55 protein-coding genes and 1 other RNA gene (2 of these 56 running past the window's edge) are annotated in these 57,671 nt (G+C 35.6%); 46 read left to right on the top strand and 10 right to left on the bottom strand.

What is annotated here, in order from left to right:
* From rnz to ID741_RS11020, 5 genes are all read left to right on the top strand, one after another.
* On the top strand, positions 1-754 hold the 3' portion of the coding sequence (gene rnz, locus ID741_RS11000; RefSeq protein ID WP_218325216.1) for a ribonuclease Z. The gene continues 173 nt to the left of window position 1, outside the view; 754 of the gene's 927 nt are visible here — the last part of the coding sequence; its start codon lies beyond the left edge, outside the window; it ends in the stop codon at positions 752-754.
* Positions 755-761: 7 nt separating this feature from the next.
* A complete protein-coding gene (locus tag ID741_RS11005) occupies positions 762-1,550 on the top strand; it encodes an SDR family NAD(P)-dependent oxidoreductase (protein ID WP_438719996.1) in 789 nt (262 codons plus the stop codon).
* Between the two features lie 12 nt (positions 1,551-1,562).
* Positions 1,563-1,988 (top strand): LapA family protein, encoded by a 426-nt coding sequence (locus ID741_RS11010; RefSeq protein ID WP_218325218.1) that lies wholly within the window; start codon positions 1,563-1,565, stop codon positions 1,986-1,988.
* A gap of 93 nt (positions 1,989-2,081) precedes the next feature.
* Positions 2,082-4,370 (top strand): single-stranded-DNA-specific exonuclease RecJ, encoded by a 2,289-nt coding sequence (gene recJ, locus ID741_RS11015; protein WP_438719997.1) that lies wholly within the window; start codon positions 2,082-2,084, stop codon positions 4,368-4,370.
* Positions 4,371-4,412: 42 nt separating this feature from the next.
* Positions 4,413-4,925 carry an adenine phosphoribosyltransferase gene (locus tag ID741_RS11020; protein WP_218325220.1) on the top strand — a complete coding sequence of 171 codons (513 nt, stop codon included), beginning with the start codon at positions 4,413-4,415 and terminating at the stop codon, positions 4,923-4,925.
* A 41-nt stretch (positions 4,926-4,966) separates the two neighbouring features.
* Here the strand turns inward: ID741_RS11020 and ID741_RS11025 are convergent, their stop codons facing one another.
* Positions 4,967-5,239: a hypothetical protein gene (locus ID741_RS11025; protein ID WP_218325221.1), complete on the bottom strand. Its 273-nt coding sequence runs from the start codon at positions 5,237-5,239 to the stop codon at positions 4,967-4,969.
* 116 nt (positions 5,240-5,355) lie between these two features.
* Entirely contained in the window at positions 5,356-5,979 is a 624-nt protein-coding gene (gene lexA, locus ID741_RS11030; protein WP_218325222.1) for a transcriptional repressor LexA, read from the bottom strand.
* 132 nt (positions 5,980-6,111) lie between these two features.
* Here lexA and ID741_RS11035 point away from each other — a divergent pair, with 132 nt between their 5' ends.
* From ID741_RS11035 to nth, 9 genes are all read left to right on the top strand, one after another.
* Positions 6,112-6,354: a DUF896 family protein gene (locus ID741_RS11035; RefSeq protein WP_218325223.1), complete on the top strand. Its 243-nt coding sequence runs from the start codon at positions 6,112-6,114 to the stop codon at positions 6,352-6,354.
* A 93-nt stretch (positions 6,355-6,447) separates the two neighbouring features.
* Positions 6,448-8,442 (top strand): transketolase, encoded by a 1,995-nt coding sequence (tkt, locus tag ID741_RS11040; protein WP_438719998.1) that lies wholly within the window; start codon positions 6,448-6,450, stop codon positions 8,440-8,442.
* A 201-nt stretch (positions 8,443-8,643) separates the two neighbouring features.
* Positions 8,644-9,477 (top strand): glucosaminidase domain-containing protein, encoded by an 834-nt coding sequence (locus ID741_RS11045; protein WP_438719999.1) that lies wholly within the window; start codon positions 8,644-8,646, stop codon positions 9,475-9,477.
* A gap of 142 nt (positions 9,478-9,619) precedes the next feature.
* On the top strand, positions 9,620-10,054 hold the full coding sequence (locus ID741_RS11050) for a Fur family transcriptional regulator (protein ID WP_218325226.1): 435 nt from the start codon (positions 9,620-9,622) through the stop codon (positions 10,052-10,054).
* A 353-nt stretch (positions 10,055-10,407) separates the two neighbouring features.
* The gene (gene ald / locus ID741_RS11055; RefSeq protein WP_438720000.1) at positions 10,408-11,517 is read left to right on the top strand and encodes an alanine dehydrogenase; all 1,110 of its coding nucleotides are present in this window, start codon (positions 10,408-10,410) and stop codon (positions 11,515-11,517) included.
* Positions 11,517-12,524 (top strand): bifunctional threonine ammonia-lyase/L-serine ammonia-lyase TdcB, encoded by a 1,008-nt coding sequence (tdcB, locus tag ID741_RS11060; RefSeq protein WP_218325228.1) that lies wholly within the window; start codon positions 11,517-11,519, stop codon positions 12,522-12,524. Before ald ends, tdcB begins: the two co-directional genes overlap by 1 nt.
* A gap of 295 nt (positions 12,525-12,819) precedes the next feature.
* Positions 12,820-14,163, top strand: a complete 1,344-nt coding sequence (locus tag ID741_RS11065; RefSeq protein WP_438720001.1) for an FAD-dependent oxidoreductase — start codon at positions 12,820-12,822, stop codon at positions 14,161-14,163.
* 83 nt (positions 14,164-14,246) lie between these two features.
* Entirely contained in the window at positions 14,247-14,948 is a 702-nt protein-coding gene (locus ID741_RS11070; protein ID WP_218325230.1) for a DnaD domain protein, read from the top strand.
* 1 nt (position 14,949) lies between these two features.
* Positions 14,950-15,606, top strand: a complete 657-nt coding sequence (gene nth, locus ID741_RS11075) for an endonuclease III (protein WP_438720002.1) — start codon at positions 14,950-14,952, stop codon at positions 15,604-15,606.
* 16 nt (positions 15,607-15,622) lie between these two features.
* On the opposite strand, the gene ID741_RS11080 is transcribed toward nth, so the two are convergent.
* Complete coding sequence (locus ID741_RS11080) at positions 15,623-17,926, bottom strand: PBP1A family penicillin-binding protein (protein ID WP_438720003.1); 2,304 nt, start codon at positions 17,924-17,926, stop codon at positions 15,623-15,625.
* Positions 17,927-17,929: 3 nt separating this feature from the next.
* On the bottom strand, positions 17,930-18,541 hold the full coding sequence (gene recU / locus ID741_RS11085; RefSeq protein ID WP_438720004.1) for a Holliday junction resolvase RecU: 612 nt from the start codon (positions 18,539-18,541) through the stop codon (positions 17,930-17,932).
* Between the two features lie 68 nt (positions 18,542-18,609).
* On the opposite strand from recU, the gene ID741_RS11090 reads away from it, so the two are divergent.
* The 5 genes from ID741_RS11090 (at position 18,610) to ID741_RS11110 (ending at position 21,952) form a co-directional block, all read left to right on the top strand.
* On the top strand, positions 18,610-19,167 hold the full coding sequence (locus ID741_RS11090; protein WP_438720005.1) for a DUF1273 domain-containing protein: 558 nt from the start codon (positions 18,610-18,612) through the stop codon (positions 19,165-19,167).
* A gap of 70 nt (positions 19,168-19,237) precedes the next feature.
* Positions 19,238-19,678: a cell division regulator GpsB gene (gene gpsB / locus ID741_RS11095; protein WP_218325235.1), complete on the top strand. Its 441-nt coding sequence runs from the start codon at positions 19,238-19,240 to the stop codon at positions 19,676-19,678.
* An 18-nt stretch (positions 19,679-19,696) separates the two neighbouring features.
* An RNA gene (gene rnpB, locus ID741_RS11100) (RNase P RNA component class B) lies at positions 19,697-20,066 on the top strand.
* An 85-nt stretch (positions 20,067-20,151) separates the two neighbouring features.
* Positions 20,152-21,312: a THUMP domain-containing class I SAM-dependent RNA methyltransferase gene (locus ID741_RS11105; RefSeq protein WP_438720006.1), complete on the top strand. Its 1,161-nt coding sequence runs from the start codon at positions 20,152-20,154 to the stop codon at positions 21,310-21,312.
* Positions 21,305-21,952 carry an HD domain-containing protein gene (locus ID741_RS11110; protein ID WP_438720007.1) on the top strand — a complete coding sequence of 216 codons (648 nt, stop codon included), beginning with the start codon at positions 21,305-21,307 and terminating at the stop codon, positions 21,950-21,952. The genes ID741_RS11105 and ID741_RS11110 overlap by 8 nt, the downstream gene beginning before the upstream one ends.
* A 12-nt stretch (positions 21,953-21,964) precedes the next feature.
* On the opposite strand, the gene ID741_RS11115 is transcribed toward ID741_RS11110, so the two are convergent.
* Complete coding sequence (locus ID741_RS11115) at positions 21,965-22,279, bottom strand: hypothetical protein (protein WP_438720008.1); 315 nt, start codon at positions 22,277-22,279, stop codon at positions 21,965-21,967.
* Between the two features lie 74 nt (positions 22,280-22,353).
* On the opposite strand from ID741_RS11115, the gene ID741_RS11120 reads away from it, so the two are divergent.
* Positions 22,354-23,529 carry a VanZ family protein gene (locus tag ID741_RS11120; protein WP_438720009.1) on the top strand — a complete coding sequence of 392 codons (1,176 nt, stop codon included), beginning with the start codon at positions 22,354-22,356 and terminating at the stop codon, positions 23,527-23,529.
* Entirely contained in the window at positions 23,516-24,865 is a 1,350-nt protein-coding gene (locus tag ID741_RS11125; RefSeq protein WP_218325240.1) for a DEAD/DEAH box helicase, read from the top strand. The genes ID741_RS11120 and ID741_RS11125 overlap by 14 nt, the downstream gene beginning before the upstream one ends.
* Positions 24,866-24,883: 18 nt before the next feature.
* Here ID741_RS11125 and ID741_RS11130 read toward each other — a convergent pair whose 3' ends face one another.
* Positions 24,884-25,312 carry a GNAT family N-acetyltransferase gene (locus ID741_RS11130; protein WP_438720010.1) on the bottom strand — a complete coding sequence of 143 codons (429 nt, stop codon included), beginning with the start codon at positions 25,310-25,312 and terminating at the stop codon, positions 24,884-24,886.
* Positions 25,313-25,387: 75 nt separating this feature from the next.
* Here ID741_RS11130 and ID741_RS11135 point away from each other — a divergent pair, with 75 nt between their 5' ends.
* The 3 genes from ID741_RS11135 to cls all read left to right on the top strand — a co-directional run bounded on the left by ID741_RS11135 (position 25,388) and on the right by cls (position 30,903).
* Positions 25,388-26,440, top strand: coding sequence for a DUF7278 family profilin-like fold-containing protein (locus tag ID741_RS11135; protein ID WP_438720011.1), 1,053 nt, complete (start codon positions 25,388-25,390; stop codon positions 26,438-26,440).
* A gap of 270 nt (positions 26,441-26,710) precedes the next feature.
* The gene (gene alaS / locus ID741_RS11140; protein WP_438720012.1) at positions 26,711-29,344 is read left to right on the top strand and encodes an alanine--tRNA ligase; all 2,634 of its coding nucleotides are present in this window, start codon (positions 26,711-26,713) and stop codon (positions 29,342-29,344) included.
* Between the two features lie 71 nt (positions 29,345-29,415).
* Entirely contained in the window at positions 29,416-30,903 is a 1,488-nt protein-coding gene (cls, locus tag ID741_RS11145; protein WP_438720013.1) for a cardiolipin synthase, read from the top strand.
* Here the strand turns inward: cls and ID741_RS11150 are convergent.
* Positions 30,889-31,293: a reverse transcriptase-like protein gene (locus ID741_RS11150; RefSeq protein WP_438720014.1), complete on the bottom strand. Its 405-nt coding sequence runs from the start codon at positions 31,291-31,293 to the stop codon at positions 30,889-30,891. The two genes, cls and ID741_RS11150, sit on opposite strands and share 15 nt — an antisense overlap.
* Positions 31,294-31,323: 30 nt before the next feature.
* Here ID741_RS11150 and ID741_RS11155 point away from each other — a divergent pair, with 30 nt between their 5' ends.
* Complete coding sequence (locus tag ID741_RS11155) at positions 31,324-31,758, top strand: EbsA family protein (RefSeq protein ID WP_438720015.1); 435 nt, start codon at positions 31,324-31,326, stop codon at positions 31,756-31,758.
* Here ID741_RS11155 and ID741_RS11160 read toward each other — a convergent pair.
* Complete coding sequence (locus ID741_RS11160; RefSeq protein WP_438720016.1) at positions 31,749-31,955, bottom strand: cold-shock protein; 207 nt, start codon at positions 31,953-31,955, stop codon at positions 31,749-31,751. The genes ID741_RS11155 and ID741_RS11160 overlap by 10 nt on opposite strands.
* Positions 31,956-32,108: 153 nt before the next feature.
* Here ID741_RS11160 and ID741_RS11165 point away from each other — a divergent pair, with 153 nt between their 5' ends.
* The 20 genes from ID741_RS11165 (at position 32,109) to ID741_RS11260 (ending at position 53,893) form a co-directional block, all read left to right on the top strand.
* Positions 32,109-33,782 carry a formate--tetrahydrofolate ligase gene (locus tag ID741_RS11165; protein ID WP_438720017.1) on the top strand — a complete coding sequence of 558 codons (1,674 nt, stop codon included), beginning with the start codon at positions 32,109-32,111 and terminating at the stop codon, positions 33,780-33,782.
* Between the two features lie 97 nt (positions 33,783-33,879).
* The gene (gene aroD, locus ID741_RS11170) at positions 33,880-34,626 is read left to right on the top strand and encodes a type I 3-dehydroquinate dehydratase (protein WP_438720018.1); all 747 of its coding nucleotides are present in this window, start codon (positions 33,880-33,882) and stop codon (positions 34,624-34,626) included.
* Between the two features lie 175 nt (positions 34,627-34,801).
* The gene (gene argC / locus ID741_RS11175; RefSeq protein WP_438720019.1) at positions 34,802-35,833 is read left to right on the top strand and encodes an N-acetyl-gamma-glutamyl-phosphate reductase; all 1,032 of its coding nucleotides are present in this window, start codon (positions 34,802-34,804) and stop codon (positions 35,831-35,833) included.
* Between the two features lie 11 nt (positions 35,834-35,844).
* Entirely contained in the window at positions 35,845-37,038 is a 1,194-nt protein-coding gene (gene argJ, locus ID741_RS11180; RefSeq protein WP_438720020.1) for a bifunctional glutamate N-acetyltransferase/amino-acid acetyltransferase ArgJ, read from the top strand.
* A 35-nt stretch (positions 37,039-37,073) separates the two neighbouring features.
* Positions 37,074-37,823: an acetylglutamate kinase gene (gene argB, locus ID741_RS11185; protein WP_218325251.1), complete on the top strand. Its 750-nt coding sequence runs from the start codon at positions 37,074-37,076 to the stop codon at positions 37,821-37,823.
* The gene (locus ID741_RS11190) at positions 37,820-38,971 is read left to right on the top strand and encodes an acetylornithine transaminase (RefSeq protein ID WP_438720021.1); all 1,152 of its coding nucleotides are present in this window, start codon (positions 37,820-37,822) and stop codon (positions 38,969-38,971) included. The genes argB and ID741_RS11190 overlap by 4 nt, the downstream gene beginning before the upstream one ends.
* Before the next feature lie 98 nt (positions 38,972-39,069).
* On the top strand, positions 39,070-39,756 hold the full coding sequence (locus tag ID741_RS11195) for a CBS domain-containing protein (protein ID WP_438720022.1): 687 nt from the start codon (positions 39,070-39,072) through the stop codon (positions 39,754-39,756).
* Positions 39,757-39,770: 14 nt separating this feature from the next.
* Positions 39,771-40,235 (top strand): signal peptidase II, encoded by a 465-nt coding sequence (gene lspA, locus ID741_RS11200; protein WP_218325254.1) that lies wholly within the window; start codon positions 39,771-39,773, stop codon positions 40,233-40,235.
* Positions 40,225-41,133 carry an RluA family pseudouridine synthase gene (locus ID741_RS11205; protein WP_438720023.1) on the top strand — a complete coding sequence of 303 codons (909 nt, stop codon included), beginning with the start codon at positions 40,225-40,227 and terminating at the stop codon, positions 41,131-41,133. The genes lspA and ID741_RS11205 overlap by 11 nt, the downstream gene beginning before the upstream one ends.
* 208 nt (positions 41,134-41,341) lie before the next feature.
* Positions 41,342-41,881: a bifunctional pyr operon transcriptional regulator/uracil phosphoribosyltransferase PyrR gene (gene pyrR, locus ID741_RS11210; protein ID WP_438720024.1), complete on the top strand. Its 540-nt coding sequence runs from the start codon at positions 41,342-41,344 to the stop codon at positions 41,879-41,881.
* Positions 41,882-41,887: 6 nt separating this feature from the next.
* Positions 41,888-43,159 (top strand): solute carrier family 23 protein, encoded by a 1,272-nt coding sequence (locus tag ID741_RS11215; RefSeq protein WP_218325257.1) that lies wholly within the window; start codon positions 41,888-41,890, stop codon positions 43,157-43,159.
* Between the two features lie 15 nt (positions 43,160-43,174).
* The gene (locus ID741_RS11220; protein WP_438720025.1) at positions 43,175-44,101 is read left to right on the top strand and encodes an aspartate carbamoyltransferase catalytic subunit; all 927 of its coding nucleotides are present in this window, start codon (positions 43,175-43,177) and stop codon (positions 44,099-44,101) included.
* A 12-nt stretch (positions 44,102-44,113) separates the two neighbouring features.
* Positions 44,114-45,394, top strand: a complete 1,281-nt coding sequence (locus ID741_RS11225) for a dihydroorotase (RefSeq protein ID WP_218325259.1) — start codon at positions 44,114-44,116, stop codon at positions 45,392-45,394.
* 2 nt (positions 45,395-45,396) lie between these two features.
* Positions 45,397-46,476 carry a carbamoyl phosphate synthase small subunit gene (locus tag ID741_RS11230; protein ID WP_218325260.1) on the top strand — a complete coding sequence of 360 codons (1,080 nt, stop codon included), beginning with the start codon at positions 45,397-45,399 and terminating at the stop codon, positions 46,474-46,476.
* The gene (gene carB, locus ID741_RS11235; RefSeq protein ID WP_438720026.1) at positions 46,476-49,658 is read left to right on the top strand and encodes a carbamoyl-phosphate synthase large subunit; all 3,183 of its coding nucleotides are present in this window, start codon (positions 46,476-46,478) and stop codon (positions 49,656-49,658) included. The genes ID741_RS11230 and carB overlap by 1 nt, the downstream gene beginning before the upstream one ends.
* 73 nt (positions 49,659-49,731) lie before the next feature.
* Positions 49,732-50,502, top strand: a complete 771-nt coding sequence (locus ID741_RS11240) for a dihydroorotate dehydrogenase electron transfer subunit (RefSeq protein ID WP_438720027.1) — start codon at positions 49,732-49,734, stop codon at positions 50,500-50,502.
* Complete coding sequence (locus ID741_RS11245) at positions 50,502-51,425, top strand: dihydroorotate dehydrogenase (protein ID WP_438720028.1); 924 nt, start codon at positions 50,502-50,504, stop codon at positions 51,423-51,425. The genes ID741_RS11240 and ID741_RS11245 overlap by 1 nt, the downstream gene beginning before the upstream one ends.
* Positions 51,426-52,142, top strand: a complete 717-nt coding sequence (gene pyrF, locus ID741_RS11250; protein ID WP_438720029.1) for an orotidine-5'-phosphate decarboxylase — start codon at positions 51,426-51,428, stop codon at positions 52,140-52,142. It abuts the gene before it with no gap.
* Positions 52,143-52,775 carry an orotate phosphoribosyltransferase gene (pyrE, locus tag ID741_RS11255; RefSeq protein ID WP_438720030.1) on the top strand — a complete coding sequence of 211 codons (633 nt, stop codon included), beginning with the start codon at positions 52,143-52,145 and terminating at the stop codon, positions 52,773-52,775.
* A gap of 92 nt (positions 52,776-52,867) precedes the next feature.
* Positions 52,868-53,893, top strand: a complete 1,026-nt coding sequence (locus tag ID741_RS11260; RefSeq protein ID WP_438720031.1) for an AI-2E family transporter — start codon at positions 52,868-52,870, stop codon at positions 53,891-53,893.
* Positions 53,894-53,910: 17 nt separating this feature from the next.
* On the opposite strand, the gene efbA is transcribed toward ID741_RS11260, so the two are convergent.
* Positions 53,911-55,608: a fibronectin-binding protein EfbA gene (gene efbA / locus ID741_RS11265; protein WP_438720032.1), complete on the bottom strand. Its 1,698-nt coding sequence runs from the start codon at positions 55,606-55,608 to the stop codon at positions 53,911-53,913.
* 58 nt (positions 55,609-55,666) lie between these two features.
* Entirely contained in the window at positions 55,667-57,298 is a 1,632-nt protein-coding gene (locus ID741_RS11270) for a phosphoenolpyruvate carboxykinase (ATP) (RefSeq protein ID WP_438720033.1), read from the bottom strand.
* A gap of 136 nt (positions 57,299-57,434) precedes the next feature.
* On the opposite strand from ID741_RS11270, the gene ID741_RS11275 reads away from it, so the two are divergent.
* Positions 57,435-57,671: the beginning of a hypothetical protein gene (locus tag ID741_RS11275; RefSeq protein ID WP_438720034.1), read on the top strand. Its footprint extends 321 nt past the window's final position; 237 of the gene's 558 nt are visible here — the first part of the coding sequence; the start codon lies at positions 57,435-57,437; the stop codon falls past the right edge of the window.

The following is a 57,671-nucleotide window of genomic DNA, read 5'->3' on the forward strand; positions in this document are numbered from 1 at the left end:
AATATTTATTACTCATCTGCATGGTGACCATATTTTTGGTTTACCTGGTTTATTAAGTAGTCGTTCTTTTCAAGGCGGTGATGAACCGCTTGAGATCTATGGTCCTAAGGGATTAGAAACTTTTGTCCGGACGAGCTTACAAATTTCAAAGACAAAGCTTTCTTATCAGCTGAAATTTTTTGAGATTGCAGAAGGAATTGTTTTCCAAGATAAGCAATTTACCGTTTCTTGCGCGAAATTAGACCACGGGATTGAAAGCTTTGGCTACCGAATTGTCGAATCAGATCATGAAGGTACACTTCAAGTAGAAAAATTAGCTGCTTTAAATATTCCAGCCGGACCTTTGTACGGGAAACTAAAAGCAGGTAAAGAAGTCACTTTACCTGATGGTCGAGTTTTGAACGGCCAAGAGTTTGTTGGTGAAAAGAAAAAAGGTCGTGTTATAACTATTTTTGGTGATACCCGTGTGACAAAACAGTCAGTTGAACTAGCAAAAGATAGTGATGTTATGGTTCATGAATCCACTTTTAAAAAAGATGAGAGTCAGATGGCCAGGGCGTATTTCCACTCTACAACGAAACAAGCCGCTGAAATTGCTCAAGCAGCGAATGTGAAATTATTGATTCTTACTCATATTTCAGCACGCTATTTGGCAAAAGATGCTCAAGAACTAGTGGCAGAAGCACGAGAATATTTTCCAAATACAAAAATAGCGAAAGATTTTGATTTGTATAATTTACCGTTGAAGGAGTGAAATTGGAATGGATTTAACAGATAAAGTAGTGGTTGTGACCGGTTCTTCTGCTGGTCTTGGTGAGCAAATTTGCTATGAAGCTGCTAGACAAGGTGCGATTGTTGTGACTTGTGCGCGACGAATCAATTTAATTGGTCAAGTAAAAGAAAAATGTATGGCTTTAAGCGGTAAAGCAGCTTATGCCTTTCAATTAGATATTGCCGATCCTCATAGTGTTGAAAATGTATTAGCCAAAATTGCTGACGAAGTAGGTAACGTGGATGTATTAGTAAATAATGCCGGTTTCGGTTATTTCGAGGACTTTGTAAATTTTGATTTAAATATGGCTAAAAATATGTTTGAAGTCAATGTTTTAGGCATGCTTTATTTCACACAAAAAATAGCGATCCAAATGGTCGCAGAAAAAAGCGGTCATATTTTCAATGTTGCTTCAATGGCTGCAAAAATGGCGACTCCAAAATCGACCATTTATTCGGCAACTAAATTTGCTGTGTTAGGTTTTTCTAATGCTTTACGGTTAGAGTTGAAACCGGCCAATGTTCAGGTGACCACTATTAATCCCGGACCAATTGAGACAGATTTTTTTGGTAAGGCGGATCCTAGTGGGAATTACTTAGAAAATATCGGTGCGATTGTCCTAACGCCAGAGAAAATAGCCAAGATAATTATCAGTAAGGTAGGTACGAATACTCGTGAAATTAATCGTCCCCATGTGATGGAAGTGGCTAGCCGCTTTTATACATTATTCCCAAGAATTGGTGATTTTTTGGCTGGCGGTTTATTTAATACAAAATAGGATGTGACGCGGATGAAAAAGCAATGGAAAGTGATCGTAGGTTTTCTGCTAGTTTTATTAATCGTATTATTTGCCGTGTTGAACAGTCAAGATGTACCAGTTAGTTTCGGATTTTCTAGTTTCAAAAGTCCGTTAATCATCGTGATTATTGGCTCTGCACTAATTGGTGCCTTAGTGGTTTTCTTAACTTCAAGTGCGAATTTATTTCAACAAAGAAAACAGATTAAACAACTTGAACAGCAAGTAAAGGATTTTGAAACTGATCATGATAAAAAAGTTGATCAGGCTATCGCTGATTATAAAACCGATCATGAACAAGAAGTAGCCACTTTGACTGCGAATTATGAAAGTATGTTAAAAGATAAAGAAGCTGAAATTAATCAATTAAGAAATCAAGAAACAGAAAACAAAAGTGAACCTTTAAATTATTACGATTAAAAGCAAATCTGAGAACAAATAAGCAAAAATTTGTTCTCTTTTTTGTTGTCAAAAATATTCCATGCTATACTATTAAAGTTGGGATGTGAAAGCGTGAAACAAAATAATTATCAATGGAAGATACCGCCAGTCGAAACGGTTGATGAAAATTTTAAAAATGAAATGGAAAAAGCCGGATATACAGAAAATTTCATTACATTATTATGGCAAAGAAATATACATACGATGGCTGCTTTTGAAGAATTGAAAAATACCGATATCAGCGATTTACATGATCCATTTTTACTTCATGATATGGATAAAGCAGTTGAGCGTATTCAAACTGCGATAATGGAAGGCGAGCCGATTTTGATTTACGGCGACTATGATGCAGACGGAATAACTAGTACATCGATTTTAAAGGAAGCATTAGAAACATTAGGTGCTGAAGTCGGTTTTGTCTTACCCAATCGTTTTATTCATGGTTATGGGCCAAATAAAGAATTATTCGCTGAAAAAATTGAAGAAGGATTTAGTTTGATTATTACGGTGGATAACGGAGTTACTGGGAATGAAGCGATTGCTTATGCCAACCAACAAAATATTGATGTGATTGTGACCGACCATCATGAATTGCCACCAGAACTTCCTGAAGCTTATTGTATTATCCATCCAAGATTTCCAGGTGGTAATTATCCATTCGGTGAATTATCGGGGGCAGGTGTGGCCTTTAAACTAGCAACAGCTTTACTTGAAGAGGTTCCAGTAGAGTTGCTCGATCTAGCTTGTGTAGGGACGATTGCGGATTTAGTTTCCTTAACTGGAGAAAATCGTACAATTGTTAAACTAGGTTTACAAGTAATTAAGCAAAATCAACGATTAGGACTGACTCAATTATTAAAAGTCAGCGGTGTAGATTACCAAAAGATTGATGAAATGAGTATTGGTTTTAGTATCGGGCCTCGTTTAAATGCGATCGGACGTTTGGGAGATCCTAATCCAGCAGTAGATTTAATGACCACTTTTGATCCAGATTTAGCCAACGAGCTTGCTGAAAAACTTAATTTAATAAATGATGAGCGAAAAAAAATTGTTCAGGATATTACTGCAGAAGCTTTAACGATGCTTGATGAGACAGCGCAAGTTCATTTACTAGCAAAAGAAAACTGGAATCCTGGAGTATTGGGTATTGTTGCCGGAAATATTTTAAAACAAACGGGAAAGCCAGCGATTGTATTAGCTATTGATGATGAAGGAAATGCTAAAGGCTCTGGTAGAAGTGTCGATAGTTTAGATTTATTCGCGATGTTAAATACGATGAGAGAATACTTTACTCATTTTGGCGGTCACGCAGCAGCTATCGGTTTAACCATGCCCGTAGAAAAAATACCTGCTTTACAAGCGGCAATGAATCAATATATTTCAAATAACCAGATCGATTTATCAAAAAGCAATAGCTTGTTAATCGATGAAAAAATATCTATATCGAATATCTCTCTAAAATTAACCGATGAATTAAAAGTTTTAGCCCCATTTGGTACTGATAACCCTGCTCCACAGTTTATGCTTGAGACGGGCAAAGTGAGTGGCTTTCGTTTAATTGGTGGCGACCATCAGCATGTAAAATTTAGCTTAGTGGACAAAGAGTCAGAAGTAGACGTTATTGGTTTTAATTTTGGTGAAAGTCAAGAGGAATTACAACAAGATGATCTTTCCTTTGTTGGGGTATTAGAAATCAATGAATGGAATGGACAGAAGAAAGTTCAGTTTCGACTTATTGATTTTAAGTCAGAAGGTCTGCAAATAATTGACCGTCGTGCCAAACATACTTGGCAACAAAAAATTGAAGGAGATAAACTGTTATACCTAGCTTTTCAACCAAAGACTAAAAAAGTTTTTCAACCAATTTTTGGTGATCAGATAATCACATTCGACCAAGCGTTACCAGCTGAAATTGATAGTTATCAGCAATTGGTGATATTAGATTGTCCAGATGAATTAGCTATTTTGAAACAAATCGTTCACTTAGGTAACTTTCAAAAAGTCTATCTCTATCTTTATAGTCGTGATCAAGCTTATATTAATGGTATGCCTGATCGGCAACAATTCAAAGATTTATATAAATTTATCATAAAGCAACAAAAATTAGATGTGCGGTACAAGTTAAAAAACATTTCAAATTACTTAAGAATTCCTGAGAATCTGCTAGTCTTTATGATTCACGTGTTTTCCGAGTTGAAATTTGTTACAATAGACGACGGTGTTTTGGAAGCTGTCTCGCAGCCGGAAAATCGTTCATTTGAAGAAAGCCAAGCTTATCAGAAACGATTAGGTCAAATAAATAGTGAAAAATTTTTATTATTAGAAGATATCCAAAGCATCAGAAATTGGCTGCAAAATTAAAGTAAATAAATAGCTTATAGTATGAAGCAGGAGGAAACACAGATGAATTTGAAAGATTATGTGGCAAGTATTGAAGACTATCCTAAAGAGGGAATTGTTTTCCGTGATATTTCACCATTAATGGCAGACGGAGATGCTTACCGAGAAGCAACTAAGCAAATTGTTGATTATGCCAAAGAAAAGCAAATTGACATGGTTGTTGGGCCAGAAGCACGTGGTTTTATTGTTGGTTGCCCAGTGGCTTATGAATTAGGTGTTGGTTTTGCACCTGTTCGTAAACCTGGTAAACTTCCGAGAGAAACAATCGAAGTGGAATACGATAAAGAATATGGAACAGACACATTAACTCTTCACAGTGATGCGATCAAACCTGGACAACGGGTTTTAGTGACAGATGATTTATTAGCGACAGGTGGAACAGTTAAGGCGACGATCGAATTAATTGAACAACTTGGTGGGATTGTAGTCGGTTGTGCATTTTTAATCGAGTTAGAAGATTTACATGGCCGTGATAAAATTGCTAATTATGAAATTTTGACATTGATGGATTATTAAAAAATCAGCCAAAGCTATATGCAGCTTTGGCTGATTTTTTATTATGCTGATTTATGAAAATGATCGGTGTAATCATAAGGATTTACATAGTAGTAGTCTTCTCGTGGTTCATCTTCTGGATAATAATGTGGATTCATTTGTGCCATCTTGCGGCGTTTTTGCCGTTGTGCGTATCTCTTGTCATCCCAAAGCATGAACCAAGTCAAAAACAATCCCGAAAAGAACAGTACGTTAGCCAAAAGACTCAATTTTCCAATCAATAAACCTAACAATAAAACTGCAATAATTAGTCCAAAACGACGAATAGCTTTCATTTTTGATTCACTCCTTAAAAATATGTATAGAACAAGCGTTCGTATTTCTATTATACGAATGTTTGTTCGATTTGTAAAGAAAAAAATTAATCGGAGTTCCACCGATTAATTGATTCTTAAAAAATATGGTTTCGATATAAGCCAACGACTTTTCCTAAAATAGAGACATTTTCTAAAATAATAGGTGCCATGGTATCATTTTCTGGTTGTAAGCGAAAATGATCAGTCTCCCGATAAAATCTTTTACAAGTTGCTTCGTTTTCATCCGTCATCGCAATGACAATCTCTCCGTTAACAGCTGAAGCTTGTTTACGTACAATCACATGGTCACCGTCATAAATGCCAGCATTAATCATACTTTCTCCTCGAATCGTTAGCATAAACAAACTGCCATCTTCACTTGATAAATCTGGCGGCACAGGGAAAAAGTCAGATGCTTCTTCTACCGCGAGAATCGGTTCGCCTGCTGTAACGACGCCTAACATTGGTATGACTTTTGGTGCAGCACCAATCTTTTCTAATCCCGTGATCGTTAATTCTATTGCTCTAGGCTTTGTTGGATCTCGTTGAATCCAGCCTTTTTTTTCAAGTCTTGCTAAATGACCGTGAACAGTTGAAGTCGATGATAAGTTCACCGCTTCTCCAATCTCACGAACGGTTGGCGGGTAACCTTTGAATTCAACCCGTTCATGGATAAAACGAAGAACTTCTAATTGTTTCGTCTCGGTTCTCTTTGCCATGATCACACCTCTTTCTATAAACAAAGTTTAGCATAGAATAAAAAATCAAACAAGCGTTCGTATTTATTTTTCTATTCTAATTATTATTTTTTGAATTTTTATGTATAATATAGTCAAAGTGAGGTGTATAGAATGCTTTCTGAAGAAAAAATTGCTCGTATCAATGAGTTAGCAAAAAAGAAAAAAACAAGTGGATTGTCTGATGAAGAAACAAAAGAACAAAAGGAATTACGTGAAGAGTATTTGCAATCTGTTCGTGGTGGGATGAGACATCATATTGAAGGGATGAAGGTAGTCGATCCTGATGGAAAAGATGTTACACCTGATAAATTGAAGAAAATTCAAAAAGAAAAAGGACTGCATAATAGAAAATAATCATGCATTTCTATATTGAATAACCGTATTAAATCGGTTACAATGAAATTTGTAATAATAAAAGTATTTAGCACCAAAAAGGAGGAAAAGTTTTTGTTCGACAAAACAGATCAACTAGGTGTCAACACCATCCGTACATTAAGTATTGAAGCAATTCAAAAAGCCAATTCAGGTCATCCAGGTTTACCAATGGGTGCTGCACCTATGGCTTATGCATTATGGACAAAACATTTGAACATCAATCCAGCAACTTCATTAAACTGGCCAAATCGTGACCGTTTTATTTTATCTGCAGGACACGGTTCAGCAATGCTTTATAGCTTGCTTCATTTAGCAGGATTTAATGTTACTATTGATGATTTGAAAAATTTCCGTCAATGGGAAAGTAAAACACCAGGGCATCCGGAATACCATTTTACTGATGGCGTCGAAGCAACAACTGGTCCTTTAGGCCAAGGAATTGCCATGGCTGTCGGGATGGCAATGGCTGAAGCACATCTAGCTGCTACTTATAACCGAGACAGTTTTAAAGTGATGGATCATTATACTTACACGCTTGTTGGTGATGGTGATTTAATGGAAGGTGTCTCACAAGAAGCTAGTTCTATGGCTGGTCATATGAAACTTGGCAAATTAATTGCTTTATATGATTCAAACGATATTTCATTAGATGGTCCAACCAATAAAGCTTTTACCGAAAATGTTGGTGCTCGCTATGAAGCTTATGGTTGGCAACATATTTTAGTAAAAGATGGTAATGATTTAGAAGCCATTTCAAAAGCGATTGAAGAAGCAAAAGCTGAAACTGAAAAACCAACTTTGATTGAAGTTAAAACAGTTATTGGATTTGGCGCTCCAGATGAAGGAACTAGTAAAGTTCATGGGGCACCATTAGGAGCAGAAGGTATTGACGTGGCGAAAGCAGTCTATGGTTGGGAATATCCTGATTTTACAGTGCCTGAAGAAGTAGCTGCACGTTTTAAAGCAGATATTCAAGATAAAGGTGCAAAAGCCGAAGCTGATTGGGATGAAATGTTTGCTAATTATGCTAATGTTCATTCTGAATTAGCAAAGCAATTTAAAGATGCTTTCAACAATGTTTTACCTGAAAATTGGGATGAAGCTATTCCTGTTTATGAAGAAGGTTCAAGTCAAGCGAGCCGCGTATCTAGTAAAGATGTGATTCAAGGAATTGCTAAGAATTTACCAACTTTCTGGGGCGGATCTGCTGATTTATCTGGTTCAAATAATACAACAATTGCAGATGAAAAAGAATTCCAACCAGGTTCTTACGAAGGACGTAATATTTGGTTTGGTGTTCGTGAATTTGCAATGGCGGCAGCTATGAACGGTATTCATCTACATGGTGGGACAAGAGTTTATGGCGGAACATTCTTTGTTTTCGTTGATTATCTTCGTCCAGCGGTTCGTTTATCTGCGATTCAAGGTTTACCAGTCACTTATGTCTTAACACATGACTCAGTAGCGGTTGGTGAAGATGGACCGACTCATGAACCAATCGAACAATTAGCCAGTATGCGTGCAATGCCAAATGTTCAAGTAATTCGTCCAGCTGATGGTAACGAAACAGCAGCAGCTTGGAGAGTGGCTATCGAAACAAATGATAAACCAACAATTTTAGTTTTAAGCCGTCAAAACTTACCAGTCTTACCAAATAGCAAAGAAATTACTGATGCTGGCGTGAAACACGGTGGATATGTCGTGTCTAAACAAGCTGGTGAAACACCAGAAGGGATTTTAATTGCAACTGGTTCTGAAGTAAGCTTAGCAATCGAAGCGCAAAAAGTTCTGAAAGAACAAGGCAAAGATGTTTCTGTCGTATCATTACCAAGTTTTGATTTATTTGAAGCACAAGATGCAGCTTATAAAGAATCTGTTCTACCTAAATCAGTTAAAAAACGTGTAGCAATTGAAGCTGGTTCAAGTTTTGGTTGGGAACGGTATGCAACGACTGAAGGAACAACGATTACGATTGATCATTTTGGTGCCTCAGCACCTGGACCATTTGTATTAGAACAATTTGGTTTCACAACTGAAAATGTGGTAAATACATTTAACCAATTATAAAAAAATATCTGAAGGAAGTAACCTATTAAAGGTTGCTTCTTTTTTATTACGAAATTAAAATTTAGTTGCTTAATGATTACAGATGTTACACTCTTTTAACAAATCCATCAAAATATTTTGAAACGTTTGTGAATTATTTCTTGATGACCTATAATTATTATGAAAATAAAAGGATAATTAGGGAATAATTTGGAGGTACCAATGAATCAATATAAAACACGTAGTGAAAAACATCTAATTAAAAAGATGAGAAGAAAAACTATTGCAAAAAAGTCATTTGTATTGGCAGGAACGACTTTAGCGATTTCACCAATTGCAGTTAGTTTAAGTAATCATAGTTTGGTTGCTCAAGCAGAAGAAGTTTCAAGTCAGTCTGCTTTTATTAATCAAATTGGTCAATCGGCAGTAACTATTTCAGCAAATCACGATTTGTACGCGTCAATTATGATTGCTCAAGCTCTAGTGGAAAGTGGTTACGGTTCGTCTTCATTGTCACAAGCACCATACTATAATTTATTTGGGGTAAAAGAATACAATGGTGGCGCATCTGTCAGTATGAGTACCCAAGAATACTTAAATGGTCAATGGGTAACGATGTCGGAACCGTTTGCCGTATATAATTCATATAATGAATCTTTTGAAGCGCATGCCGATCTTTTACAAGGAACTTATTATGCTGGGGCTTGGAAGAGTCACACGAGTAATTATCAAGAAGCAGCTTATTATCTACAAGGGCGTTATGCTACGGACCCAAGTTATGCCAGCAAACTAATTTCAATCATCCAAACTTATAATTTAACCCAATATGATACAGGTACTGCCGTTAACAATACAACTAATACAGCTCCCGCAACAGAAAGTACAGTAACTACTGAAACGAATGTAACAGCCACAACAAGTACTTACACTGTTGCAGCAGGAGATTCTTTATGGGGGATTGCATCTAGTCACGGAATTTCAGTTGATCAGTTATTAGCTAATAATGGTTTAAGTGCAGATTCCACATTATTACCAGGCCAACAACTTACAATTTAAAAATGATTAAAAAGTACTGAAATTTCAGTGCTTTTTATTTTGAAAAACTTGATTATATCAAGGAATTATCTATAATAAGCTGGCTTTTATTTAAAAAGAATAGTATTATTTAAGAAAGATTATAAAAAGGAGGTTTCCTTTCATGACAGAACAAACTGTAAACCACGCGATAGACGATTTAAAGGCTGGTGGTATTCGCATCACACCGCAACGTCATGCTATTTTAGAATACTTAATTACATATAAAAACCATCCAACTGCTGATGAGATATTTCAAGATTTAGAAAGTCGTTTTCCTAATATGAGTGTAGCAACGGTTTATAATAATTTAAGAAAATTTGTTAGTATCGGTATTGTTACAGAAATGAGTTATGGGGATACTGCTAGTCGATTTGACTATACTCAAAAAAAACATTACCATGCAATATGTAATGAATGTGGGAAAATTGAAGATTTTTCATATCCAGGATTAGAAGATGTAGAAATGGCTTCAAGTAAACTAACCGGCTTTCAAATAAATGAACATCGGCTAGAAGTTTATGGTATTTGTCCAGATTGTCAACAGAAAAATCAATAGGCTAAACAACTTTGCTCGAGATAAAAATCTCGAGCTTTTTCTTTGTCTTTTTATTGGAAATACGTGTAATATACACTTTAACAAATATAAAGCTTCTTCTGTTTTAATAACGATGGTAGCGGAATCATAATTTTTGTTTTTTTATAAAAAATAGAAAATGAAAAAAAGCTAATAAAAAAACGCACAAGCAGCAAGGGTTTTATGAATAATAAAAATTATTAATTAATTTAAAATGAAGACAGATGAGACAATGATAACATCTGAATCGTTTTCATTGCGTTGAGTTTTTATTGTGATATATTTTACATGTTAAAAGAAAACAATCAAAAAATAATTTATAGAGGTGAATGATTTTGAAAATTGGAGTTATTAAAGATCCAAAACAAGGTGAAGCTCGTGTAGGGATGACACCTGAAAATGTCAAAATTTTAGTTGAAGCAGGTAATGAAGTTTTAGTTGATAATAACGCTGGTGCTGGTTCAGGTTTTAATAACGATCAATATGAAGCGGCTGGCGGAAAAATTGTAGATACAGATACAGCATGGACTGCTGATTTAATTGTAAAAGTAAAAGAACCAATGGAAAGTGAATATCACTATTTTAAAAAAGGCCAAATTATTTGGGGATTTTTACATTTAGCAGCTAACAAAGCTTGTGTTGAAAAAATGATGGAAGTTGACGTAACAGCTTTATCTGGAGAAAACATTTCAATCGATGGCGTTTTAGAATTATTGAAACCAATGAGCGCAATTGCTGGACGTCGTGCTGTTAACTTAGGCCAATATTATTTAGAAAAACAACATGGTGGCGAAGGTATTTTATTACCAGGTATCGACGGTGTTGAAGCTGGAACAGTCGTTATTTTAGGCGGCGGTAATGCTGCTGAAAACTCTGCAGATATGGCTGTTGGTTTAGGTGCCCATGTAGTTATTTTAGAAGTAAATGAAAACCGGATCAAACAATTACAAGAACGTTACAAGAATGACAATGTTGAAGTCATTGTTTCTAATACCGAAAATTTAGAAAACCGGATTAAAGATGCAGATGTATTTATTTCAACTGTTTTAATTCCAGGTGCTCGCCCACCAAAATTAGTTAAAGAATATATGGTTGAATCAATGAAACCAGGTAGTGTGATTGTTGATATCGCAATTGACCAAGGTGGTACGGTTGAAACAATTGATAAACCAACCAACCATGCTGATCCAGTATTTACAAAACATGATGTAATTCATTACGCTGTTCCAAATATGCCAGGTGCTGTACCTCGTACAGCAACTATCGCATTGGCAAAAGGAAATATTTCATTCTTAAAAGAAGTTAGTGTTAAAGGATTAGACGAAGCATTGAAATCAGACAAAGAATTATTATCTGGTTTAAGCGTGTATAACGGAAAAGTAGTTTCAAAAGCTTTAGCAGATTCAATTGATGTAGAATACACAGAAGTGGGAGATGTTTTGTAATGACAAGAATTGCGACAGATTTACCAGTAACGATTGAAGATATTCATGAAGCAAAGAACGTGGTAAAGCAATATGGTCGTAAAACACCATTGATTCAATCAATGTTTCTAACTGCCAAAACTGGCGGCGAAGTTTATTTGAAATTAGAAAATATGCAATTAACTGGCTCATTTAAATTCCGTGGGGCTTACAATAAAATTGCACATTTGACCGAAGAAGAAAAAAATCGCGGTGTTATTGCAGTTTCAGCAGGTAACCATGCCCAAGGTGTAGCGTTAACTTCTAAATTATTAGGAATTAAAAGCACTATCGTTATGCCAGTGACTGCACCAAAAGCTAAAGTTGAAGCAACTGAAGGCTATGGTTCAGAAGTAATTTTACATGGGGAAAGCTTTGATGAAGCAAGAGCTTACTGTGAAAAAATTGTTGAAGAAACTGGTGTGACTTATATCGCACCTTACGATGATGAATACGTAATGGCTGGTCAAGGAACAATTGGTTTAGAAATTTTAGATGATTTATGGGATGTTGATACTGTATTAGTTCCTGTCGGCGGTGGTGGATTAATCGCTGGGATTGCAGTAGCTTTGAAAACATTTAACCCACATATTAATATTATCGGTGTCCAAGCTGAAAATATTCATGGTATGACTGCCTCTTATGAAGCTGGAAAAATTGTTTCTCATAAAGAAGCAGCAACTATTGCTGATGGTACTGCAGTAGCAGTTCCAGGAACACTAACGTTTGAAGTAGTAGAAGCTTTAGTTGACGATATGGTTGTAGTTTCTGAAGAAGAAATTGAAGCTGCTATGAAAGACTTAATTCAACGGACTAAAATTGTTGTTGAAGGCTCTGGTGCACTTGCAACAGCAGCAATCCTAGCAGGTAAAGTGGATAAATATGTAAACAACAAAAAAGCAGTTTGTGTAGTATCTGGTGGTAACGTTGATTTAAAACGGATCATCGATGTGATTGGTCACTTCTCAGTTGCAAACGAATTAAAATAAACTTTGAACTTAAAAGCATTCTCTCCTCCGTATTTAAAAGAGGAGAGAATGCTTTTTTTATTTACATACAAAAGGGTAATTTATTAGAATTATTTCTAAACGATATTATCTAATCAAGAATAATAGTTCGAAAATATAAATTTTTTGATTTTAAATGATGAATAAATACAGATGATTAATGTGTTTTAGTATTTGTACTTTAGTGAGCAAAAAAATAGGGCTTGCTGCGCTAGTTTGTTATACTTTTCTTGTGCAAAAAGGCGCAAATTTCTAAATAATAGAAAGAGGGAATGGAATGAAAGTAGTAGTAGTTGGCTGTACCCATGCAGGAACAGCTGCAGTAAAGAGTATTTTAGAAAATCACCCGGAGGCAGAAGTAACCGTTTTTGAACGGAATGATAATATCTCTTTCTTGTCTTGCGGGATTGCATTATATGTCGGTGGTGTTGTGAAAGATCCAGCAGGCTTGTTTTATTCAAACCCTGAAGAACTGGCTTCACTAGGTGCAACTGTACACATGGAACACGATGTGACAAAGGTTGATACCGATGCAAAAACTGTAACTGCTAAAAATTTAAAAGACAATGAAGTACAAACAGTCTCTTATGATAAATTAGTCATGACCACCGGTTCTTGGCCGATTATTCCACCAATTAAAGGCATTGATTCAGAAAATATTTTATTATGTAAAAACTATAATCAAGCCAATGAAATTATTGCTTCATCAACCGATGCAAAAAGAGTTGTTGTTGTCGGTGGTGGTTATATTGGAATCGAATTAGTTGAAGCTTTCGCTGAAACTGGTAAAGAAGTCACCTTGATTGATGGGTTACCAAGAATTTTAAATAAATATTTAGATAAACCATTTACAGATGTATTAGAAGAAGAATTACGTCAAAAAGGTGTGAAGCTAGCATTAGGTGAAAATGTTAGCGAATTTGTCGCTAACATTGAGGGTAAAGTTGAAACGGTTGTGACGCCAAGTGATAGCTTTGAAGCTGATTTAGTTATTTTGTGTGTTGGATTTAAACCGAGTACTGACTTACTTAAAGACCAAGTGGAAATGTTACCAACTGGTGCTATTAAAGTGAATCAGTATATGCAAACAAGTAATCCAGATATTTTTTCAGCTGGTGATTCTACAATGGTTCATTACAATCCAAGCCACACAGAAAATTATATTCCACTAGCAACCAATGCAGTTCGTCAAGGTATGCTAGTCGGCAAAAACTTAGTAGAACCAACTGTTAAATATCGTGGTACTCAAGGAACTTCTGGCCTTTATTTGTTTGGTTGGAATATTGGGTCAACTGGTTTGACAGCAGAAAGTGCTAAAATTAACGGCGTTGATGTAAATGTGACAGTTTTCGAAGATAATTATCGACCTGAATTTATGCCAACAACAGAAAATATTTTAATGGAAATTGTTTCTGAAAAAGGTACAAATCGAATTGTTGGCGCACAATTTTTATCAAAATATGATATTACCCAAAGTGCTAACACGATGTCAGTTGTTATTCAAAATGAAATGACTTTGGAAGACTTAGCATTACAAGATTTCTTCTTCCAGCCACATTTTGATCGTCCATGGAATTACTTGAATTTATTGGCACAAGCGGCTTTGAAAAATATTAAATAAATTTTCCAGCAGTGACTCTTTAGTTGCTGCTGTTTTTCTTAGCCTATTTGGTGTAAACTCAAATGAGAAATGGAGGAAGATAGATGATTTCCTTAGATGAATATTTAGCCGCTGGACAAACGACTGTCTCAAATTTACTTTTAAAAAATTATCGTAGGTTAGGCTTAAATACCAATGAGTTCATGCTTTGGTTGCAATTATATGTTGAAAACCAAACGGGAAATATTTTTCCTGATATGACAGAGATTGCCCGTAGAATTGGTTTACCAGCTGATCAAATTTATCAAATTTTAAATAGCATTATCGGCAAAGGATTTGTAGCATTGGAATCAAAAAAAGATGAAGCAGGTCGCCAAGCCGATTATTATAACGTTTCATTAGCCTTTGATAAGTTAACAATATTGGTTGAACAAGAAAAGTTTAAGAAAACTGAAGATGCCCAACAAATTTCCCAAAAGAACATGTTCACCACCTTTGAAAAAGAATTTGGTCGTTCTTTATCACCAATAGAATATCAGAAAATTGGCTATTGGTTGGAAGAAGATGGTTATACGCCAGAATTAATTACTTTGGCGCTGCAAGAAGCCGTGCTAAATCAAGCCTACAATTTTAAATACATTGAAGCAGTTTTACAAAATTGGGAGAAAAAAAATATCCAAACCAAGCAACAAGTCATGGATGAACAAAAACGTAGAAAGCAGTTAATTCTACAAAAAGAAGAAGCGAATTACCAAGAAAATTTACCTGAAGTGTCGCTAGATGATTGGTTAAATGGGGAGGATTAGCATGCTTAGTCAGACAAAAACAATGGAAGCCATGAATTTAATGTACCAAATGTTTCCAGAGGCCCATGGTGAGCTGGTAGCAGCGACTCCTTTTCAATTAATTATTTCAGTTATCTTAAGTGCACAAGCTACGGATGTCTCTGTTAACAAAGCAACTCCGGTTTTATTTGAAAGCTATCCAGATGCAGTACATTTAGCAGCAGCACCAATCGAAGATATTATTGCTAAGATTAAGACAATCGGTTTATATCGAAATAAAGCCAAGAATATTAAAGCCTGTAGCCAAATGATTTTAACAGTTTTTGGTGGAGAAGTTCCAAAAACAAGAGAAGAGCTGGTTAAGCTACCAGGTGTCGGTAGAAAGACAGCTAATGTTGTTTTAGGGGATGCTTTTGATATTCCGGCCATCGCCGTGGATACCCATGTAGAACGGGTTAGCAAAAGACTTAGAATTTGTAAGCAAAGAGCATCGGTTTTAGAGGTAGAGGAAACATTAATGAAGAAAATTCCAGAAAATCTTTGGATAAAATCTCATCATACAATGATCTTTTTTGGAAGATATCATTGTACAGCCAGATCTCCTAAATGTCATTCATGTACTTTGCTTGATTTATGTCAAGAAGGAAAAAATAGACTAAAAGCCAACGGAAAAAAATAATTTCCGTTGGCTTTTTTCATGGGGTAGTTCCGGCATCGCCACCAGTTGGGTCATCGCCACCACCATCTACCGGAGGTGTGCTACTGCCAGTTCCATCATTATTAGTATTACCATTGTTTACACTTGAAGATGGAACTGTTTCATTGCCAGTAACTGAAGAGCTAGAATAATTGTTATAATCCTGAGCAGCAGAGCTTGATGAACTGCTGTTATCATAATAGTTATTGTAGCTAGATGTTGAATTATTGTAATAATTATTGTAACTAGTGCCATCTACTGAGTTAGAGGCGGTTGAACCATTTATATATAATTCTCCACCGACTCGACTGACATTACTTGGTTTTGTCCAGTCTGCGGGTGCTTGATCCTGAGAAACGTATTGCATCATATTTCGATAAAATAATTGTGCGATATTTTCTGAGGCGGTCGTAATCGGCGTCATTCGGTTACTATATCCTGTCCAAACAGAAAGTGCATAATTCGTTGTATATCCAGTAAAAGACACATCTGGTGAAATAGTTGAGTAATGAGGGATTTTCGCTAATTCCTCGGTACTGTAATTTGAAGTTCCAGTTTTACCGGCTTGAGTAACGTTATAAATTGAAGCATACGTACCTGAACCTTTTGTAATAACATCTTTTAAGACATCAGTGACCATGTAAGCAGTAGATTCTTCCATTGCTTTTTGACCAGCACTTGAAAAACTTTGAGTTGTTCCGTCTAAGTATTCAATATGGTCAATGTAAGAAGGTTTATAATAGGTCCCTCCATTTGAAAAAGCAGCATAAGCGGCAGCCATTTTTTCAGTAGAAATACCATATTTCGTTCCTTCTTGCGTTTCAGTATTACTAGAGATGGCATTAGAGGCCAAGATATCTTTATATTGAATACCTAATCCATTCAAAAATTCAGCTGATTTATCAGCTCCAACTTTTTCAAAGAGTTTTACAGCCGGAACATTACGTGAATCATATAGTGCTTGTCTTAAGGTAATGGTTCCCATATAAGAGTTATCCCAGTTGTTTACAGCCGTTTTGGTACCAGGATAATTATATTTAGCGTCGGTAATAGTTGCACCTGTCGAATATTGTAAGTATTCAAACGCCGGACCATAATCAGTAATTGGTTTAACAGTTGAACCTAAATCGCGATCCGTACTAACAGCTTGATTAAAACCTAAATATACATCATCAGCAATGTTTCTTCCGCCAATTTGAGCTGTTACATTACCAGTATTTACATCAACCATCGTAGCGGCTACTTGAAAATCATCATCAGGATAGGCAATCGTACCATCGGTATTATTGGCTAAATTATAGATGTAAGTTTGCTGATCCATATTTAAGTTAGTATGGACTTCTAATCCGTCTGTATAGACATCTTTATCAGTTTCTTCTTCAATTTGATTAATTACTTCTGTTAAATAGTTATCAACAATTTTTCGCGTAGTATTATCGCCTGTATTTAAAGGTTGCAGGCCTGCTTGAATATCAGTTGCGACAGCTTCATCATATTCTGATTGGGTGATTTTATCATTTTCGAGCATGGTGTATAAAACAGTATCTCGACGTTTTTTAGCAGCTTCTGCATGTTCATAAGGTTCATATGAATTTGGTGCTTGTGGTAGTCCAGCTAATAGGGCTGTCTCAGCAATTGATAAATCACTTAAATTTTTACCATAATAAGTTTCTGAAGCAGTTTTCATTCCGTATAATCCGTTACCCATATATACTTTATTAATATAATAAGTAAGGATTTCTTGTTTGCTTTTTTCTTTCTCTAAACGAGTAGCTAGCCATGCTTCTTGGGCTTTTCGTTTTAAGGTTTGATCGGATGCCTTGGTAGAAAAGACTGATAGTTTAACTAACTGTTGAGTTAAAGTACTACCGCCTTGTAAACCACCTGAATCAGAATTGGTGATGTTGTGTATTAAAGATCCGGCAATTCGAATTGGGTCAATACCGTGATGCTTATAGAAGCGTTGATCTTCGACAGAAACAATTGCATCGTCTAAGCGTTGAGGAATTTCTTCGCTGGTTGCTTTTTCTCGATTTTCTGAGCCAATATCTTCAAATAAATTACCATTAATGTCATAAAATTTTGAAGAAGCGGTAGAATCTAAACTTTTTTCAGTGATTGGTTCTGCGTCCTTTGCATAGTAAGCAAATACGCCAATCCCGCCAAGAACACCAATAAGAACTAAACCCACAAGTGCTGTCAGAATTTTTAGAATAATCGACCCAGACTTTCTCGTTTTTTTACCTTTTTTTACCTTAGTGGATGTCCCATGACTCTGATTGGAACGGCTTCGGTTGGCCATAAATTATAACTCCTTTTGTTGAATATATTGATTGACTGCATCCAAATAAGGAATTCTAGGTGCAATCTTAGTTGGAACTTCAATCCCTTTTTTTTCGATGATTGATAGTGGAAGAGATTTTTTTCCATCTTTTTGTTGATGCCAATAATAAATTAAATCTTCGCTAGCAAAAAAGAAGCAGCGTTTTAGACTAGAAAACCACAAAAGGACAAAGCATATGCCATTTTGCTTAAGACATCTTTCCATATGAATAATCTGATGTTCATGAAAATTCTTAAAAGGAAAAGAAGTTTTGTTTTTGGTTTCCTTTGCTTCGAAATCCAAATAATGCCCGTTGTAAACACCATTATAATCGGTTGTTGAAGGTTGTCTGAAATAGGCCTCTTTAATGACGGCGGCACTTCTCTTAGGGTAATCAACCTTAACAATTTGTAAAGGGGTTGGCTTTTTATGGATAACAGCTATATCATAGTTTAAGTAATACTCATTACTCAAATTGATTGCTTCTTCAAAGCGCATTCCGCGGTTAGCAAAATTTGGTTTCTTTTTTTCATTTTTTTCAGAAGAAGTCTTATGATTACTGAAAAGTTGACCGTTGGGATAATGAAAAGGCATTCCCATCACACTCCTAGGCTACATTATAACAAATTTTTGTCTTTTGTACTGAAAGTAGAGGAAAATTTATGAATCAAATCATTAAAAAAATTTATATTACTGGATATCAAAGCTATGAATTAGGAATTTTTACTGAAAAAGACCCTAAAGTTGCAGTCATTAAGAATGTTTTAAAAAATCAAATTATTCAATTAATCGAGAATGGATTGGAGTGGATAATGATTTCTGGTGCTTTAGGGTGCGAACTATGGGCAGGACAGATTATAAATGATTTGAAACAACAATACCCAGAAATAAAACTGGCTGTCATTTTTCCCTTTAAAGATTTTGGTTCTAATTGGAACGAAGCCAATCAGTTGTTATTGCAAACAGTTGTTAGTCAGGCTGACTTTGTAGATTCAGTCAGTCATAAACCATATGAGAATCCTAGTCAATTTAAGAATCATATAAATTTTTTATTACAACATACTGATGCAAGTTTAATTGTTTACGATCAAGAATATCCGGGTAAAACACGCTATTTTCTAAGGGATGTAGAAAATTTTCAAAAGAATAAAACCTATCAAATTTTTCCAATCACAATGGACGATCTTGAAAATTCAGTATATTTGGGGGATAGTGTTTGATTTACGAACGTTTATCGGCTAGAATATATTGGAGAACAAATGAAGTTAATGATATTAATGAGGTGGAAAAATGGCGAAATTAACGTACACTCCAAATGATATTTTGGAACAAGATTTCAAAACAAAAATGCGTGGTTACGACCCAATTGAAGTGGATGAATTTTTAGACAATATTATCAAGGATTACGAAGAGTACAATAAAGAAATTTTAGCTTTAAAAGAAGAAAACGACCGTCTAAAAGCGCGAGTTGAGCAATTGTCAAAAACACAATCGACTGCTGGATCAGCTGCGACCGCTCCAACTACTCCGCAACCAAGAACAAAAGAAGCGGCTCCTAAGGGATCTGCTGTAACAAACTTTGACATTTTAAAACGCTTGTCAAATCTTGAAAGAGAAGTTTTCGGAAAAAAATTAGATCAACAAGCAAAGGTTACAGGTAATACGCGGACTGATTTAAGAAAAAACTACACTCAAGCAGATGATGACAATGAAAAAACGCGCCAATTTTAATCTAGTATAATAATTGCAATTTTTGGGTAATCGCGGTGTATTCTTAATATGCTGAGGAAAGTCCATGCTCGCACAGTCTGAGATGCCTGTAGTGTTCGTGCTTAGCGAAACCATAAGCTAAGGTACCAATTATTTTGGTAACGGCAGAAAAACAAGCTAAGGAGAAATCTATGCTTTAGTATTCTTGAAAGTGCCACAGTGACGAAGCATTTTGAGAAATCAAAATGGTGGAACGCGGTAAACCCCTCGAGCGAGCAACCCAAACAATGGTAGGGGCGCTTTTTCTAAGGAAATGAACGATGAAAGAGCCGAATAATTTCGGAGATAGATGATTACCACTGAACTTGTTTACCTGAAACAAGGAATGTACAAAACATGGCTTACAGAAAATTGCAAGATTCAGGAAACCTTCCAACTTTGCTTGTGAAGGTTTTTTTTACGAAAAGAATAAGATGGAATAAATAGGAGATATTATGACGAAACAATATAATTTAATTGCCACAGCAGCAGCGGGAATCGAAGCGCTAGTTGGTAAGGAATTGCGAAATTTAGGAATTGATTGCGAAGTAGAAAATGGTCGCGCTCGTTTCAGTGGAGATTTAGAGACCATTGCTACAACAAATCTATGGCTCAGAACGGCAGACCGGGTAAAAATTATCGCTGGAGAATTTGATGCTTTTACTTTTGACGAATTATTTGAGCAAGTAAAGGCTATTCCATGGGAAGACTATTTACCTTACGATGCAGAATTTCCGGTGGCTGGGCGTAGTATCAAATCCAAATTATATAGCGTTCCGGATTGCCAAGCGATTACAAAAAAAGCCATTGTGGAACGCTTAAAAGAGGTCTATCATCGTCCTGCGCGAGTACCATTGCCAGAAACTGGCGCATTTTTTCAATTGGAAGTTGCTTTACTAAAAGATCACGTAGTGTTGACGATAGACACAACTGGACCGTCGTTGTTTAAACGCGGCTACCGTTTGGAAAAAGGTGGTGCGCCGTTAAAAGAAAATATGGCAGCTGCTTTGATTGAATTAACTAATTGGCGTAAGGATCGTCCTTTCTATGATCCAGTTTGTGGTTCCGGAACGCTTTGTATTGAAGCGGCTTTAATTGGTCATAATATTGCTCCAGGCTTTAATCGTTCTTTTGCCTGTGAAAAATGGGATTGGGTCGACAGCGATATTTTTGAGAAAGTCCGTGCAAAAGCAGACGAGCAAGCGGATTATGAGATTGAATTAGATATTACTGGTTCTGATATTAATGGAAGAATGATTGAAATTGCTAAAGCAAATGCGGAAGAGATTGGTCTAGGAGATTCGATTACCTTTAAACAACAAGCAGTCAAAGATTTCAAAACGGATAAAGAATATGGGGTAATTGTTGCCAATCCGCCTTATGGTGAACGGTTAGGTGAAGAAGCGAGTGTGCGCCAACTTTATAAAGAAATGGGTGAAGTCTTTCGTCCTCTTGAAACATGGAGTAAATATATTTTAACTAGCGACTTAACTTTTGAAGAGTTTTATGGTGCAAAAACTACTAAGAAAAGAAAACTATACAATGGTGCGATCAGAACTGACTTGTTCCAATACTGGGGAAAACGTCCACCTCGTAAGGGAAAAAAAGATGAATAAAGAATTAACAGCTATAAAAGATTATAGCTTTCAAAAATTAAGTAATGAAAAAAGTGGACATGATTTTTTTCATAGTCAAAGAGTAGCTAAAATCGCTAAAAAAATAGCAGTTAAAGAATCAGCCAATCAAGAATTAGTTGTTGCGGCAGGTTATTTACATGATGTAATTGATGATAAGGTTGCTTTAGATCCGTTGGCTGAAAAGAAAGCAATTGAACAACTATTACACTCATTAGGTTGGAACAAGGAGAAAATTGATGAACTCTTTATGATTATTGAAAATATATCTTTTTCAAAAGAGCTGGAGTCAGGTAAAAAAACATTAACTTTAGAAGGTGAAATCGTCCAAGATGCTGACCGTATCGATGCTTTAGGTGCAATCGGTATTATGCGAACAGCATATTATGGAGGAGCTCATCAAAATATTCTTTATGATCCAGCAATAAAACCAAGAGATTTAACAAGTAAAAAAATGTATCGCGATGAAAATACGGTCATTAATCATTTTTACGAAAAATTATTAAAATTGCCAGCATTGATGAATACTGAGGCAGGGAAAAATGAAGCAAAGCGCAGAAAAGAGTTCATGGAAAATTTTTTAATGGAATTTTATCATGAATGGGAGAACGAAAAAGAATAACAGGCGAGCCTGTTATTCTTTTTTTCTGAATTGAGTAAATAAAAAGATGAGATTTATCAATGTTAAAATAAGTCCTAAGATGAAGGGAAGTAACAGTAAATTTGCAGAATAACCAAAATTATTTTGAAATTCACTGGTTGAGTTGGTGCTGATAATACTACGGCTGTAGTGATAAACTTGATAACTAAAAGTTGCTAGAAAAACTGATATCAAAGTCAAAACAAAGCGACGATAATCAGCAAACTTTTCTTTTTTGATCAAAGTGAATATGATGTAACCAGCAAGTAAAAAAATGGGTACACCAAAAGCAAAATATGGATTTAACATGATGAGGCCTCCTTATGAATAGTTTTCCTCATTGTTTTTAAATAGTCAAGCAAAAATTTTAAGGATGTGTGAATATGTTCTCAGCTTATACCGGACCAATCAAAACTGCAATTTTACTTTTTCCTTTTTTAGCATTACTAGTTAGCGCACCAATTTTAATTTTCTATTATCGTAAATATGGCGAATTAGGTAAATTTCGTAGTTTAGTTATTTATTCTTTTGTCTTTTATTTATTGACAGCTTATTTTTTAGTCATATTACCTTTGCCGTCTGTTGAAACGGTAAGCCAAATGACTGGACCACGTATGCAACTGCATTTATTTCAATCAGAAATTGACTTTTTCCATCAAACGGTCTTTCGTATAAATGACACCAGCACGTATCTTCCTGCTATAAAACAAAGTGTATTCTTAGAGCCTATTTTTAATTTAGCATTATTTTTTCCGTTAGGAGTCTATTGTCGTTATTATTTCAAATTTTCATGGAAAAAAACTATCTTGATAAGTTTTTGTTTGTCCTTATTTTTTGAGTTGACTCAGTTAAGTGGCTTGTATTTTATTTATCCTAGACCTTACCGTCTATTTGATGTAGATGATTTATTACACAACACACTTGGTGGTGGAATAGGTTACCTAATCGCACCATTGATTACATTTTTCTTACCAAGCCGTGAAGAGCTAGATTTAGAATCATTGGAGGATGGAAAAAAAGTTTCTTTGATTCGGCGAACGGTTGCTTTTTTGATTGATTGGTTTATTGTAGGAATCATTTTTGATTTAGTCCCTACTCTAATCAATTTAATTGCACCAAATCCGCTAACGAATTATCTTGCATCGGACACTAATAGCTTTATCTTTACCCTAAAAGTAATTTTATATTTTATTTTGTTTACTTATTTCTGGCGGGGCAAGACATTTGGTAAAAAAATTGTTAAAATACAAGTTATGGAAGAAAATCGTTCCCGGATATCTTTATGGGGATTAATTAAGCGTTATGGATTATTTTATTTATTGATACGTTATGATTTGGATATTTTTAATTATTCAATCAATCAGTTGACTACGGCTGATAGTACCGGTTTAATTATCCATATCGGTTTAGCTTTCATCAGTTTAGGCATTTTATTATTATTTGTCTTTAATCTTTTATATGCTTTTATTAGAGGAAAACATCGTTTATTCCATGAAAAAGCCAGTCGTACGTATACAATTAGCACAATCAGAGAAGAGGGAACAAATGGCGAACTTTAAAGCCTTTAACTTTCAGCCTTTTATTTTAGAAGCTTTAGCTGAAATTCATTTTAACGAACCAACTGTAGTACAAGAAAAATTAATTCCTTTAATTAAAAAAGGGAAAAACGTTGTAGGACAATCGCAAACGGGTTCTGGTAAAACCCACACTTTCTTATTGCCTTTATTTGATAAAATCAAACCAGATGTCGATCAAGTCCAAGTATTGATTACGGCACCTAGTCGTGAATTAGCCAATCAAATCTATCAAGCTGCAATTCAAATTGCCAAACATGCACCAACTGAAATTCGGGTAACTAATTTTGTTGGTGGAACTGATAAGAAAAGACAAATTGAAAAATTGCAGCATCATCAACCACATGTTGTAATCGGCACTCCTGGAAGAATTTTAGATATGATGAATGAGCAAGCGTTAAAAGTTCATACGGCAGAATATTTTGTTGTTGATGAGGCAGATATGACTTTAGATATGGGATTTTTAAAAGAAGTCGATCAAATTGCAGGTCGTTTGCCTAAAAATCTTCAAATGCTCGTCTTTTCAGCAACTATTCCAGAAAGCTTGCGACCATTCTTATTAAAATACATGGAGAATCCAGTCATTGAAGAAATCAAAGCAAAAGCTGTAATTTCTGATACAGTCGATAATTGGTTGATTTCAACCAAAGGAAAAGATAAGAACAAAATTATCTATGATTTACTGACTGTCGGTCATCCTTATTTAGCAATTGTTTTTGCCAACACCAAACAGCGTGTGGATGAAATTAGTGACTATTTGAAGAGTCAAGGACTAAAAATTGCAAAAATCCATGGTGATATTTCTCCTCGCGAACGGAAAAGAGTCATGCGTCAAGTTCAGAATATGGACTATCAATATGTAGTAGCAACTGATTTAGCTGCACGAGGAATTGATATTGAAGGGGTTTCTCACGTGATTAATGCAGAAATTCCTAATGACTTAACATTTTTCATTCATCGTGTTGGACGAACAGGACGTAATGGTTTGTCTGGTACCGCAATTACTTTATATGATCCAAGTGATGATTTGGCAATAACTGAACTTGAAAAAATGGGTGTTAGTTTTACACCAAAAGAAATTAAGAACGGTACAATCGTTGAGAGTTACGATCGAAATCGTCGACTTAAACGTGAAAAAAGTAAAGACGAACTAGATCCAACTTTAATCGGTTTAGTTAAAAAGAAAAAGAAAAAAATTAAACCTGGCTATAAGAAAAAAATTGATTGGGCGATTGCTGAATCGAACAAACAAAAACGACGTCAAGCAAAACGTCAAGAAATTAGAAACGTCAAAAAGAACAAAAAGAAATCGAATAATTAGTACTAGAGCTGTGAATCCTCACAGCTCTTTTTTCATAGTTACACATAAGATGCCGTCTTCTTTATAAGGCTCTGAGATCACTTGATAACCTTGCTTTTGATAAAAATCAATTGCAGTCATTTCAGCAGATAGTTCAGACGAAATTAAATTATTCTTTTTACCTTCTGTTTCTAAACAAGTTAATAGCTGTTGACCTAGTCCTCTTAATCGATATTTTTTTGTCACGCAAAGACGATCAGGTTGTAAAATCTTACTAGTTTTTGTTTGAAATCTTGCTGTTGCAACAGGCAGCTCGTGATCAAAGAAGACCAGATATTTCCGATCGCTTGTATCCAAACCATCAAATTCAAGCGCTGTCGGTATCTTTTGCTCTAAAACAAAAACTTGATATCTTAAATAAAAACTAGCAGCTTGCACAGCTTTTTGATTTCCAAAAATAATCTCCATAATAATCATTTCTCCTAATAGTAATATGAGTTATAATGGAATTGTAGCATAGCAAAAAGGGAGGAACCATTTTTTATGAATCTCGTTGATCAGTTAGATTGGGCGTATTGGAAACGTCTAAATCCAAAAGAAAAAAGAACGTTGCTTAGTCAAGTTTTACTTTATTACGTGAATCCCCTCTTAAAAATTTCTGATATTGAATTAAAGGAATTCGAATTATATGGTATCAAATGTGAGACCTTCGAATTATTGATTGACGAAGAAAAATTTGTTTTTGTACCTGGGAATAAAGAAGCCATTTTAGGCTGGAATTTGGGTGCAAAAGGTTTGTCTTTACTTGAAACCGCTCAAGATAGTCCCAATATATCAATTCCAGAAGAAATTTTAAATCAATATAATTTGTTAGAAACAGAATCTTTAGCAAATTACATAAATGATAAAACAACTCGTTTACGGAAATCCGCTATTCCTGCTATGTTTGTACAACGTTATGCGTTACCAGCAGGAACTGAGTTTTTAGGCAGATTTGATGCTGTCACTGGAAGCTTTGAGGGCCGTGTCGATTTATTTGCTAAAATCGAAAAAGAAATAAAAGAAATTCTAACACCAAAATTGAATTCTCAAGAGAGTTTAATTTGGACCTTTCCGGAAAGCTTTTTAATGGAGGATAGTTGGTATATTGAGTTAGAACCAGAAAGTGATTTGTATCGTGTCTATACGCATGCTACTCATAACTACACTAGTTTAAGAAAAGAGATTCGTAAGAAAAACTTTGACTTATTAACTGAAGATCAATGGGAATATTGTAATGGTGCTGGTAGTCGAAGATTATTCCGCTGGGGAAATGACTTAAATATGTCAGATCCATATCGTGGTAAGGCTATCAAAAAAATGATTCAGGGATTAAATATGTTTGGCTTATCTTTTGATACTAAGATGACTCGTTTTGAGATTACTGAAGATCCGGGTGTCTTAAAGTTAACCGATCATCAAGAGAAGATTGGCATTCCAGCAGTTGAGTATTTACCGTTATCTTCTTATTATAGTAATAGTAAGATGCTTCATTCAGAAGTGATTCTATTTCCGCAAAAATATTTGTATCGTAAAGCGATTGTTTTGAAAGTCTAATTTGACTTTTCAGTAGAAATTTTCTATACTTCATTTTAGGATATGATTTAGTTATTTGCTTCTAAAGAAAGTAAGACCTTGGCTGAGAGTCTTGCGCTGTAATAATTAAGTTGCTCCCTAAAACATTTGATTGAAAAATCAACGTGACTCAGCGTTAACGAGCTTAAGAGGTAATGATCAAAAACTATCATTGCAATCAAGGTGGTACCGCGAACTTTCGTCCTTGAATGCAGTGGTGGTTTTTTTATTTTTTTAAAAGGAGAAAACAAGATGAAAAAATTAAGTAGTACAGAAGTAAGACAAATGTTTTTAGACTTCTTTAAATCAAAAGGACATATGATTGAGCCAAGTGCACCGCTAGTACCAGTTAATGATCCAACATTATTATGGATTAATTCCGGTGTTGCAACCCTGAAGAAATATTTTGATGGTTCAGTGACACCAGAAAATCCCCGGATTGCTAATGCACAAAAATCAATTCGAACGAATGATATTGAAAATGTAGGAAAAACTGCTCGTCACCATACCATGTTTGAAATGTTAGGGAACTTTTCAATCGGTGATTATTTCAAAGAAGATGCGATTGCTTGGGCTTGGGAATTTTTAACTTCACCTGATTGGATGGCTTTCGATCCTGAACTTTTATACGCAACTGTTTATCCAGAAGATAAAGAAGCTAAAAGAATCTGGTTAGAAGAAATTGGATTGCCGGAAGATCATGTTGTTGAAATTGCTGATAATTTTTGGGATTTAGGCGCGGGGCCAAGTGGACCGGATTCAGAAATTTTTTATGATCGCGGAGAAGCGTTTAATGATTTAACAGAAGATGATCCAGAAAATTATCCTGGTGGAGAAAATGAACGCTATTTAGAAATTTGGAATTTGGTATTTTCTGAATTTAATCATACTCCTCAAGGTACTTATGAACCATTACCCCATAAAAATATTGATACGGGAATGGGTCTTGAAAGAATGGTCTCAATTATTCAAGATGCACCAACCAACTTTGAAACAGATTTATTTTTACCAATCATTGCTAAAGTAGAAGAATTAAGCGGTAAAAAGTACGGTGTAGATAAACAGTTGGATATCTCTTTTAAAGTTATTGCTGATCATATTCGTTCTTTGGCTTTTGCGATTGGAGATGGCGCTCTACCTTCAAATGAAGGCCGTGGGTATGTATTGCGCCGTTTGTTAAGACGAGCAGTGATGCATGGACAAAAGTTAGGCATTCAATCTGCCTTTTTGTATCAACTAGTGCCAGTTGTTGGTGAAATTATGGTGGGTTACTATCCTGAAGTGCAACAACAAAAAGAATTCATTGAAAAAGTAGTTAAAAATGAGGAAGAACGCTTCCACGAAACTATCAATGAAGGCTTAAGCATGTTAAATAATGTGTTAGCGGAACTAAAAGAAAATAATCAAACTATTTTAGATGGCCAAACAATTTTCAAATTATATGATACTTTTGGATTCCCAGTGGAGCTGACTGAAGAAGTTGCTGAAGATAATGGTTTAAAAGTTGATCATGCGGGCTTTGAAACTGAAATGCAAGCACAAAAAGAACGAGCAAGAGCAGCACGAACAACTGAAAAATCAATGGGTGTGCAAACTGCTTTATTAGGAGATATTAAAGTGGATAGTCAATTTGTTGGTTACGATCAACTAAATGTTGAAGGAAAATTAGAAGTGATTATCGCAACAGATGCTATTGTTTCTTCGATTGATACAGGAAGCGCCCAATTGATTTTTAATCAAACACCATTTTATGCGGAGATGGGTGGACAAGTTGCTGATCACGGAACAATTACTGATTCTGAAGGAAATTTGGTTGCCAATGTAACGGATGTTCAAAAGGCACCTAATGGTCAACCACTACACACAGTAGAAGTTGTCTCTCCGTTAGTAGAAGGAAATACTTATTTCTTAAACGTTAACCAAAAAATGCGAAATAAAATCATTAAAAATCATACTGCGACTCATTTACTTCATAAAGCTTTAAAAGAAGTCTTAGGTGATCATGCCAATCAAGCTGGATCATTAGTAGCACCAAAACATTTACGTTTTGATTTTAGCCATTTTGGTCAAGTTACCACTGATGAACTAAAAGAAATGGAAAAAATTGTTAATCAAAAAATTTGGGAAGCTATTCCTGTCGTGACAATCGAAACTGATATTGATTCAGCAAAAAATATGGGTGCAATGGCATTGTTTGGCGAAAAATATGGTCACGATGTCCGCGTAGTGAATATTGGTGACTGGTCAATTGAATTATGTGGTGGAACCCATGTGAGCAATACAGAAGATATTGGACTTTTCAAAATCGTTTCAGAATCGGGAATTGGTGCTGGTGTTCGCCGGATTGAAGCCTTGACCGGTCAAGAAGCTTACGAAGCATTCCGTCAAGAAGAAGAACAACTGATTTCTGTGGCTCAAATTGTAAAATCGCCTCAATTAAAAGAAGTTGTAAACAAAACAGAACAATTACAACAACAATTAAAAGAAATCCAAAAAGAAAATGAACAGCTGGCGACAAAATTAGCCAATCAACAAGCTGGTGATGTCTTCAAAGATGTCAAAGAAATTAATGGCACATCAGTGATTACAGCCAAAGTCAATGTGAAAGATATGAATCAACTGAGACAATTGGCCGACCAATGGAAGCAAAAAGAATTATCGGATGTTTTAGTTTTAGGAACAATTCAGGGAGAAAAAGTGAATTTGTTAGCTGCTATGACCCCAAGTGCAATTGAAAAAGGCTACAAGGCCGGAGATTTGATCAAGCTGATTGCACCAAAAGTTGGCGGAGGTGGAGGCGGCCGCCCGGATATGGCCCAAGCAGGCGGAAAAAATCCATCTGGCTTAGCAGAAGCATTGGCAGAAGTAACAAATTATTTAGCGTAAAAAAATGTAACAAGAAGGGGAGGTCTTTCTTGTTACTTTTTTCTTTTCTAGGTATAATTTTCTGAAGATAGATGAAAATCAGGAGAGTGAAAAAAGTGGGGTTATTAGAACAAGCAATTCTTATTTTATATATTGTCAACTGTATCATTGCAGCCATTACTATTTTTAGAAAGCCACGTAGTATTACAACTATTTTAGCTTGGTTGTTAACGTTATTCTTCTTACCAGTCGTGGGTTTTTTATTATACGCCTTTTGTGGCCGCGGACTGGATCGGACAGTAGCTAGAAGATTTAATTATGAAAAAGAAAATCAACCGCGAGAAATCTATCAAATGGTTCAGGTTGATAATTTAACAGTTCCAAATTATAATACACCGGATCAATTGTTACCGGCAGCAAGAGCATTAATACGTTTTTTTGATAACTTAGATAAAGCACCCGTTTCTTATCGTAATAATATTCAATTTTTTTATGATGGCACCGAAAAATTTGAACATTTATTTGAGGATTTAAGAGCAGCAAAAAATAATATTCACGTTGAATACTATGCATTTTTCAACGATAAAATTGGTAATCGCTTTTTGCGAATACTAGAGGAAAAAGCAGACCAAGGCGTAGAAGTTCGTCTGATTTACGATCCATGGGGCTCACCTAAAACTAATAAGGCCTTTTTTGCTAAATTGAGAGAAAAAGGTGGTAAAGTCACTCCTTTTATTACTTCGAAAGATATTATTGCCAAAACACGTTTAAACTATCACTTGCATCGAAAATTAGTCATTATAGATGGTTCGATTGGTTGGACTGGTGGTTTTAATGTTGGTGATCAATATTTAGAAACAACGAAACGTTTTGGCTACTGGCGTGACACACACGGACGAATTGTCGGCACGGGTAGTTTTACCCTACAAGAAATTTTTATCCGTGATTGGAATGTTTCTGTTTCTAATGATGCAGATCGTTTAGATTACCTTCCACAATATTTTGTTTTGCCAGAAGAACCAATTGAAACGGGTGTAGCGATGCAAGTTGTCGCAGATGGACCCGACTCTGAAGCACAAATTATCAAAGATGGTTTTGTCCGCTTAATTCTATCTGCCGAAAAAAGTGTGTGGATTCAGAGTCCGTATTTAGTACCAGATGAAACAATGATATCCGCAATACTAATTGCAGTACGTTCAGGAATTGATGTTCGTATTATGGTGCCAGATAAACCAGATCATCCTTTTATTTATCGGGCAACACAATACTATGCTAATTATTTGCATCAGCGAGGCGTTAAAATTTATCATTACAGCAAAGGATTCGTTCATGCTAAAACGATGGTGATTGATGATGAATTAGCAACCTTTGGATCAACTAACCAAGATATTCGCAGTTATGAACTAAATTTTGAAGTAAGTAGTTTTATTTATGATCCAAAAATTGCAGAAGAATTTAAAGCAGTCTTTGAAGCAGATATGCAAGATTCCGTATTATTAACAGATGAGATGATTGCCAATCAATCTTTCTGGCTGAACTTTAAGCAGAAATTTTCTCGTTTATTATCACCGATTCTTTAAAGCTTTTTGTAATCCTTGGCGGGCCAAATGGTCTGCCCCTTTATTTTTACTCTCAGGAATCCATTGCAAAACTAATAATGAAAAAAGTGGGCTTTTTTGGTTAAACTCCTTTAAATAAGACAAGAAAAGATTGTTTTTTGTTGAATTTTGGTCTAAAATTTTTATTGCAGTCTTGCTGTCTGAATATAAAAGAATGGAATCATTCCGCCAGTCTTTTTCAATTAAATAATCTAGAGCCTTTAAAATAATTTCCAGTTCGGCTTCGTGATTGGATCCGGCAGTCAAAATATAATTTAATTGAATCTGTTCTTGATCTTTTATAATGACAATCCCACCGCCACTTTTTTTTAATTGTGGATTGGTAGCGGCATCAGTAAATATTTTAATCATTTTATCACCTTTGAAAAGTTAGGAGTCTACATGAAGAAAAAGCGCTACTTTTGGCAACCTGAATTATCAATTTCCATCATTTTATGGTCCTTAACTTTTATATTTTTATTTTATGGACTTATCATATCATTAGAGAGTAATAAAATATATTGGAAGGGCAATCTCTTTATCGGCTTGTTTCTAATTATGTTTGTTTTAAGTTGTCATCGTTTCTTTATTTTGACTGAAAAAAGATTAGTCATTCGTTATGCTTTGTTGTGGCGAAAAAAAGAAATATTTTATAATGATATTGATCAAGTAGTTGTCAGAAAAGATGGTTTGATGATTAAGCAAAAAGGTTTAAACGGACATACTCGTCACATGATGAGTAAAAAACAAAAAGACCGCTTTTTAGCGGACTTAATAAAAAATCATTCAGATATGGTAATAACAAGTGAACAAGATCAAAAGCTCAGTCATGACTGAGCTTTTTTTACGTTGGTTGCTTGCGGTCCCCTAGCACCTTCAACAATATCAAAAGAGACGACTTCATCCGCTTTTAATGACTTAAATCCTGAATCCAAAATACCGGTAAAATGTACAAATATTTCTTGGTCATCCTGGTAAACAATAAAACCATACCCCTTGTGATCATCAAACCACTTAACGATTCCCTGATTCATGGTACCACCCCTTATTAAGTCTACACCCATTATAATGTAAGGGTTTTAAAATTGCGAATGAAATTGTCAATTTTGAATAGTGTTTTTCCCGGCTAAATTTGCTAGAATATGAATGAACAAAAAATAATTTTAGATTCTTGGAAGGGGCGTACTATGAAGACTGATATTGAGATTTCTCAAGATGCAACTTTACTACCTATTAATGAAATTGCTGAAAAACTTGGCTTAAAAGATGATGATTTAGAATTACATGGCAAATATAAAGCAAAGATCGAGTTTTCAGCTTTAAATCGTTTAAAAGAAAATCCCAAAGGAAAGTTAATTTTAGTTACTTCGATTAATCCAACGCCAGCAGGCGAAGGAAAATCAACAGTAACGATTGGTTTAGGAGATGCCTTAAATAAAATTGGTAAAAATACTGTGATTGCTTTACGGGAACCATCCCTTGGTCCAGTTATGGGAATTAAAGGCGGTGCCACTGGTGGCGGTTACGCACAAGTATTACCAATGGAAGATATAAATTTACACTTTACTGGTGACATGCACGCAATTACAACAGCTAATAATGCATTGTCAGCTCTACTAGACAATCATATTCATCAAGGAAACGAATTAAATATTGATCCTCGTCGTATCATTTGGAAACGAGTAGTGGATTTGAATGACCGTGAGTTACGTTTTATTACGGTCGGTTTAGGTGGACCAATCAATGGTGTACCAAGAGAAGATGGTTTTGATATTACAGTCGCTTCAGAAATTATGGCTATCTTATGTTTATCGACTGATATTGAAGATTTAAAAAATCGTTTGGCAAATATTGTCGTTGCTTATACTTACGATAAAGAACCTGTGACAGTTGGTGATTTAAAAATTCAAGGTGCTTTAGCCTTAGTTTTAAAAGATGCCATCAAACCAAATCTAGTTCAAACAATTTATCATACGCCAGCATTTGTTCACGGTGGCCCTTTTGCTAATATTGCCCATGGCTGTAATAGTATTTTAGCAACGCAAACTGCTTTACACTGCGGAGATTATGTTGTCACTGAAGCCGGTTTTGGGGCTGATTTGGGTGGCGAGAAATTTTTAGACATTAAAGTTCCAAGTTTAGGTAAAGCACCAGATGCAGTTGTGATTGTTGCAACGATTCGTGCCCTTAAAATGCACGGTGGTGTAACCAAAAATAATTTGTCAGCAGAAAATCTTGAAGCTTTAAAAACTGGTTTTGCTAATTTAGCGAAACATATTGAAAATATGCAAAAATATAATTTGCCAGTTGTTGTGGCGATTAATGAATTTATTAGTGACACAGAAAAGGAAATTGAATTATTAAGAGAGTTATGCGCAGCTTTTGGTGTGAAAGTCGAACGGACAGCTGTTTGGGAAAAAGGTGCTGAAGGTGGCGTTGATTTAGCCCAGACGGTAGTTGAAACGATTGCTACTAATGAACAAACTTTCCGATCAATCTTTAAACATGATGATGACAATATTGAAGAAAAAGTTGAAGCAATTGTGGAAGAAATTTATGGCGGAAATGAAGTAAATTATTCTAAAAAAGCGATGCAGCAATTGGCAACTTTTAAAAAATATGGTTGGGATCGTTTGCCAGTTTGTATGGCTAAAACCCAATATTCATTATCAGATGATCCAACTAAACTTGGTGCACCTAGTGACTTTAGTGTAACTATACGTGAATTTGTTCCTAAAATTGGTGCCGGATTTATTGTTGCTTTAACGGGTGATGTGATGACAATGCCTGGCTTGCCCAAGAAACCAGCTGCTTTAAACATGGATATAGATTCTAATGGTGACGCTATCGGATTGTTTTAAAGAATTAACTGACTTAGAAAACTAAGTCAGTTTTTTATGTTGTAAGCAAATAGTTTGTGGTAAAATAAAAAAATGCAAAAAACAAGGAGGAACTAATTTGAATACTGTATCTGTCGGAAGCACTGTTATTGGAGCGGGCAAACCAAAAGTAATCGTGCCAATCGTTGGTAAAACGCGAGAGGAGATCTTATCTGAAGCAAAAATTGCAAAGGATAGTCAGTGTGATATTGTTGAATGGCGGATAGATCATTTTTCAGAAATTTTAGATTTTGAAGCTGCTGCTGATTTTTGTCAAGAGGTAAAGGCTGCGGTCGACCTACCATTGTTAGTAACTTTTCGAACGTTAAAAGAAGGTGGCGTTCGTCCTATGGCAGATGATGATTATTTTGAAATGTACCATGCCTTTATTAAAGCAGGTCATTTTGATTTAATGGATGTAGAATTATTTATGCCAGCAGAAAGTGTAAATATTTTAGTAGAAACATTGCATAAAAATAATAAATATGTCGTGATGTGCAATCATGATTTTGATCAGACACCAGCTAAAATAGAAATCATTAATCGTTTAAAAATGATGCAAGAAAAAAATGCTGACATCTGTAAAATTGCTGTTATGCCAAAATCAATTGCGGATGTTATTACTTTATTAGATGCAACCCAAGAAATGTACACGGAGTACGCAGATCGTCCATTAATTACGATGTCTATGGGTAAATTGGGAGTGGTTTCTCGCGTATCAGGTGAGACCTTTGGCTCTGCAGCAACCTTTGGTGCAGCAAAAGAAGCTTCGGCACCTGGTCAATTAGCGGTGAAAGAATTAAAAGAAATTTTAGCAACTTTATAAAATTTTAGCTTAGGAAAATTCCTAAGCTCTTTTTTTGTCTTTTTTTTGAATAAATTCTCAAAAAAAATTAATAAAAAATCATTGACTTATTCGTTTTGTCACTCTATAATCTAAAATTATAAATTGATTAAAATGAATTTTTATACATTATTGATTTTTGAGAGAGGTGTCTTATTTGAAAGTAGCAATTATCGGTGTAACTGGTTATAGTGGCTTGGAATTAGTCCGACTATTAAAAAATCACCCAAAAGTAGAAATTGTTTCACTGCATAGTCATTCACAAAATAACCAAGATATCTCCAATGTTTATCCACATTTAAAAAGAATAATTGATTTAACATTAGAAGAAATTAATCTCAAAAAAATCATGGCAACAGCTGATTTAGTATTTTTTGCAACACCTTCAGGAATCTCAAAAGACTTAGCAGCTGATTTTTCGGAAAATAATTTTCCGATGATTGATTTGTCAGGAGATTTTCGCTTAAAAGAAATTGGCGCATATGAAAAATGGTATCAAAAAGAACCAGCAAGTCCAGCTATCCTGTCCAAAGCAGAATATGGCTTAGCAGATTTAAATAGTGAATATTCTAGTAATTTTATTGCAAATCCAGGTTGTTATGCCACTTGTGCCTTATTATCACTAGCGCCATTAGTTCAAGAAAAATGGATTGATCCTGATAGTATTATTATTGATGGCAAATCCGGCCTATCAGGTGCTGGAAAAAATCTTAGTGTTGCAGCTCATTTTGAAGAAGCCCATGACAATATGAGTTTATATAAAATGAACAGTCATCAACATATCCCAGAAATTGTTCAACAATTAAAAAGTTGGGATAAAAGTATTCCAGCTATTCAGTTTTCAACGTCACTTATTCCAGTTTCGAGAGGCATTTTTATGACAAGTTATCTAAAAGCCAAAAGAAAATTAACAACAAGTCAAGTTCATCAACTTTATCAAAGTTTTTATCAAAATAAACCATTTATTCGTTTACAAGCTGAGAACCAATTTCCTTCAATCAAACAAGTTGTTGGCTCTAATTATTGCGATATTGGTGTTGCTTTTAATGAGGCTACTAATGTGATCACAGTTGTTTCAGTCTTAGATAACTTAGTTAAAGGAGCGGCTGGACAAGCTATTCAAAATTTGAATCATTTAATGAAAATACCTGAGATAACTGGTCTAGATTTTGTACCAGTTTATCCATAAGGAGAAAGCCAATGAAAATTATCGATGGAAAAATAGATGCCCCTAAGGGATTCTTCGCAACCGGATTACATGCTGGATTAAAACATACGAAAAAAGATTTAGGAATCGTTCTTTCGGAAGTTCCTGCTCAAGCAGCTGGGGTTTTCACAACAAATCAAGTTAAAGCAGCCCCAATTTATGTAACAAAAGAAGCATTGAGCGATGGAATTCTGCAAGCAATTATTGTCAATTCAGGTTTTGCTAATGCCTGTACTGGTGCAATTGGTTTAGAAGATGCAAAAACAACACAACAGTATTTAGCTGAAAAGTTAGGTATTGCTGCCGAAAAAATTGCTGTAGCATCTACTGGTGTAATCGGAAAAGTGTTACCAATGAAAAAAATCAAAGCTGGAATAGATGTTTTTAATTTAAATCAGTCAGAACCGCAAGCATTTCATGAAGCCATTTTGACTACGGATAAAGCAACCAAAGAAGTAGCAGTGACAGACGTGATTAATGGCGTTGAGGTTACTATGGCAGGAGTTGCTAAAGGATCTGGCATGATTCATCCCAATATGGCTACGATGTTGTCTTTTATTACAACAGATGCTTTTATTTCAAATGATTTGGTGCAAGAAATTTTATCAGAAAAAACAGAGGTGACCTATAACCAAATTACCATTGATGGTGATACTTCTACTAATGACATGGTCTTAGTTCTGGCCAACGGTTTGGCTGAGAATCCGGAAATTGAGAAAGGTACTGAAGCCTATCAGAAATTTGCAGCGATGCTTGATTATGTGTCAGCGGAATTAGCCAAGAAGATTGCTAAGGATGGAGAAGGTGCAACAAAATTAATTGAAGTGGAAGTTACTGGTGCGTCAGATTCATTAGCGGCACGTCTGATTGCAAAAAAAGTAGTTGGTTCGTCTTTAGTTAAAACAGCAATGTTTGGTGAAGATCCTAATTGGGGCAGAATTATTTGCGCAGTTGGATATGCAGAGAGCTTAATTGATCCTAATAAGATTGATATGTGGATTGGACAGCAGCAATTGTTAAAACAAAGTCAACCGCAGGAATTTGATCAAACGATTATGAAAGAAATTTTAGCTAATGAAACTATTAAGATTTTGATTGATTTAAATGTAGGAACGGAATCAGGAAAAGCTTGGGGTTGCGATTTAACTTATAAATATGTCGAAATTAATGCTTTATACCATACTTAAAATATTTTAGCGGGGAAGCTAAGGGAGCGGATATCATGGAAACAATCGTAGTAAAAATTGGCGGCGTCGCTAGTGATAATTTAACCAAAGACTTTTTTAAACAAGTAAAAAAATGGAAAGATACCGGAAAACAAGTGGTGATTGTTCATGGTGGGGGATATTACATTACTGAAATGATGAATCGTTTAAATATTCCAGTCACTATTGATAATGGTTTACGGGTGACGACTAAACAAGCCTTAAAAGTTACTCAGATGGTTTTAATTGGTCAAGTACAGCCAGCAATCACTTCTGTCTTTCAACAATATGGTTTTTCTGCGATTGGATTGCATGCCTCTTGTAATGATTTAATTCAAGGAGAATTTATTGATCAAGAAAAACTTGGTTATGTTGGAGAAGTGACTAAAATTAATAGCCAAGTGATCGAAGATGTTCTGGCGAGTAATTATATTCCGATTATTACGCCCTTAGGGATGACTATTGAAGGCGACTGGCTAAATATTAATGCTGATGCGGCTGCTAGTAAAATTGCCGAAGCTTTAAATGCTGAAGAGCTTTATTTATTAACAGATGTGCCCGGGGTAAAAAAAGATGATCAATGGTTACCCAAAGTCAGTCCAAAAGAAATCAAAGTATTGAAGGAAGAAGAAATTATTATTGGTGGCATGATTCCAAAAATTGAAAGTGCTATGACAGCTATCTTTGGTGGTGTGGGGAAAGTCCACATTACTAATGGTATTCAAAGAGCCGGTACTGTGATTACAAAGGAGGAAATTTTAGTATGACCCATTTATTTCCTAATTATGGCCGAGATACAATTGATCTAGTTAAGGGTGAAGCTAGTTATGTCTATGATCAAACAGGAAAGCAATACTTAGATTTAACTAGTGGTATTGGTGTAACTAGTTTAGGTCACCAACACCCAAAAGTTACAGCGGCAGTTACTGAACAAATAAATCAAATCTGGCACACTTCAAATTTATATTTTAGCCAGTTACAAGAAGAGGTGGCTGAAAAATTAGCACAAGATAAGGATTATGTGAGTTTCTTTTGTAACAGCGGAGCAGAAGCAAATGAAGCAGCTTTAAAATTAGCTCGTAAAGCTACTGGTCGTTCGAAAATTATCAGTTTTAATCAAGGCTTTCATGGGCGAACATATGGATCTATGAGTGCGACCGCTCAAGAAAAAATCCAAGCAGGTTTTGGACCAATGGTACCTGATTTTATTTACTTACCTTATAATGATTTAGAAAATTTTGAAGCTGCTTTAGATGATGATGTAGCTGCAGTAATTTTGGAATTGATTCAAGGCGAAGGTGGCGTATTACCGGCGGATGAAAAATTTGTCAAAGGGCTAGTAGAAAAAGCCCACGCAAACGGTACCTTAGTAATTATCGATGAGGTACAAACAGGTATTGGACGAACAGGGACATTTTATTGTCATCAAGGTTATGGAATTGAACCAGATATCTTTACTTTAGCCAAAGCATTAGGAAATGGACTACCAATTGGTGCAATGCTTGGGAAAGCTGAATTTGCGACAACATTTGGCCCAGGAAGTCACGGAACAACTTTTGGCGGTAATAAATTAGCCTTGAGCGCGGCAAATGTTGTGATTGATACGATTAGTGAGCCAGACTTTTTAGCTGAAATAAATAAAAAGAGCCAGCAATTTTTTGAACAACTTAACGATTTAACGGAATTATCGATGATTAAAAAAATTCGAGGGCAAGGTTTAATGATTGGTATTCAGTTTGATAATGATGAACCGCTCAACTTCGTTTTAAATGAACTAAAAGAACAAGGAGTTTTAGCTTTAAAAGCTGGCAATCATGTCTTGCGATTATTACCACCGCTCACAATTTCCACAGCAGAAATAACTCAAGCAGCTACGGCAATTAAAACTGCTTGTAAAAAAATAATAGAAAAATAATTAGAGCTTGCGTCTTTCAAGCTCTTTTTTGTGTCTCAGACTATCATTGTGGTACCATTTCACTTATACTAGTTTTAGCACAAAAAGGGAGATTATCAATGGGTGAACGAGCAGATGATTTTTTAACCACTTTTAATCGAATTGAAAAAGAAGTCAAAAGTTTATTAGGTAATCCAGTTAATTTAGGCTTTAGCGAAGCAGTAAGACGTCTAGCTAAAAAACAGCATGATTTAATTGGAAAAAATGAAAATGATCTATTACAATTGGCGCAACTAAGAAATGCTATTGTTCATGATCAGATTGCCGATGATTTTGTTATTGCTGAACCAAATGAGTGGGCAGTTCAACGGATTAAAGAGATTGAAAAAGGTTTATTGAGTCCAGAAAAAGTTTTGCCGCGTTTTGCGAAGAAAGTCACTGGATTTGAACAAACAGTGCCAATGAGAGAAATATTAGAGACGGTTAAAGAAAAGCGCTATTCGCAATTTCCTGTTTACGATCATGGCAAGTTTTTAGGTTTAATTACTTTAAGAACAATTGGATTATATCTTTCTGAATTGGTGTTGCAGCGTTCTTTTGATATTTTCAATAAAAAAGTAGGCGATTTTTTAATTCAAAATGGAAAAAATACCAATTTTGAATTTGTTTCGGCTGATACAAATATTGCTGAAGTCGAAGAAAAATTCCAACAAATAGCAACTTTAGAAGCCATTTTAATTACTAAAGATGGCAATCGCGACGGTAATTTATTAGGAATTATTCGCCCCCGCGATATCTTAAATTAGAAAGGGGATTTATTTTGCTGATTATTTATTTATTATTTAGTGGTGTCATTATCGGATTAGATCAATTAATGAAATTTTGGACGGTGGAGAATTTTTTCATTGGACAAGAACAAAGCTTGATACCAAATGTTTTTTCATTGACTTACTTACAAAATACTGGCGGGGCTTTTAGTTTATTAGAAGGCCAACGAATCTTTTTTATTATCATTAGTATTGTGGCAGTAATAGTAGTCGTTTATTTCTTACACAAGTATTTGAAAGAAAGTAAATGGCTAACGATTGGTTTAAGTTTATTTTTAGCCGGGGCAATTGGAAATTTTATTGATCGTTTTCGTTTAGGTTATGTGGTAGATATGTTCCAGTTGGATTTTGTTAGATTTCCAATTTTTAATATTGCCGATATGGCCTTAACAATCGGTGTAGCTTTGATAATTATTTATTTATTTTTAGATGAGAGAGAGAAAAAACATGCAAGCTGAAATTGAAGTCATAATAAAAGAAGAAACTGGACGAGTGGACAAAGTTTTAAATGACCGTTTAAAAGACTATTCCCGTAGCCAAATCCAACAATGGATTAAAGAACAACATGTGTTTATTGATGGTCAAGCGATTAAAGCAAATTATAAAGTGAGTACTGGTGATGTGATTATGATTTATTTGCCAGAGCCAGAAGAATTGGAATTAATTCCTGAAGATTTAGATTTAGAAATTATCTATGAAGATCAAGATGTAGCAGTGGTTAACAAACCTCAAGGAATGGTGGTTCATCCATCGGCTGGACATCCCACTGGTACTTTAGTTAATGGACTTCTTCATCAAATCAAAGATTTATCTACAATTAATGATGTGATCCGTCCAGGCATTGTTCATCGCATTGACAAAGATACCTCAGGACTGTTAATGATTGCTAAAAATGATCAGGCCCATGAAAGTCTTGCGAAACAATTAAAAGATAAAAGCTCTTTACGAAAATATGTTGCTTTAGTTCATGGTGAAATTCCTCACGATAAAGGGCGAATTGAAGCTCCAATCGGTCGCTCAAAAGTGAATCGTAAAATGCAGGATATAATCGAAGATGGTAAACCAGCAGTTACGCACTTTGAAGTTTTAGAGCGATTTAATAATTTTACATTGATAGAATTACAATTAGAAACTGGGAGAACCCATCAAATCCGGGTACACATGAAATATATTGGCTATCCAGTTGCAGGTGATCCCTTATATGGACCAAAAAAAACATTGAAAGGTAATGGACAATTTCTTCATGCCAAACTTTTAGGCTTTGTTCATCCTACTACTGGTGAAAATATGGTCTTTGAAGCTTCTTTACCAAAAATTTTCCAAGAAACTTTACAACAATTACGAGAAACTAATTGATTTTAACCTGAAAGAAGGTTATATTATTTATAGCAAAAAAACAACTGCATAAGATCCTTTAAGAATAGTCCCGTGAGGCTAAGAAGGAAATGAGATAGAATGAATCTAGGTGCGCCTAGGCGCAGACTATTTATTGGATAGACAATCATTCCTCCTACCTAACTACGGGTAGGAGTTTTTTTATGCTTAATTTTAAGGAGGAGACAGGATGTACAAAAAAGAAGTTGTTGATGAGGTTACTATGAAGCGAGCATTGACTCGAATTACTTATGAAATTATTGAGCGTAACAAAGGCGTACAAGATATTGTTTTAATCGGAATTAAAACTCGAGGGATTTTCATCGCTCAAAGAATTGCCGAGCGCCTAAAACAATTAGAACAAATTGACGTCCCAGTTGGTGAATTAGACATTACTTTATATCGTGATGATGTTAAAAGTCATACAGATGAGCCAGAATTACATTCCTCAGATATTCCTTTTCCAATTGAAGGTAAGCAAGTAATTTTAGTCGATGATGTATTGTTTACTGGCCGGACAATTCGCGCTGCTTTAGATGCAGTAATGGATTATGGTCGTCCACAAAAAATTTCTTTAGCCGTATTGGTCGATCGTGGTCACCGTGAATTACCAATTCGAGCAGATTATGTTGGGAAAAATATTCCAACGGCCTTAACAGAAGAAATTATTGTAGAAATGGAAGAAAATGATGGTCAAGACCGGATTTTGATCCAAAAGGAAGAGGAGTAGTCCCCAATGAGCGAGTTCCACAATGACGATGTCGTTTTAGATATTCACGATCGTCCCAAACCAGTTCACTGGGTTGGACTAAGTATTCAACATCTATTCACTATGTTTGGTTCAACAGTCCTAGTTCCAATTTTGGTCGGTATTAATCCAAGTATTGCCTTAGTCAGTTCAGGTTTAGGAACATTGGTTTATCTTACTGTGACAAAAGGAAAAATCCCAGCTTATCTTGGTAGTAGTTTTGCTTTTATTGCAGCCATGACGATGCTAATGAAATCAGATGGTTATCCAGCAGTCGCCCAAGGAGCAATCACATGCGGAATTGTCTACTTGATTGTTTCAATCATCATCAGAAAAATTGGTTCAGCTTGGCTGGATAAAATTCTACCGCCGATTGTGGTCGGACCAGTGATCATGGTCATTGGTTTAGGTCTAGCAGCAAATGCGGCGAATAACGCTATGTATCACAACGACAAATATGATTTCAAATATGTGGCTGTTGCTTTGATTACTTTAGCCTTAACAATTATTTTCAATATGTTCTTAAAAGGTTTTATCGGATTAATTCCAATTTTATTAGGAATTGTAGGTGGCTATATTACGGCGATGTTGTTTGGCATTATTGATTATCAACCAATTATTGATGCCAACTGGTTTGCATTACCAGCTTTCGAGATACCATTTGTAAACTATCAACCAAGTCTGCATTTAAATGCCATTACGATTATGGCACCAATTGCTTTTGTTACCATGACGGAACACATTGGACATTTGATGGTTTTAAATAAATTAACCAAACGAAATTTCTTTGATGATCCTGGTTTAGATCGAACCTTGTTAGGTGATGGCTTAGCACAAATCGTGGCTGGTTTGGTGGGTGGTCCGCCAGTAACTAGTTATGGCGAAAATATTGGTGTGTTGGCTATAACCAAAGTGCACAGTGTGTTTGTTATTGGAGGAGCTGCTGTTTTTGCAGTAGGACTAGGATTTGTCGGCAAGTTAAGTGCTTTAATATTAAGTATCCCAAATCCAGTTATTTCTGGTATCAGTTTCATCTTGTTCGGTGTAATTGCTGCCAGTGGATTGAAGCTTTTAATTGAAAACAAGGTTGATTTTGATCGAAAAAAGAATTTATTAATTGCTTCAACCATTTTAGTAATTGGTATTGGCGGATTAGTCTTTCAAGCAGGAACATTTACATTATCAGCGATGGCATTAGCAACAGTCTTAGGTATTTTTCTAAATCTTGTCTTACCAGAAAAAGCCCTTAGTGAAAAATAAGGAGGCACTCATTGCATGATTATTCAATCGGAGATCATTAGTTTAAAACATTTATTGACGGTGGAAGCATTATCAGATCAAGAGGTTATGGGTTTAATTAGACGGGGTCAGCAATTTAAGTTAGGGGCACCATGGGCACCGCAGAAAAATCAGTATTTTGTGTCAAATCTATTTTTTGAAAATAGCACTAGAACTCATAAAAGTTTTGAAGTGGCTGAGAAAAAACTTGGCTTAGAAACAATCGAATTTGACGCACGGTCAAGTTCGGTCCAAAAAGGCGAAACTTTATATGATACTGTTTTGACCATGTCAGCAATCGGCGTAGACGTCTGTGTGATTCGCCATGGAGATGAGAATTATTACGACCAACTTATTCAAAGTAAGACCATCAATTGTTCAATCGTCAACGGCGGTGATGGTAGTGGTCAACACCCAACACAATGTTTACTGGATTTAATGACTATCTATGAAGAATTTGGTCACTTTAATGATTTAAAAGTTGCGATTGTGGGTGATATCACCCACTCAAGAGTAGCTAAATCAAATATGCAAATGTTAAAACGATTAGGTTCAGAAGTTTTCTTCTCTGGTCCGGAAGAATGGTATGACAAGAGCTTTGATGTTTATGGAACTTATAAACCATTAGATGAATTAGTGGAAAATGTTGATGTCATTATGCTTTTACGTGTGCAGCATGAGCGTCATGACGATAAAGAAAGTTTTTCAAAACAAGAATATCACGAGAAGTATGGTTTAACAGTAGGGCGATCAAAAAGATTAAAGAAAAAAGCAATTATCATGCATCCAGCACCAGTAAATCGTGATGTAGAAATTGCAGATAGTTTAGTAGAAAGCCTGCAATCACGAATTATCGAGCAAATGTCAAATGGTGTCTTTGTGAGAATGGCAATTTTAGAAGCAATTTTAAACGGTATTTCTTAAAGGAGCGAAACGATGAAAACATTAATTAAAAACGGGTATATTGTAACAAAAGATAACGAAATGACAAAAGTCGATCTCTGGTTAGAGAATGGCATTATCAAAGGTATCGGACAAGATTTTTCAGAACTAAATTTTGATCAAGTTTATGATGCAAAAAATCAGTTGATTTCCCCGGGATTGGTTGATGTCCATGTACATTTAAGAGAACCGGGATTTACCTATAAAGAAACCATTAGTACAGGAACAAAATCGGCAGCTCGCGGTGGATATACAACTATTTGTGCGATGCCCAATTTAAATCCAGTCCCAGACACAGTTGAAAAATTTAATGAAGTTGTAAAAATAATTAATGAAGATGCAGTGGTAAAGGTTTTACAGTACGCACCAATTACTGAAGAGTTACGTAGTGAAATTTTAACAGATCAGGCCGGGTTAAAGGCAGCGGGTGCATTCGCTTTCACAAATGATGGAGTAGGTGTTCAGACTGCTGGTACTATGTTTTTAGCTATGGAAGAAGCAGCTAAGAATAATATGGCAATTGTAGCCCATACAGAAGATGAATCTTTATTATTTGATGGTGTAATGCATAAGGGAGAAATTAGTGAGAAGCTCGGATTACCTGGAATTATGAGTGCAACCGAATCTTCACAAATTGCTCGTGATTTAATTTTAGCTGAAGAAACGGGCGTTCATTATCACGTTTGTCATGTTTCAACTAAAGAAAGTGTACGCATCATTCGCGATGCAAAAAAAGCTGGTATTCATGTGACAGCTGAAGTTGCGCCTCATCATTTAATTTTAGCCGATCAACAGATTCCTGAAGATCATGGATATTGGAAAATGAATCCTCCTTTACGAGGAACTGACGATCGAGAAGCTTTAATTGAAGGATTATTAGATGGAACGATCGATTGCATCGCAACTGATCATGCACCACATGGACATGAAGAAAAAAATCAAAGTTTCTTAAAAGCACCTTTTGGGATTGTAGGTAGTGAAACAGCATTTCCACTCATTTATACTCATTTTGTAGAAACAGGACGCTTTACCTTAGAACAAGTGATTGACTGGATGGCTATTAAACCTGCTGAAATTTTTGGTTTAAAAGTTGGAACATTGAATATCGGTGAGCCAGCAGATGTGGTCGTCTTTGATTTAGAAACAACAGAAGAAATTGATGATAAAAAATTCGCATCGATGGGTGTGAATACACCATTCAGTGGTTGGCCAGTGAAAGGAAATACCTTGTTGACTTTTGTAGACGGCAAATTAGTTTATCGTAAGGAGGATTAATTTTGAAACGATTATTGATTTTAGAAGATGGTACTGTCTTTGAAGGAGAAGCTTTTGGAGCAGAAGCCAATGTATTTGGAGAAATCGTCTTTACGACTAGTATGACCGGCTATCAAGAAACTATTACCGATCAAAGTTTTAACGGACAAATTATTACTTTTACTTATCCAATGGTGGGAAACTATGGCGTGAATCGCGATGATTACGAAAGTATTTCACCAACTTGTAAAGGTGTCGTGGTGAAGGAACATGCGCGACTTGCCAGCAATTGGCGCAATCAAATGACTTTAGATGAATTTTTAAAAAGGAAAAATATACCTGGAATTGCCGGGATTGATACCAGAGCACTAACAAAAAAATTACGTAATCACGGTACAATGAAAGCCAGTATTATTGAACCAGGTGATAAATTTGAACATGCATTTGATCAGTTAAAAGCAACTGTTTTACCAACAAATCAAGTGGCACAAGTTTCAACATCAACGCCTTATCCAAGCCCTGGAATTGGTCGTAATGTGGTAGTGATTGATTTTGGCTTAAAACATAGTATTTTGCGGGAGCTTTCTAGAAGAGAATGTAATCTAACAGTGATGCCTTATGACACTGACGCGCAAACAATCTTAGATTTGCAACCAGATGGTGTGATGTTAACCAATGGACCGGGAGATCCCAAAGATGTTCCTGAAGCAATTGAAATGATTCGTCAAATACAAGGGAAAGTACCAATTTTCGGAATTTGTTTGGGGCATCAGTTATTTGCTTTGGCTAATGGAGCGGATACGTATAAAATGCGTTTTGGTCATCGCGGTTTAAATCATCCAGTTAGAGAAGTTGCTACTGGAAAAATTGATTTTACCTCTCAAAATCATGGGTTTGCAGTAAATCCTAAAACAATTGACCCTGAGAAATTACTAGTGACGCATGTAGAAGTAAATGATGGCACTGTCGAAGGAATTCGGCATCGTGATTATCCTGCTTTTAGTGTGCAATATCATCCTGATGCAGCACCGGGTCCCCATGACGGGATTCATTTATTTGATGAATTCATGGAAATGATGGATGCAGGAAAGGAGCAAGCTTAATGCCAAAGAGAACAGATATTAAAAAAATCATGGTCATCGGTTCTGGGCCAATTGTAATTGGTCAAGCCGCAGAATTTGATTATGCCGGCACGCAAGCTTGCTTGGCTTTAAAAGAAGAAGGCTATGAAGTTGTCTTAGTAAATTCAAATCCAGCAACAATCATGACGGATCGTGAGATTGCTGACAAAGTATACATTGAACCAATTACATTAGAGTTTGTCTCTAGGATATTACGCAAAGAATTACCAGATGCAATCTTACCAACATTAGGTGGTCAAACTGGACTGAACATGGCGATGGAATTAGCTGATTCTGGTATTTTAGATGAGCTGACGATAGAATTATTGGGAACCAAGCTTTCAGCCATTGACCAAGCAGAAGACCGTGATTTATTTAAACAATTAATGGAAGAACTAGACCAACCGATACCTGAATCTGAAATTGTGACAACAGTTGAAGAAGCAGTCGATTTTGCTAAAATTATCGGTTATCCGGTGATTGTTCGCCCAGCTTTTACTTTAGGGGGAACAGGCGGTGGAATGTGCGACAATGAAGACGAGTTACGAGTAATTACAGAAAATGGTCTGAAATTATCACCGGCTACTCAATGTTTAATTGAAAAATCAATTGCTGGTTACAAAGAGATTGAATACGAAGTTATGCGAGATTCTGCTGACAATGCAATCGTAGTGTGTAATATGGAGAACTTTGATCCAGTTGGAATCCACACTGGAGATTCGATTGTTTTTGCGCCAAGTCAAACTTTGTCTGATTATGAGTATCAAATGCTACGGGATGCCTCTTTAAAAATTATCCGTGCTTTAAAAATTGAAGGTGGCTGTAATGTTCAATTGGCTTTGGATCCAAATAGTTTTAACTATTATGTAATTGAAGTAAATCCTCGTGTTTCTCGTTCCTCAGCGTTAGCTAGTAAAGCGACTGGTTATCCGATTGCCAAGTTGGCGGCAAAAATCGCTGTTGGTTTAACGTTAGATGAAATGAAAAACCCGGTAACTGAAACTACTTATGCAGAATTTGAACCAGCTTTAGACTATGTTGTAGCAAAAATTCCCCGTTGGCCTTTTGATAAATTTGAAACGGGTGAACGTATTTTAGGTACACAAATGAAAGCAACTGGTGAAGTCATGGCAATCGGACGGAACATAGAAGAAAGTCTGTTAAAAGCTGTTCGTTCACTGGAAATCGGTGTTCACCATGTAGAATTGCCAGAGCTTGCAGAGGTATCTGATGATAAATTAACTGAAAAGATGGTTAAAGCTCAAGATGATCGTATTTTTTATCTGGCTGAAGCCTTACGTCGTGGCTATTCGATTGAAGAATTACATGAATTAACTAAAGTAGATTTGTTCTTTTTAGATAAACTATTACACATTGTTGAATTAGAAACTGAGTTGGCACAAAACCAAAATGATTTATCTACTTTGAAAAAAGCTAAACAAAATGGTTTCAATGATCGAAAAATTGCACAACTTTGGGAACAAACAGAAAAAGAAATTCGTGATTTACGTAAACAAGAAAATATCTGGCCGGTCTACAAAATGGTAGATACTTGTGCAGCCGAGTTTGAATCTCAAACACCTTACTTTTATAGTACGTACGAATTTGAAAATGAAAGTGAAGTCTCAAAGAAAGAGTCAGTTTTAGTACTGGGATCTGGACCGATTCGAATTGGCCAAGGAGTTGAATTTGACTATGCGACAGTTCACTCAGTAAAAGCGATTCAATCCGCTGGCTATGAAGCAATTATTATGAATAGCAATCCAGAAACTGTTTCAACTGACTTCTCTACTTCTGACAAATTATATTTTGAACCACTGACTTTTGAAGATGTGATGAATGTAATTGATTTGGAACAGCCTTTAGGTGTCATTGTGCAATTTGGTGGACAAACAGCAATCAATTTAGCTGAACCTTTGCATCATGCTGGTGTGAATATTTTAGGAACAACTATCGAAGATTTAGATCGGGCGGAAGATCGTGATCAGTTTGAGCAAGTCTTACAAGCTTTAAATATTCCACAACCACCTGGCGAAACGGCAACTAGCTCTGCAGAAGCGGTAAAAGTTGCAGAGAGAATCGGTTACCCTGTATTGGTTCGACCAAGTTATGTACTTGGCGGTCGGGCAATGGAAATTGTTGAAAATCAAGCGGACTTAGAAGATTATATGGCCCACGCGGTAAAAGCTTCACCAGAACATCCTGTTTTAGTTGACCGTTACATGGTTGGTCAAGAATGCGAAGTCGATGCGATTTGTGATGGTACGACAGTATTAATTCCTGGAATAATGGAACATATTGAAAGAGCTGGGGTTCATTCGGGTGATTCAATGGCTGTTTATCCGCCGCAAACTTTCTCACAAGAAATTAAAAATACAATTGAAGATTATACACGACGGTTAGCTATAGGAATGAATTGTATTGGTATGATGAACATTCAATTTGTTATTCATGATCAGACAGTCTATGTAATCGAAGTGAATCCAAGAGCCAGTCGAACAGTGCCATTTTTAAGTAAAATTACTGATATTCCGATGGCGCAAGTTGCTACGAAAGCAATTTTAGGTGAAAAGTTAACTGATTTAGGTTATCAAGATGGGCTATATCCTGAAAGTCAGTTGGTGCACATTAAAGCACCGGTCTTTAGCTTTACAAAATTACAAAAAGTAGACACTTACTTAGGGCCAGAAATGAAATCGACTGGTGAAGTAATGGGTAGTGATCGCAATTTGGAAAAAGCACTTTACAAAGCTTTTGAAGCTAGTGGATTACATTTGCCAGACTTTGGCTCAGTATTATTCACCATTGCAGATGAGACGAAAGAAGAAGCTTTAGATTTAGCGAAACGTTTTAAAGAAGTTGGTTATAGTTTACTGGCTACTAAAGGAACTGCTGAATACTTGAAAGAGCATGGTGTCGAAGCCAAAACGATCGCAAAAATATCTGAATCTGCTGAGGATAACGTGGTAGAATTAATCAGACAAGGTGATGCACAAGTTGTAATCAATACAATGGACAAAAATCGTCAAAATACTTCTGATGACGGCTTCATTATCCGCCGAGAAGCGGTTGAACATGGTGTACCATTATTTACTTCACTTGATACAGCAAATGCTATCTTAAAAGTGATGGAATCTCGAGCATTTTCGATTCAAGAAATTTAATACGTAGAATTATCAGCAGGAGTAAAAAAATTCTGCTGATAATTTGGAAACAATTGATATATGGGAGGCTAATATGAAGCAGGAAATGATGAAAATCGTCAGTCAAATTGAAATTGCACCACGCATTTTTGAACTGGTTTTACAAGGACAATTGGTTAAGCAAATGAAACAGCCAGGACAATTTATCCATATCCGTGTGCCTCGCTCAGATTTATTGTTACGTCGTCCGATTAGTATTAACCAATTTAATTTGACTGATCAGACTTGTACAGTGATTTATCGAATCGAAGGGGCTGGAACACAAGCTTTTTCAGAAATGATAACTGGAGAAATGTTAGATGTTATGGGGCCTTTAGGTCATGGATTTGAATTGACAGATTTAAAAGCTGGCGATACTGCATATATTGTTGGCGGCGGTATTGGCATCCCTCCATTGTATCAACTTTCAAGAGATTTAACTGCTAAAGGAGTGAAGGTTGTTCACTTTTTAGGTTTTACGACTAAAAAAGATATTTATTACTTGGATGAATTCAATCAATTAAGTGAGACAAAAATTTCAACTGATGATGGTACCTTTGGTAAAAAAGGACATGTTGGTCATCTTTTAGCGGAAACTACTGAAAACCCCGATGCTGTTTTTGCTTGTGGTCCGAACGCATTGTTAAAAACTGTTGAAGGCTTTTTCGATGAAGTTGAAAATGTTCAGCTTTCTTTGGAATCACGTATGGCCTGTGGAATGGGTGCTTGTTACGCTTGCGTCTGTCATGTGCCAGAAGATCCTAACCAAAGTCTAAAAGTTTGTGAAGATGGGCCAGTTTTTAAAGCCGGGGAGGTAATCATTTAATGAATCGTTTAGCTGTTAATTTACCAGGGCTGAATTTAAAAAATCCAATTATGCCAGCCAGCGGATGTTTTGGTTTTGGTAAGGAGTATGCGGATTATTATGATTTAAATCAATTAGGATCGATTATGATTAAAGCAACTACACCACTCGTTCGTTATGGAAACGAGACACCACGAGTTGCTGAAACTGCTAGTGGAATGCTAAATGCTATTGGACTACAAAATCCTGGATTAGAAGTCGTAATGAATGAAATACTGCCAAGTTTGGAAAAATTTCAAGATTTGCCTTTAATTGCCAATGTAGCAGGTGCTTGCGAAGAAGATTATGTAGAAGTTGCCAAAAGTATTGGTGATGCACCGAATGTCCACGCGATTGAATTAAATATTTCTTGTCCCAATGTAAAACACGGGGGCTTATTATTTGGAACCGATCCAGATGCGGCAGGAAGCTTGACAAAAGCGGTAAAAGAAGTTGCGAAAGTACCAGTTTATGTAAAATTATCTCCTAATGTGACCGATATTGTTCCGATTGCAAAAGCAGTTGAACAAGGAGGCGCTGATGGTTTTACGATGATTAATACTTTAATGGGAATGCGGATTGATTTAAAAACGCGACGACCAATTTTAGCAAATATGACAGGTGGTTTATCTGGACCAGCTATTAAACCAGTTGCCATCCGTTTGATTCATCAAGTTGCTGGAATTACTGACTTGCCAATCATTGGTATGGGTGGCGTACAAAATGTTGATGACGTGATTGAAATGTTTTTAGCAGGAGCCAGTGCGGTCGCTGTGGGAACGGCAAATTTTACTGATCCATATATTTGTCCCAAATTAATTGATTCCTTACCACAAAAATTGGATGAATTAGGTATTGAATCTTTGGAACAATTAAGAAAAGAAGTTAGAGAGGCGCGAGGTTAGATGGAAAGAAGACCAATTATTGCTTTGGATTTTGCTTCAAAAGAAGAGATTATCCAGTTTTTAAAAAAGTTTCCTAAAGAAGAGGCGTTATTTGTAAAAATTGGCATGGAACTTTTTTATCAAACAGGACCTGAGATTGTTTCCTTTTTAAAATCGTCTGGACACGATGTTTTTTTGGATTTGAAATTACATGATATCCCAAATACAGTAAAAAAAGCTATGTCTGGCTTAGCAAAACTCGGAGTAAAAATTACCAATGTTCATGCTGCTGGTGGCATTGAAATGATGGAGGCGGCTAAAGCAGGGTTGATCGAAGGAACGCCAACTGGTGAAGCTGTACCAGAATTAATCGCTGTGACTCAACTTACTTCAACTTCTGAAAAACAAATGCATGAAGATCAATTAATTCCAGTTAGCTTGCAGGAAAGTGTCTTACATTATGCCAAGTGTGCGGACAAAGCTGGCTTGGCTGGAGTAGTTTGTTCAGCTCTAGAAGTTGCGGCTATTCATCAAGCAACAAATCCTGACTTCGTCTGTCTTACACCAGGAATTAGACCACAAGGAGCCAGTGTTGGTGATCAAAAAAGAGTCATGACACCAGCCGATGCTAAAAAAATTGGCTCTACTTACATTGTAGTAGGTCGCCCGATTACTCAAGCAGAAAATCCTTACGAAAGCTATTTACAAATAAAAAATGAATGGAACGGTGAAAAATAAATGACTACCATTGCAGCAGAAATTGCCAAAGATTTATTATCCATTGAAGCAGTCTCATTGAGTCCGGATGAACCCTTTACTTGGGCTAGTGGTATAAAATCTCCTATTTATTGTGATAATCGAATTACCATGAGCTATCCTAAAGTTCGCCGTGCAATCGCCAAAGGTTTAGCGGAAGAAATCAAAAAAAATTTTCCTGATGTAGAAGTGATTGCCGGAACAGCAACTGCTGGTATACCCCATGCTGCTTGGGTAGCTGAAATTTTAGATTTACCGATGGTCTATATTCGTTCTAAAGCAAAAGACCATGGTAAAGGAAATCAAATTGAAGGCCGCATCAAAGAAGGTCAAAAGATGGTTGTTATTGAAGATTTAATTTCAACTGGAGGAAGCGTTTTAGAGGCTGCCACTGCCGCAACTAAAGAAGGTGCTAATGTTTTGGGCGTTGCAGCAATCTTTACTTATGAGTTAGCCAAAGGTGTTGATAATTTTAAGGAAGCAGATATAAAATTGGTAACATTAACCAATTATTCAGCTTTGATTGAAATTGCTTTAGAAGAAAAATACATCAATGAAGATCAATTAACTCTATTGAAAAAATGGCGGGAAAATCCTGAAAATTGGTTAACTTAATAAAACAAAGCATTATTTACTCTGAGAAAAGAGTGAATAATGCTTTTTTCTTTTAATAAATGATAGAATGATTAAGAAGTGGAGGGGTGTCCATGTATCAAAAATTTATCGAAAATACTACTTTAAGACGTTTGACTGTTTTAGTCAGTGTAATTATTGTCCTATTCTGCGTCCGTGAATTTATGACGACGATCTTACTGACCTTTATTTTTACTTTGTTGGCTGTAAAATCGGTAGATCTTATTCAACGTTGGCTTAAATTACCGACTTTTTTACTAACTATGCTTTTGTATTTTATTGCAGTATTTGTAGTTTATTTATTGGTTACAAAATACGCTAATTTTTTAATTAATCAAGTGATTCATACCTATAATACGTTATTTGATTTTTACCAGAATCAATCGAAAGAAGCAGAAGGTGTAGTTAAGTACGTTGCTAATTATCTTGAAACCCACAATTGGCAAGATAAATTGGAGAGCGGCGCATCGATTGTGTTTACCCAGTTACAAAATGCGGGTCGCTTAACAATAGCTTTCATCATGTCGTTTTTATTAAGTTTTTTCTTTATGGTGGAAAAGAAAAAGACAGTCCGTTTTTCTGGTAGCTTTTTGACTAGTCATTTTGCTTGGTATTTTAAAGATCTTGCTTATTTTGGGAGTATTTTTATAGAAACATTTGGTGTGGTTATCGAAGTTCAAATCTTGATTGCGGTGGTTAATACTATTGTTACAACAATTGGATTAGGAATTATCGGTTTCTCACAGTTACCAACTTTAGCAATTATGATCTTCTTCTTGAGTTTAATTCCTGTTGCTGGTGTGATTTTTTCTTGTGTGCCGCTAACATTGATTGCTTATTCAACCGGTGGCATTCAAACAGTGATTTATGTATTAGTTTTAATAATTGTTGTACATTGCGTAGAAGCTTATGTTTTAAATCCACAATTTATGTCTAGCCGAACCAATTTACCAATTTTTTTTACGTTTGTAATCTTATTAATAAGCGAACATTTCTTAGGTCTATGGGGATTATTAGTGGGGATTCCAATCTTCAATTTCTTTTTAGAGATATTGAATGTCCAAGTTCCTAGTTTTAAAAAGAAAACCGCCCAAAAATAAAACTTTGGGCGGTTTTTCTAATTTTCAGTATTGTTTTTCAATTGTTGGATAGTTGTTTCTTCAGGTGTTACAAATAACGTTTTTTGATTTTCATAAATAACAAATCCTGGTTTTGCACCATTGGGTTTATGAACGAATTTTACTTGCACATAATCCACGGGAACTTGAGCTGATTGACGATATTTTGAAAAGTATGCAGCTAGTTCGGCCGCCTCCAATAAAGTCTCATCACTAGGATTGTCTGATTTAATAATCACGTGAGAGCCTGGAATATTTTTAGCATGGAGCCAAATATCGGTCTTCCGGGCTTTTTTCAAGGTCAATTGATCGTTTTGTAAATTATTTTTGCCGACTAAAATCGTCGTGCCATCACTAGCAATAAATTTTTCTGGCTGTGAAGGTTTGTGTTGACGGATTTTCTTTTGACTACGTTTCTTTAAGTAGCCACTAGCAATTAACTCTTCACGAATAACCTCGATATCCATTGGACCGGCAATCTCTAATTGTGCCAAAATGGATTCTAAATAATTGATTTCTTCTTGGGCTTCTTTAATTTGCGCATCTATTAATTTGACCGCATTTTTGAGCTTTTGGTAACGATGAAAATATTTTTGAGCATTTTGATTAGTAGTCAATGCTGGATTTAACTTTATTTCAATCGGTTGATTCTCTTCATAATAGTTTTCTAAAGTGACTGAGTCAACACCTCTAGGAACTTGTGCCATAAAAGTTGTTAAAAGCTCACCATCACGTCGAAAGTCTTCTGCATTTTCTGAATCCTTCAAGGTTTGTTGACGCTTTGCGAGTTTTGATTGATTGCGGCTGATTTCATTTTCAACTTTTTTGATCAGCTGGTTACCGAGCTGTTTTACACGGTCTTTCTCTGCTTTTTCTCCATAAAACGCGTCTAATAATTGACTTAAATTATCGTAAGACTGCTTTTCTTCAAAAGTTAGAAAGGAGATCGGCGCAAACAATTCTTTATTTTTGATTTTCCCTAATGTCGGAGTTGGTTGTTGTACTTCTTGCCAAAAGTTATCCCAAACAGCCATTTTTTGATTGCTGATTTCCTCTAAGCGGTAGACAAGTTCATCCGCCGTATCGCGACCAAGTCCTTGGAAATTTTGTTGTAAATATTTACCAGTTAATTTTTCAGCCGTTGATACTATTTCAAATACTTGTTCCTTATTTGCCTTAAAAGGATTTATTTGCTCCTGTGAAGGGGGAGTAACATAGGTTGAACCTGGTAAAATACTTCGATAAGAATTTTGTGAAGGTCCGATATGCTTGATTGCATCTAAAATCTTGCCACTGGTTTGATTAACTAAAACAATTGTTGAATGACGTCCCATTAATTCAACAATCAGAACTAATTTTTGCTGATCACCTAACTCATCTCTTTTATTGATCGTAAAGTGGACCACACGATCATTTTCAATTTGTTCGATATTTTCTAAAATACCCCCTTCTAAATGTTTTCGTAACATCATGGCAAAAGTGGGTGGGGTACCAGGATTACTATAAGCAATATTGGTTAATTGGATTCGCGCATAGCTGGGATGCGCCGATAACAATAAACGTTGATTTTTTCCGTTGGCGCGTATGACTAAAACCACTTCATTTTCATAAGGTTGGTGGATTTTTGAAATACGACCGCTAATTAGTTGGTCCAATTCCTGAACCATTACATGGGTAAAAACACCATCAAACGACATCTGTATTCCTCGATTCTTTCCTAGATAAATCCATTATAAACAACTTCTTAAAAAAAACCTATTTTTCCAATTTTAGAATCATTTCTGTTAGCAGATCAGTCACTTCTGTTGGCAATTCAGTAAAAGGATTTAAGGTTTTTTCTTCGACAAAAACCAAACGGGTTTTCAAACTCGTTTTAAGTGCTTGTCGATATTTTTGATTATTAAAATCTGGTTCGTAGTCATCAATATTTAAATACTCGATTTGCGGATATGGACCGAAAGTTTCAAATTCACCAGTTTTTGTCACAATATCTTCAATCCCTTTTAAAGTTACTTCTGGAGAAATATTTCGCTCGTTGAAACTGGCAGTGTTTAAAATATAACAGGTTGTTCCGTTAGTAAATAACGTTCTGAAATTTTGATAGTCTTCTGCCAAGGGATAGGTTCTAAATGGATTAGCAAAAGGTTCAATTATTAATTGATCGCTGACTTGAATATTTTCAGCGGTTGACCGTTTTGTCGCCAAAGTTACACCAAAAATAGCAGCCAAAGTCGGATCATTCAATTTTAAAATAGGTGGTAGAGTTTCGTCCTTCATGATCCAAAAAACACCATCAATTTTTTCGTTAATATGATCCTTTCGATCTTTTGTAGCAAAACGGCTTTTTATGCAGCGGCCGTTTACATTTCTGATATCTCCTGTTACTAAAACTTTTTGACCATTCTCATCTAAAGTTATACCAACATTTTCAGCAGTTAAAAAATATTTAATTGCAGCATGATCCATGGCATAGTCTTCAGTCTTATCAAAATAGGATGGTTCTAATGCAGTCGTCCCACCATCTTTTTGATTAATTACAAAAGCATCATCATGTAAAACAGTAATTGGGAATTTATTTCCATGATGAGACAAGGTGATTGTAGATTTTCCAGTTCCAGATAAACCAAATGCTGCCATGGTGTATTTACTATTAGGCAACTGAAATTGTTTCATTCCGCCATGACAAGCAATAAAGCCATTTCGGTGAGCAATTTGCCATGCTAAAGATAGGGTAGCTTTTTTAAGTTCACCAAAATATCGTAGTCCTAGAATGGCTCCACAATTATGTGCTGGATCTAAAATAACTAAGCCGTCAGGATAATCTGGATGTTGCCAATCAGGATCAGCATAAAAATATAAATCATTTTCATTAGGAAACTCTTGAGACTGCTCGTAGATATTTGTTAGATTTTGAGAAAATTCAAAATTCATCAAGTATTGAAATAGTTGCATCGGAAAATTTGCAGGAATCATTAAATGAGATTTAACCATAAAATCATTATGTAAACCTACGACCACAGATGACTTTAAAAAATTTTTCTCTTGTCCGTGATAAACAACTTCTCTCATCAAAGCAGAAAAATCCTTGTCTTCTTTAGTAGTTAAAATTAATTTTCGCGCGATGGCAGAGCGACCAACGATTTTACCATCATTAGTAACTAATACTTTGGCTTCAGTTGGCAAACCTAATTTTTCCGGCTGATCAATAGGTAAATCGGTCACGATTGTCTGAGAATTTTCAAAAGCCAGCTGATAAGCAGCCGCTACATCTTTTATTTCCGTTACATTATTACCATAGAAAGCTGTCTCAATAGTTGTTTTAAAGCCACTTAAGCGAGGATTGTTTGAATGAATCTCTTTCCGATCAAATAAATGGTTACTACTCATAATAATCCCTCCAAGTCTAATTAATTTATTATTATCATATCATTTTTAGAATTTTCAGACAAAATTTTTTTATGTTTTCGTTTTATCAGAGTAGCAGTTTATTTTTTTTTCGTTATAATATAACTAGGGTGATAGAATGAAAAAGTTCTTCTTAAATTTTGGAGAGACACTCCAAAGGCTTTGGAAAGTTTTTTATTTAAAAGCAGAAGCCAACCAAAAAAAGACGATTGCTATTTTGATTATTTCAATTATGACAATTACTATAGGCATATTTTCTTTACAATATGTGAGAGAGGTTTTTCGCGCAACTGAAATTGAAACGACAGTTTATAATAAGATTGATACTAAATATATATTGCCTATGGATTACCAA

This window comes from Enterococcus sp. AZ103 (assembly GCF_051714685.1).
Taxonomy (GTDB): Bacteria; Bacillota; Bacilli; order Lactobacillales; family Enterococcaceae; genus Enterococcus_A; species Enterococcus_A alishanensis.

Excerpts from the sequence above, each read along its gene's own strand:
- ID741_RS11005 (WP_438719996.1), top strand. The coding sequence starts at position 762 with ATGGATTTAACAGATAAAGTAGTGGTTGTGACCGGTTCTTCTGCTGGT.
- ID741_RS11010 (WP_218325218.1), top strand. The coding sequence starts at position 1,563 with ATGAAAAAGCAATGGAAAGTGATCGTAGGTTTTCTGCTAGTTTTATTA.
- ID741_RS11020 (WP_218325220.1), top strand. The coding sequence starts at position 4,413 with ATGAATTTGAAAGATTATGTGGCAAGTATTGAAGACTATCCTAAAGAG.
- ID741_RS11025 (WP_218325221.1), bottom strand. The coding sequence starts at position 5,239 with ATGAAAGCTATTCGTCGTTTTGGACTAATTATTGCAGTTTTATTGTTA.
- lexA (WP_218325222.1), bottom strand. The coding sequence starts at position 5,979 with ATGGCAAAGAGAACCGAGACGAAACAATTAGAAGTTCTTCGTTTTATC.
- ID741_RS11035 (WP_218325223.1), top strand. The coding sequence starts at position 6,112 with ATGCTTTCTGAAGAAAAAATTGCTCGTATCAATGAGTTAGCAAAAAAG.
- ID741_RS11045 (WP_438719999.1), top strand. The coding sequence starts at position 8,644 with ATGAATCAATATAAAACACGTAGTGAAAAACATCTAATTAAAAAGATG.
- ID741_RS11050 (WP_218325226.1), top strand. The coding sequence starts at position 9,620 with ATGACAGAACAAACTGTAAACCACGCGATAGACGATTTAAAGGCTGGT.
- tdcB (WP_218325228.1), top strand. The coding sequence starts at position 11,517 with ATGACAAGAATTGCGACAGATTTACCAGTAACGATTGAAGATATTCAT.
- ID741_RS11065 (WP_438720001.1), top strand. The coding sequence starts at position 12,820 with ATGAAAGTAGTAGTAGTTGGCTGTACCCATGCAGGAACAGCTGCAGTA.
- ID741_RS11070 (WP_218325230.1), top strand. The coding sequence starts at position 14,247 with ATGATTTCCTTAGATGAATATTTAGCCGCTGGACAAACGACTGTCTCA.
- nth (WP_438720002.1), top strand. The coding sequence starts at position 14,950 with ATGCTTAGTCAGACAAAAACAATGGAAGCCATGAATTTAATGTACCAA.
- ID741_RS11080 (WP_438720003.1), bottom strand. The coding sequence starts at position 17,926 with ATGGCCAACCGAAGCCGTTCCAATCAGAGTCATGGGACATCCACTAAG.
- recU (WP_438720004.1), bottom strand. The coding sequence starts at position 18,541 with ATGCCTTTTCATTATCCCAACGGTCAACTTTTCAGTAATCATAAGACT.
- ID741_RS11090 (WP_438720005.1), top strand. The coding sequence starts at position 18,610 with ATGAATCAAATCATTAAAAAAATTTATATTACTGGATATCAAAGCTAT.
- gpsB (WP_218325235.1), top strand. The coding sequence starts at position 19,238 with ATGGCGAAATTAACGTACACTCCAAATGATATTTTGGAACAAGATTTC.
- ID741_RS11105 (WP_438720006.1), top strand. The coding sequence starts at position 20,152 with ATGACGAAACAATATAATTTAATTGCCACAGCAGCAGCGGGAATCGAA.
- ID741_RS11110 (WP_438720007.1), top strand. The coding sequence starts at position 21,305 with ATGAATAAAGAATTAACAGCTATAAAAGATTATAGCTTTCAAAAATTA.
- ID741_RS11115 (WP_438720008.1), bottom strand. The coding sequence starts at position 22,279 with ATGTTAAATCCATATTTTGCTTTTGGTGTACCCATTTTTTTACTTGCT.
- ID741_RS11120 (WP_438720009.1), top strand. The coding sequence starts at position 22,354 with ATGTTCTCAGCTTATACCGGACCAATCAAAACTGCAATTTTACTTTTT.
- ID741_RS11125 (WP_218325240.1), top strand. The coding sequence starts at position 23,516 with ATGGCGAACTTTAAAGCCTTTAACTTTCAGCCTTTTATTTTAGAAGCT.
- ID741_RS11130 (WP_438720010.1), bottom strand. The coding sequence starts at position 25,312 with ATGGAGATTATTTTTGGAAATCAAAAAGCTGTGCAAGCTGCTAGTTTT.
- ID741_RS11135 (WP_438720011.1), top strand. The coding sequence starts at position 25,388 with ATGAATCTCGTTGATCAGTTAGATTGGGCGTATTGGAAACGTCTAAAT.
- alaS (WP_438720012.1), top strand. The coding sequence starts at position 26,711 with ATGAAAAAATTAAGTAGTACAGAAGTAAGACAAATGTTTTTAGACTTC.
- cls (WP_438720013.1), top strand. The coding sequence starts at position 29,416 with ATGAAAATCAGGAGAGTGAAAAAAGTGGGGTTATTAGAACAAGCAATT.
- ID741_RS11150 (WP_438720014.1), bottom strand. The coding sequence starts at position 31,293 with ATGATTAAAATATTTACTGATGCCGCTACCAATCCACAATTAAAAAAA.
- ID741_RS11155 (WP_438720015.1), top strand. The coding sequence starts at position 31,324 with ATGAAGAAAAAGCGCTACTTTTGGCAACCTGAATTATCAATTTCCATC.
- ID741_RS11160 (WP_438720016.1), bottom strand. The coding sequence starts at position 31,955 with ATGAATCAGGGAATCGTTAAGTGGTTTGATGATCACAAGGGGTATGGT.
- ID741_RS11165 (WP_438720017.1), top strand. The coding sequence starts at position 32,109 with ATGAAGACTGATATTGAGATTTCTCAAGATGCAACTTTACTACCTATT.
- argJ (WP_438720020.1), top strand. The coding sequence starts at position 35,845 with ATGAAAATTATCGATGGAAAAATAGATGCCCCTAAGGGATTCTTCGCA.
- argB (WP_218325251.1), top strand. The coding sequence starts at position 37,074 with ATGGAAACAATCGTAGTAAAAATTGGCGGCGTCGCTAGTGATAATTTA.
- ID741_RS11190 (WP_438720021.1), top strand. The coding sequence starts at position 37,820 with ATGACCCATTTATTTCCTAATTATGGCCGAGATACAATTGATCTAGTT.
- ID741_RS11195 (WP_438720022.1), top strand. The coding sequence starts at position 39,070 with ATGGGTGAACGAGCAGATGATTTTTTAACCACTTTTAATCGAATTGAA.
- ID741_RS11205 (WP_438720023.1), top strand. The coding sequence starts at position 40,225 with ATGCAAGCTGAAATTGAAGTCATAATAAAAGAAGAAACTGGACGAGTG.
- pyrR (WP_438720024.1), top strand. The coding sequence starts at position 41,342 with ATGTACAAAAAAGAAGTTGTTGATGAGGTTACTATGAAGCGAGCATTG.
- ID741_RS11215 (WP_218325257.1), top strand. The coding sequence starts at position 41,888 with ATGAGCGAGTTCCACAATGACGATGTCGTTTTAGATATTCACGATCGT.
- ID741_RS11220 (WP_438720025.1), top strand. The coding sequence starts at position 43,175 with ATGATTATTCAATCGGAGATCATTAGTTTAAAACATTTATTGACGGTG.
- ID741_RS11225 (WP_218325259.1), top strand. The coding sequence starts at position 44,114 with ATGAAAACATTAATTAAAAACGGGTATATTGTAACAAAAGATAACGAA.
- carB (WP_438720026.1), top strand. The coding sequence starts at position 46,476 with ATGCCAAAGAGAACAGATATTAAAAAAATCATGGTCATCGGTTCTGGG.
- ID741_RS11240 (WP_438720027.1), top strand. The coding sequence starts at position 49,732 with ATGAAGCAGGAAATGATGAAAATCGTCAGTCAAATTGAAATTGCACCA.
- ID741_RS11245 (WP_438720028.1), top strand. The coding sequence starts at position 50,502 with ATGAATCGTTTAGCTGTTAATTTACCAGGGCTGAATTTAAAAAATCCA.
- pyrF (WP_438720029.1), top strand. The coding sequence starts at position 51,426 with ATGGAAAGAAGACCAATTATTGCTTTGGATTTTGCTTCAAAAGAAGAG.
- pyrE (WP_438720030.1), top strand. The coding sequence starts at position 52,143 with ATGACTACCATTGCAGCAGAAATTGCCAAAGATTTATTATCCATTGAA.
- ID741_RS11260 (WP_438720031.1), top strand. The coding sequence starts at position 52,868 with ATGTATCAAAAATTTATCGAAAATACTACTTTAAGACGTTTGACTGTT.
- efbA (WP_438720032.1), bottom strand. The coding sequence starts at position 55,608 with ATGTCGTTTGATGGTGTTTTTACCCATGTAATGGTTCAGGAATTGGAC.
- ID741_RS11270 (WP_438720033.1), bottom strand. The coding sequence starts at position 57,298 with ATGAGTAGTAACCATTTATTTGATCGGAAAGAGATTCATTCAAACAAT.